Source organism: Jeotgalibacillus campisalis, assembly GCF_000829515.1.
Taxonomy (GTDB): domain Bacteria; phylum Bacillota; class Bacilli; order Bacillales; family Jeotgalibacillaceae; genus Jeotgalibacillus; species Jeotgalibacillus campisalis.
Genome location: NZ_JXRR01000022.1, coordinates 57,672 through 115,342 on the forward strand (window position 1 = coordinate 57,672; position 57,671 = coordinate 115,342).

Consider the following 57,671-nt stretch of genomic DNA (forward strand, 5'->3'; position numbering starts at 1 on the left):
TGCCCATGCAGCCGGAGCGCCTGGAACGGTTACAGGTTCCACGCCAAACACAGGCATTTTATCGTGCCCGCGCTTCTTCATTTCCTCAATCGATAGCTTTTGAGGAGCCGGTCCGCTTGCATTCAAGCCGTGAAGCTGATCCTTTGACCACACAAGAGCAAACGCATCTCCCCCAATGCCATTCGAAGTCGGCTCCACAACAGTCAGTGCTGCAGCGGTCGCGATCGCTGCATCAATCGCATTGCCGCCTTTTTGTAAGATTTCAAGTCCCGCTTGAGCTGCAAGCGGCTGAGAGGTAGCCACCATGCCCCGCTTTGCAAAAACGGTCTGCCGCTGAGACGCAAATGGATGATATAAATAATCTGATTTCAATCCCTTTCACTCCTGTTCATAGTAAACTTTCATCTTATTCGTATATACTATTTCGTTATTCGAACAATAACTCTTTCATTATAAAGTAAATGTTATGAAAATTCTATTTTCATAGAAATTAAGCTAGATATAAAAGAAGCAGCTTATAAAGAAAAGGCTGAGACATATAGTTGTCTCAGCCTTTCATTTGGCGGTTGGTTTGCGATCTGCTCGCCTAATAGATATAGAAAACAGAACCATTCTTCAGCGTTATATTTAAACCGACTGTTCCTGAAGCTTCTCGAGCTCCTTAAGGAACCATTCTTCAATTTTACGAACAGTGGAAGACACGCTTGAAGCGGAGACAGTAAACGCTTCGCCTGCTTCTTTTTGTGTCAGCGGTGATTCCGTTGCATGCTGTGCCATCAAATAGGAAATTGCCGCTAAATACGTTTCAGGTTTACGGACTTTGTCTCCTTTTTCAGCAAAGAAGCTTGATGCAAGATGACAGGCAAATAAAGACAGGTCTTCGTTTTCCCGCTCATCCCAATACTGCTTCAGCGATTGAAGTGCTTCCTGCTGATTCGACTTTTCCACTTCTGACGTCATTTGTGACATCCAGTCGTTTTCAGTCTCAGCGTGTTCTTCAAGATTTCTTTCCACAACGGCATTAATCAGTCCGACCATCATCGGTGTCTTAAGCCATGAGGAGCGGTCATCGCCTTCAATATCAAGCGTCGAAATCTGTTCAATCAGATGATGACGTTCCTCTTTCGTGTAGACTGATGGGAACATAAAGCCATATGGCACCCATTTATCTTCAAGAGGCAGCAGGACAGCAAATAAATAGTCGATTTCAGCCCAAGAGTGAAATTCGGGCAGAATGACCGTGTACTGCTCGTCATTAATCAAATCCTTCATCACAATCTCGCGGCTCGCTTCGTCCATCTCCAGCACTTCAGCCACAACCGGTCTCGGCTCGTGCCAATGCGGCATGATTTCCTTCATCCGCGGACGTTCCTGTGCAGTCATCTGGTCATCGACAAAATTCGACCAGTGCGTTTTGCCTTCATGGGCGCGCAGGCCGAACATAAACGTTGAATAAACTGTTAAAAATTGCTTTTCCTCAAAGGTTGGGGTGACATGGTCGAGAATATACGTCAAATCTTCTTTATAATCTCCCTGTTTCGGAGCCATTACATCATTTAAAAATTTCAGCTGCAGATCCATTCCTTCTGTAACGAGAAGCGTCTGAATCGATACAACCTTTTTGCTTGCGCAGCATTTCTTATATTTCTTCCCGCTGCCGCAAGGACAAGGTTCATTTCTTCCAACTTCCTGCATATAGGCACTTCCTTTTTTCTTAGTAAGCCCTATTGTACCACGGAGGCCGCATGAATGAAAAAATCCCGTCAGAAAGTCCCGGTTTGATCCCACCATCACGGGTCAGATTCTATTCCTTTATTAAAACAAAAAACGCCGCTCCACTAAAGGGGAGCGGCGTTTTTATTCACGAAGCCGATTTAAGCTTCCGTCTCAATCAAGCCATATTTTCCGTCTTTACGCTTGTACACAATGTTGGTGCCGTTAGAATCAGCATCTGTGTAAACGTAAAAGCTGTGGCCGAGCATATTCATTTGAAGAACAGCTTCTTCGCTGTCCATTGGTTTTAAATTAAACGTTTTTGTACGAACAATATCCATATCCTGATCATCATTATCTTCATGTCCCGTATCTAGCGTCTCAATTCCGTTTTCAGGATCAACCGTTACAGCAAAGAACTCAGGCTCATTGCCCTTTTCACGGAATTTACGGTTTACTTTTGTTTTATGTTTACGGATTTGACGTTCAAGCTTGTCCAGAATCAAATCAATAGCCGCATACATTTCTTCATGACGCTCTTCAGCCCGCAGTGTTAAACGCGGCATTGGAATCGTGACTTCCACCTTCGTGTGTTTATCGTTATAAACTTTTAAATTAACGTGTACATTCGCATCTGGCGTATCATTAAAATAACGCTCTAGCTTATTGATTTTCTTTTCCACGTATTCGCGGATTGCTGGAGTTACCTCGATATTTTCGCCTCGGATATTATAGTTCAACATGTAAACTCCTCCTTTAATCAATGCTACACTATCTATTTCTCCTCTACCCCTGTTTTATCCTGCTTAATCGTAAAACTTTTAATAATTTTTTGTAAAAATGATTGGGAATCTTAGCGGATTATGTCAAAATAAAAGGTTAATTGGAAAAAAAGACGTTCAAAAACCCGATCACAGCGCTATGATCGGGCGTTGAAATGGAAGCTGTTGTCCTGCTTAATAGGCTCCCCTAATATGATCTTTTACATGCTGATGATAAAAATCATTCAGTCTTCTCAGCTCATCCTGCGAAAAAGAAGGTGTTTCAATCGCCTGCAGATTTTCTTCTACCTGCTGCTGATTTTTAAAGCCTGGAATCACACACGTCACTTCCGGCTGATCAAGAATCCAGCGCAGGGAAGCTCTTGCCATGTTTCCTCTTCCCTCACCAATCCACTCAATCTGCTGCGCAAGCTGTACTCCTTTTTTAAAACCGAGCCCTGCGAATGTTTCCCCTACATTAAAGGATTCGCCGTTTTCATTAAAATTACGGTGATCGTCTGCTTCAAACTGATGATCAAGTGAAAATTTATTCGTCAGCAAACCGCTGGCTAAAGGAAGTCTGACAATAATTCCGACACCACGTTTTTTTGCTTTTTCAAATAACTCTTCCAATGGTTTTTGACGGAACACGTTAAAAATGACCTGAAGTGATTTAACATTCGCATACTCCAGACAAAGCAGTCCTTCTTCAACCGTTTCAACACTAACGCCATAGTGCTTAATTTTCCCTTCGCTTTGAAGGTCGTCCAGTACGTTAAACACACTGCCTTCTTTTAAAATTTCAAGTGGAGGACAATGGATTTGATATAAATCAATCCAATCCCGCTCCAATCTTTTTAAGCTGGCTTCGCAATATTCCCGTACCCGCTCTTTTGAATACGTCTCCGGATCGTGAATATCACCCTGACGGCAGAATTTAGTCGCAATATAAACCCTGTCTCTCAAGCCCCTTGTTGCTTCAGCAAGCAGTTCCTCACTGTGTCCATCACCATAAACATCGGCTGTGTCAAAAAAATTGACGCCTCTGTCAATCGCATATCGAAGAGCTTTCAGCGACTCTGTATCATTATTTGATCCCCATGAACCGCCGATTGCCCATGTGCCAAAGCTTACTTCGCTTACGCGGATATCTGTATTTCCCAACTGACGATAATTCATCTGCTCACTCCCTTGAAGTTATCTTATTACCCCTCTTTAAAAGATTACAGGAATCCATTAAGCGGGCAGACAATGCGCCGACTGTCATCCTGTTTATTTCGAGTTTTAAAGGGGGGAATCCTTCTTTTATTGCTTTAAATTTCAATTTTTGCCCTTTTATTCAAAGCCCGGGCTAAAACAGTGAAGTCCTCCACCAAGCATGCATACAGCGAATGCCACAAACCGAAGAATGGCAAAACAGAAGGAATCATGGCGAATACTATGATAAAAGACAGCACCCCTGCCCCAATCAAAAAGGCATGCACCGGATGAGATAAAAAAAGAGAAATGAATGATGAAGCACCTTTAACGTGTTGCTGAAATGTCGCAGTTTCTCGATTTGCCAGCCGGTTTAAAAGCTGCTGAATCGACTGATTTGCAGTTACCTGTGTGGTCAGCAATTCAATCTGCTCATACAGTGTATCCATTCTCCCGGATACCTGATCTGCCGTTTGCTGAAGCTTTTTTTCCCCATTATCTTTTATTAACATACCGCCGAAGTGATGCATCATAATGCCGACTAAAGACAGCACAATCGTCAGAACAACCGCTTCAGACAGACGCTTTCCTTATACCAACAGCACATATTGGATTACATTTTCTAACTTTTTCATTTTTGTCTCTGCCTTCACGTTATTCGCTGATCAAAATCATTCTCATTAATTCGGCTCGTTGTTCCGGTTCGGTGACACTCTTGCGGAAATCAGCCTCCGCAGTGAATTCGTACAATCCCGGCTCAAGATCGTTCAGTGACGTAAAGCCGCTGTTAAAGGTAAGCGTTTCACCCTTTCGCAACAGCGTGGTTACTTCGTCCTCCCCTGCTTCTTTCGTTTCAATTAAATCTCCGTCTTTTTCTTTTACCGTAAAATCAAACAGACCGCTATTATGAAGAATTTCAGACTGCACTTCCTCACCTGTATACTTAATAGTTGCGATAAAGGTTCTTTCCTCCTGGTACTCGATTATTTTCACTGTAAGAAAAAAATCATCCAGGTTCTTGTTTTTAGCCTTTGTCTCCGTCCAATCTTCACACGACAACAATGAAAATGCGGCAATGACGGCTAGTATAAATGGTTTAATGTATTTTCCTCCTCTCCCTATTTACTGTAACGGTATGTATCTTATGTACACTATATCAAATGAAACCCGACAGTTCAGCACTCTGTGACATTCTGCTCTGTTAATACGCTGCACATGAAATAAAACTCTTTATTCGCTATACTTAAGAGACTAATAGCATAAAGGAGCACACGAATGGGAAATGAAATGGAAGACTTTATTATCCAAAACTATCAAAAAGAAGAGCGAATGATGATTCTCGTTTTTGCGCAATGGTGTGTGAATCATGACCTTGATCCAAAAGCACTCTACCTTGAAGCGTATCCACACCAGGCGGAAAACCCTGAACTCAGCGGCGCAATCGATTTGACCGTTTCAAAAGAAGAAGCCGGTGAAGTCCCGGATGACACCGTGCTCGGGGTCCTGTCGATGTTTGGCAACGATGACCTTGCTTTTGTCGTGTCGCAGGAGATGGAGAAGCTGAAAAAGAAGAAAAAAGAATAGCAGACAGAAAAATGAGGCTGGCAAACTGACCAGGCCTCATTTTTTAGTAAAATTTTGCTGTACGATAAATAAAAGAGAACATTCTGGCGTATCTCTGCCAAATGGATAGCAGGAAAACAAAGATTCCAGAGAGAATATTCCACACCTCTCTGCTTCATTTTTATGCCCTTTACCTGTTCCTTTCTTTATCCATGTGCACTTAAACAATTTTGGCATCTACTTGTCTAATCATGATATTCAGCAATAAGATCAGCAGGACAAAGGCCAAGCTTGGCGCAAGGACAATCCAGGGTGCAGTGACTAGATCCGATATACTTTGCCCGACCATCCCTGCCCATTCACCTGATTTTGAAAGGAATAGATCTTCATCTGCACCAATAATGCCTCCTTCTAAATCACCCCCGATAAAAATCTGAAATACTCCAAGATGCAAGAGCAGGATCAAGGCTGATATCATTTGCTGCAAAAGAACAATCATCAATCGAGGCTTCAAAACAGGAATAATATGCTTTAACACAATATGACTCTTTGAAGCACCTAGCTGAAACGAAGCATGGATATATTCCATTTTTAAAATCTCCCCAAATTCCTTTGAAAAGACCATTAGTAAAGGAGGAATACCGACCAGCGTTAATACCAGAAACTGAAAGGACATCAGCGGGACCATTCCATGTGTTTCATCTATCAGTAAAAAAGCAAATGCCAAAAAGTACACCAAAATAAATGCAGGTATATTGATGTATGGCTGCAGAAAGGTTTCGGTTAGTTTTTTGACCGGTTTCCACGTAAAAGTCAACAGCGCTCCAAGAACGATGCTGAATACGACTCTCAGCAGGCCTACTCCAAACACAAAAATCAACGTATATTTTGCTCCATTTAAAATTCGCAAACTTAAATCATTGCCATTCCGGTCCGTTCCAAGCGGATGATCAAACGATGGCGGGAACGGAGGCGAGACCATCTCTCCGGAAGCATCCGGTTTCATGTTTACCGGTTCTACCCTCTCTTTAAATCCCCATTCATAAACAAAGCTGGCAGTTAATAAAAGCAGCAGTAGGACTAAAATCGAATAAATAAGAGTGTTTGAGTTAGTTTTCATCATTCACTCTCCTTTTATCAATCTGGGAAAAGATCCATTGCAAGAGCGCATAGGGAATTAAAAAAAGCATAATCGCAATAGCTAGTATGGAGCTGTCATTTGCGCGATATAAAATCATCGTAAAACCTTGAATAACAAATAAATACTCAATCACGATCAGCCCGGAAAGCATCATCCAGTAAATTAACCCAACATGATTGGTGATCGAAAAAAAGATGTTTCTTAACACATGAACCAAAAAAACATATTGCCGCGAAAGCCCTTTAGATAGGGCAAAATCTATGTATTCCTTGCTTTGTTCATCATCATGAATTCGTAAAGAAATCTTCAACAGCAGCACAGTCGGCGTAATGCTTAAACAAATCACAGGCAGCAAATACACATCGTTTCCGATCCCGTAAAGCTGAAGCAGCTTAAAACCGGTTTCTTTATATAACAGTATGACGCTTAATTGAAAAATCAAAATCAAGATCACATCAGGGATGCAGTCCAAAAATACCAGAATCCACTTTGCGAACTTTTTCATACGGTATGTAAGCAAATGATACAAATACGTTAAAATCAGTACGACCATAAAAGCAATTCCTAATGACATGAGTAAAAGAGACATGGAGTATTGATAGGCTTCCAGCATATATCCCATATCAATACGAACACCGAAAAAGGTCGTTTCTTCCTGTTCATAGAAACGCAAAAGACCTATCACCGTTGCGGCTACTTCCTGCAGATAATTCACAGGGAAAAATCCAACAGCAGCCTCTTCCACTTTGCTTGATGTGAGCAGATAGGGCAAAGACGCGATGCTGCAGATGCTGATCACAATCACTATCAATTTTAATAATAAGTTCAATGCTGTTATTGCAAGGTACATGGGGGTACTTTTTTCAATCATAAGGAACTCCTTTTGCCTTAAACAGAGCAACCACAGGGTCATCGTACGACGAATGAATCAGAAGTCTGCCAGGTACATAGATAATAGATAGAATGGTTTCCATTTATTATCATATCAGACTTATAGTTGGATAAGGATTACTTTTTTTAATAGAGTCAGGTTGTACATTAAATCGCAAAACAAAAAATCGCCCTTGAATGCACCTGGTCTCCTCTTTAATAGAGTCTGACCCAGTGCCTTCAAGGGCGTTTAATTAATTTCGCTTATCGTAAAAGGTTCCGTCGCGATTAACCTGATCATATGGATTAATGTATTTTTTCATATTGGTCTTTTTTGAACGCAGACTCGACATTTCATCCTGCAAATGAAGATGATTGGTGGCTAAAAGCTCCTGGATGCGGCTGTTTAAGCTGATAATCTGATTGCCCATTTCGCGCTCTTCGGGGGAAAAAGGCTCACTGATTTGCGGAAAAAGCTCTTCCCGTTCGTCAAAAAGAGCATTCACCTGATTGATCCACTCTTCCCGGCTTTCCTTCTTTCCGTTAAGCAAAACGGAATAAATCGCTTTAGTTAGACGAAGGCATTGTTCGACTGCACTCATGCCTGATTTCCTGCACCAAATTGCTTTTGACGCTGTGTTTGAATGACGGTTTTCCATGTATCGCGAAGCTCCGTCACCATGCCTTCCACTTCTTCAAGAATGGCTCGGTCATTGTTGATATTCGCTTCCATCAGACGGCGGTTCATGTAGTCATACATCACCATCATATTTTGTGAAACAGAAATATCCATATTCAGGGTCACCATAAACTCCTGAATGATTTTCTGCGCTTTTTGAATCGACTCATTTCTTTTTTCTATATTTTGATCCTCAATCGCAAGCTTAGCCTGTTGAATAAATTTAATACAGCCATTGTAGAGCATTAGAGTCAGCTCGCCTGGACTTTTTGTTGTGACAGAATTCTGCTGATAGGCAGCATACGGGTTATGAATCGCCATGTTGACACTCCTTTTTCCTTTTCACGCTTACTTACATGCCACTGCTGAATGATTGCATCAGGTAGGCCGATTGCTGATTGGCTTTTTGAATCGCCACTTCCATTGCTGAAAACTGTTTGTAATAGCGGCTCTCAAGCATCGCGAGTCTGGATTCAAACCGGTCGATCCGGTCATCCATATTTTTAAGATTTCTACCAATGGCATAGGTGTTGCCTACACTCGTATCACGGCCCGCTTTAGCTATAATATCATCTCTTGTTGCAGAGATCGTTTCTCTTAATCTTCTGGCAAGACCCTGTTCTTCTTTCACAGGACTGTCTTTTGCAAACACATCATAAATAGCGGTTGGATTGTCTGAAATAGCCGCCCGCAGCTTTGTTTCATCAATAATCAGCTTGCCGCCATCACGGTAGTTGTTTGACGTCGTAATGCCGAACTCAGACAACCGTTTCGCATCGCCAAGCCCTTCGACTGCACTGTATAAAACCTGCCGCATCTTGTTCAGAGAGCCGTTTAACGTGGCATCTCCACGCAATGTACCGCTCATTGCCTTTTCATCCCAAAGCTCTGCTTCTTTTTCGGTTAACTCAGAGCGCTGTGCATCTGTTAAAGGAGGGAAATCACGGTACCTGGTTTCAGAGGTTTTCTTACTGATTTCTTCAATAAGCTTGTTGTACTCGTCGGTAAATTTAACAATCGACTCAAAGATTTTTTCTGTGTCAGGAGATGAACTGAACTGAATGTCCTTGCTGCTCGCTTCGTTAATCGTAAATTCAAAACCATTCAGCGTGAACTTATTGGAAAACCGTTCTGTTTCAAGCCCATTATACGTAAACTTGGCGTTTTGCCCTTCAACAATGTCGCCATTATTAAGGTTCAGGGTAGTCGCAAAAAAGGCTCCTGTCAGCTTAATTTCATCGCCTTCCTTCGCTTTTCCGGTTTGCTTTGAGGACATGGAAACGGTGCCTGTAAACGAGTCGTAGAACATATTGACGTTCGCGTTTTTATTAATTTTTTCAATTAACGAATTCATCGATTCTTCAGCTGGATTAAATGTTAAGGTATAGCCTTCAGGATCAAGCTCTCCCTTTTCGTTGATTGTCTGAATCGTGATCGTCTGTTCAGGATCACCCGCAGCGCCAAGCTTGGCAGCAGGATCAAGCTCGATTTTTGCGTTGCTTCGAAGAGTCGCAGCACGCGCCACCTGGCTGACATTAATCGTCCCACCCATATCGCTTGTCGCAGAAAGACTTTTGATAGAAACGTCAGGTGAAGAGCTCGTCACCGTTTTTTGTGAAAACGTTGAAGGCCGCAAGACTGTATCAAAAACCAGATTGCTGAAATCATTCATTTTCCGGTTTAAATCACGGTAATCATCCCGCTGCCATTCGGTGTACTGCTTTTGCTGCGTCAGTTTATCTAGCGGCACCCGATTGGCATTCATCATCTCTTTAACTATTGAATCAATATCCATGCCGCTTGCAAGTCCGTTAATTCTCATACTCATTTCATTTCACTTCCCTCAGATCTTTTTATCTACCAGTAATCCTAAAAATTCTGTCATCGATGCGTGCATATCAAGCATCCGCTTTGCCGGGATTTCCCGCACAATTTCTTTTGTCACTTCATCGACTACCGTGACGTAATATTCCTTCAGGCCTTCATGAAATTCAAATTTTATATGTGTAGGCGTCGGAGAAGCTGCTAAAAACTCATTCATGCTTTTCACGATTTTATCTACCTTTGTGGTATCGATGCGCGAAGCGAAACCTGGTCCATGATTTAACTCCACCACTTCTTTTGCAGAACTTTCTTTCCCTTCGTTTACCTTTGGGGCATTTTGAGGCAATGACTGTGAAGCAATTTCCCTGGTCGTTAAAGATGACATAACCTTCTCCATACTCGGCACCCGCCTTTTACGGTTCTTTTTGTTTATATCGGCCTCTTTGGCATATCATTAACGATTTTTCGAGAAAAGCAGAGGTTCTTTTTCAATAGACTTAAGAAGAAAGCCTTCTGTTTGTGACTTATAGCCTATTTTCAAGTCTTTTCCTATTTAAAGTTGAAGCGGATGGATGTTGTTCATTACAATAAAGGAAAATAGTAGAAACCAAAGGAAGTGAAGCGATGACGCAAACAGTCAGATATGACGCAGCCGCTTTAAAAGAAACCATGGAAGAGCGTGTCCATCAGTACGTCACCTTTCGAGAAAGCCTCGACGTTTTACGGGAAAAAATGAGAGCCGTGACGGATCTTGGCGAAGCGTTTGAAGGCAAAGCAGCCGAAGCGATTAAAAGATTCTTCACCGCCCAAATCGACGTGGTGGACATGTGGCTGCAGCTGGTGGAGCAGCAAATTGCGTTTATGGAAGATGTCGGAGCGATGGCAGAAGACCGCAAGCTCGGCGGCAGTACGAAGATGGATGTGCCTTTCCTGGAAGACGACCTGAATGCTGCTCACAAACGGACAGCGGACATGATTCAGCAGCAGCACGAGGATCTATCCTCAATCCTGTTGCGGATCCGGGATCTTGTTTCACTTGAGGCGTACTCTCCTGCCCAGATTGAACTGTCGATGCAAGACGCTAAAAACAAGCGGGATGACACGGTTGAACAAATGGAAGAGCTTGATCAGGTTCTGGTAGACGAATACGGGCTGTCGGTGGAATCTGAAACACTAATTCTCGCTCTGATCGAAGGATTGCTTCAAGCCACCACACAAAACGGAACATTCTCGCCCATGTCCTTTAATGTGAATGCCTATGAAAATAGCGAAGCGCATGCTGCCATCGAAGCATCCCAGCAGCGCAGCACCGAATACATTAAGCACAAACAACAGCTGCACGAAGCTCGAGAAGCCCAGGCGCGGCAAGCCGAACTCGATGCACGTTCCGGCCTTGAGAAATTTCTGGATGGCACCAAAAACTTCGTTGGTGAGTTCTCAGGCTATTATGATACAGTGAGAGCATCAACCGGCGTCGACCCTGTCACAGGACGCGAGCTCAGCGCCTCTGAACGAACCGCTGCAGCCGCCTGGGCCGCCGCAGGCATTGTCCCGATTCTCGGACCCGCCTCCAAAGTAGCCAAGGGCGGAAAAGCCGTATTCGCAGTTTCCAAAGGATCAAAAGCAGCCACCGCGCCGCTGACCGCCTTTAAATCCAGCACCCAAGCCTTCACCCGCGTCTCCCACGCAGAAAAAGGCATCTACGGCCTCGTCAGCGCCAACGGCTTATCCGGCTTCTTCTTCGGCCAGGACCTCCTAGGCAACGAAGTCACCGCAGAACAAAGAACCGAAATGCTCATGATGGGCTCCATGCTGCCATTTGGTGCAGGGATGAAAATGGTGAAGGGCAATGGCCCGGATGTGTTGGGGGTTGGAGTTAGAGGTTCGAAAAAAACTAATGAAGTAATAGAAACCAATCTAAGTAATATTAGCAACTTTATTAATGGCAATAAGAAATTTGATGAAGTTATTGAAGATTATGCAAAAGTATATAAAGAAAAAGTAGATTTAAACAAACCATGGTCTTGGGATGACACTATTCCTGGTGGGGATAGCTTGTCTCCTGCTCAAAAAAGAAAGATAAAAGAAGTTGCTGTAAAAGAAAGACATATTCCTGATATTAAAGTTATGAAAGTAGAAGGTATGAGATATGGATTTGCTGATTTTGCAAGTCCAGGTATTGTAGAAAAGACTGTTCAGCTACCAAAGGAATTTTGGAAGTTATCTGATAAAGAACAGTTTAAGTGGTTAGATGAAAAAATAGGTGGTACAAGAAAAGGAATGACATGGCATCATACGGAGGTTCCTGGTAAAATGGAGTTAGTTCCATTTGGAATTCATAATATCACACCTCACAATGGTGGAAGAACTAAAGGTATGTGGGCAGACTCTCCAAGATAAAATTTTGAGGAGGAATTAAAATTGGAATTCAAAGATGGATCTATAATATATCCCTTGCCGGACGAAAACTTACTTTCAGATAAGGAAAGCAAGTGGAGAGTAAATTTACCAGTTGAATATAGAGAATTTATAAAAAGATATAACGGTGGTACACCCATAAAAGATAGTTTTACTTGTAACAACCATACTTATGCTATTGATCGGTTTTTATGTATTTTAAAAGTAACTGGGGAAAGAGAAGATGAGTACTACGACATAGGAGTAGTTAGAACACAATTAGAAGAGAGAATAGTTTTTGATGAAGATTTGGTAGGTACTGAACTCCTGCCAATAGCTGTTTTATTTGCAGGGGATTTTGTTTGCTTAGACTTTAGGAATAATAGTGAAGAGCCCATAGTGTGTGTTTGGAACCATGAGGAATCTTCAGATTTAAATCCAGTAACATATATGGTAAGTAATAATTTTGAAGAATTTCTAAGTCTATTAACTGAATAGTATACTAAAATCAATATTGAGTTAGTGTATCGCTCAATTTTATCTGACCTACAAATAAGTACTTGATTTCCTACCGGGGATCAGGTTCTTTTTTGTATGGTATCATATATAAGGGAAATATTCGGAACAGGATGATAGAACCCAATTAATAGGATGAGTTATCACGCAGTTCCATCTTTTATCTATCTATTAGCCCCATATACTTCCTTAACCTTAGACAGTTTGTTCTTTGTCTTTTTGTGTAAACTGATTAACATAACATTGCTATTTCTTGCCTGAAGTTTGCACCACCTTCTTCAGATTCTGGATCATCACGGATACCATATCGTTAAGCTAATAGTTATAAGTTCTATCTGATATGGACTCTTCCCCTATAACTTACAGACCATATCTTGCGGACTAAAAAAGACCCCAGCTGAGCTGAAGTCTTTTTTAAAAAACATAAAATTAACGAAGAAGTTGAAGAACACCTTGTGGCTGTTGGTTAGCTTGAGCAAGCATCGCTTGAGCAGCTTGAGAAAGAATAGAATTCTTCGTTTGATTCATCATTTCTTTCGCCATGTCTACGTCGCGAACACGTGATTCTGCAGCAGTAAGGTTTTCTGCAGATGTGTTTAGATTGTTAATAGCGTAATCTAAACGGTTTTGATAAGAACCTAGATTTGAACGTTCTGCTGAAACTGTTTTGATTGCATTATTAATAGTGGTAATCGCAGCTGTTGCAGTAGCAGCATCTGTTGAAATATCAATTGCATTCGCATCTTCAGCATCAGTAGTAGCGATACCAAGCCCTGTTGAACCGGTCATATCTCCTAGTGTCAATTCAATTTGTTGACCTGTATTAGCACCAACTTGGAAAGTGAAGGTTCCATCTGTGTTGGGTCCACCAGCACCAGTAAGTAAATCTTGACCATTAAACTGTGAATCTTTAGCAATACGATTGATATCTTTAGCCAGTTGATTAGCTTCATCTTGAATAGCTGTGCGATCTTCAGTAGTATTTGTATCATTTGAGGATTGTACTGCTAATTCACGCATACGTTGTAGCATAGAATGAGTTTCATTTAATGCTCCTTCAGCAGTTTGTATTAAAGAAATACCATCTTGTGCATTTCGTGAAGCTTGCTCCAAGCCACGAACTTGCCCACGCATCTTTTCTGAAATTGATAGTCCAGCTGCATCGTCAGCAGCACTATTAATACGAAGACCTGAAGCCAATTTCTCCATAGAATTTGACTGCGCATTAGTAGCACTTGAAAGCTGACGGTGAGTGTTAAGAGCTGTGATATTGTGATTGATAATCATTTGTAATTTCCTCCCTGAATGTGTCGCAAACATCCTTGTTCGCGAGTTGGTTTTTTCGAGCAAGTCGATAGCGGCGCCGCTGTCTTTTTGCTTACACTACTTATATCGGACCTTGGTGGGAGTTGTTAATAGTTTTTTAAAAGTTTTTTTACTTTTTCGGGACTTTTTTCATCCATGAAAAAAGCTGCACCGGGTGAGGGAGCAGCTTAGGGTTTTCGTATAAGGTTAAATACATCGGCGACGCCTACGGATGCAGATTCGTTTTCTTCCTGGATGTTCAGGTAAACTTCCTTGCGGTGGATATCGACGTGCTTGGGAGCGTTGATGCCGAGTTTTACCTGGTCGCCGCTTGAGCTGATGACGGTGATTTCGATGTCATCGCCGATTTTGATGGCTTCACCGGTTTTGCGTGTCAGTACGAGCATGCGCGGTCACTCCTTTTCTTCAGCGGGGGTCAGGATGCGCTGACGTGTTTGGTAGCCGCTGTCGTTTAAAATGACTTGCTTTGCTTTGCGGTTGGCGGTGTTGAAGATTAGCGGTGCCTGCAGGTTGGCGGTCGTCTTTTCAAACGGCTCCTGCACATTTAAAATGACGAGGGCTAGAGCATCTTCCGGCTTTTCAAGACTCAGTGCACTCACCGTCGAGTCTTCAAGTTTAAATTGATAATCAGCCGCAAAGGCGAACGGATTGGTAACGACAAATCCGAGCTCCGGAGTGGTTGTGGATTGCAGCACGTGAAACACATCGTTTTCAGGAAACGCAATCAGGGCAAATTCTTTTTCGTCTACAAATCCAGGAATGCCGCTTTCAAACAACCAGAATTCTTCCTGGTTGGCTTCGATCTGACCGTGGTATTTTGTTTCAAGTGTTGTCATGCATCCCATTCCTTTTTGTTAAATTTCCGTATTGACGACTCGTATGTTAAGTGATTCACGCTGTCTCATGGAGATTGACACGTCTCCGGCTTGATGATCAATAATAGGCTTTTGGGCGCGTGTCCGGTTGATGACTTTTTGCGGTGACGCGTCAATATGTGTGCTTCCTTGCTGATACCTTACCTTAACACTAAAAGGCGGCGGGATAAACCCGATATTGAAGGACTGTTCAGGGCCGTTGCTGTTTCGTGCGGCGATAGATTGAATGACGCGTCCGCCTTTTTCAATTTCCATAAGCTGATTGCCTTCACTTGTTCTTCGGCTCATGCCTGCCTGGACCTCCTGCATGCCTTTGCTTGCCGCTTCCCGAATGAGCTGAGGAGTACGCTTGAGTCCCATGGCTGCCCACGCCTGCGACTGATCAATGGTTAATCTGCCGGGTGTCGTGCGGATGGTCATTTGCGCCTTCGGTGATTCCAGGTCAAGTTTAGCGGACGGCTGCTGAATCGACTGGCTCGCTTTGGTCGAGCTTATACCGATTTTGGCAGATGTGGATTGCATTTGTAGCTGCGGAATTTGCATCGCATTCACCTCATGGCGCAGAATCTTTTATTAACGAAGGAAATCCATTAAAGAAGGCTGGACAATACGCGATCCGATCGAAAGTGCAGCACGGTGAACACTTTCCTGTACTTTAAGGTCTGTGATCACCTTTTCAAAATCGATATCTTCGTTCTCAGACATAATTTTTGTCGCGGTTACTTCCTGTTCTCCCACACGGATCTCCATTAATTCCACCCGGTTATGGCGGGCTCCTAAATTGGCTCTCGTATCGGTCACATTTGAAATATGGCCGTCCATTTGATTTAAAAAACCACTGATGTCTTTGCCTTCTGTGTCTGGATCATTCAATCCAGCAATAAGAGAATCCAGATCATCAAAAAGATCAGATGAAAAAACCGCTGTTGGATCTACATTGACGGAAATATACACGCCTTTAGAAAGTTCAAGGTCAATCGATTCAGAGTTTGCAGATACCTTAACAGGGTCCTGAGACAAATCAATCGGCTTTTCGAGTGTATTGGTTCCGTTAAACAAAAACTTGTCCCCAAACTTCGTGTTTCCAAGCTCGGCCAAATGCTCTTTCAACTGGTCAATTTCCTCGCTAATCGATTTTCTTTGCGCAGCGTCATACGTATCATTTCCTGCCTGCACGATTAATTCACGGACACGCTGAAGTGCAGATCCTGTTTTATCAAGTGTGGCATCAGAATTTTCAGTCCAGTTATACGCTTCAGAGTAATTTCGTTTAAACTGCTCGGTTTCAATCATATTTCTTCGGTAGGAGATGCCTTTCATGGCGACTACCGGGTCATCTGACGGGCGGTTAATTTTTTTCTGGGTGGCAATCTGGTCCTGGAATTTCCCCATCTTTTCAAAGCTTGACGATAAATTCCGCATCATATTGCCTGACAGCATGGATTGAGTCACACGCATGATCGATCACTCTCCTTATCTTCCGACTAAGCCCATTCCGTTTATAATTTTATCGAGCATTTCATCCACCATGGTAATGCTTCGCGCAGCGGCGTTATAGGCATGCTGGAACTGAATCATATTGCTCATTTCCTCATCAAGTGAAACGGAGGATACTGATAGACGTTTTTCTTCAACCGACTCTGTTAACACAAGGCTGTTTTGCCCCATACGGTTTGCCTGCATTGCATTAACACCCAATTTGCCGACCATTCCTTCATAAAACGAATTTAACGAGCCGTTTTGGATGGCGCTTAAACCGGGGAGATCAATTGTTTCGTCTGTTCCTTCAAGCTTTAGGGCGCCGTCTGACAATATCATGCTTTGAATATTAGAAAGATTAATGGCGTTTTGTCCGTTCCCTGCGTTTACCGCTCCGCTCTCTGAAACAGACATGGAGGCGGCGATATCCTGCGCGTTTAAATCCGCAAGCTTGAGTCCTTTTGCTGCTCCTTCAAAAGATGCTGGATTTGCCAGTTCAAAAAACGGCTTGCCCTTTTCACCCTTAAGATCTGTTCCTTTTTCATGGACGGCATTAAACGCATTTGCAAACGTAAAGGCCATCTTATCAAGGTCGCTGAGCATATCGGGATAAAGTCCTTTTTCAACCGTTTCGCCATTGGCGTTTGTATGACTGTAGCTGTAGGATTCGATCATCCCGCGGAGCTTGCCTTGCGCAAATTGAATCGTGCCATTTTCATTGGCAAATGGAATTGAGGTGTTCAATGCTTTTCCTTCACTTGTAAAAAGCTGAATCGAAGAAATGGTTTCCGGCGTTTGATCATTCATTCTGCCGTTTGCATCCGCAAAACCGAGCTGGTTGAACCGGTTTCCTGTGACAAGGGGCTGTTCTTTGCCGTTTTCGCTCACAAGCGTGATATTATAAACGCCTTCAGCGATTTTTAGGTCATTTCCGCCGGAAGGTGTTTTCTGTACATTGATTTTCACCATTTGTGAAAGCTCGTCCACTAACGCGTCCCGCTTGTCGTACAAATCATTTGGCAGGTAGCCGTGCGGTTCAACGCCTGCAATCTGGCTGTTTAGTCCGCTGATTTGCTCTAACAGGGAATTGACGCTTTTTAAGCCGATGCCGATTTCACTGCCGATATCTTTCTGGATGGTTTTAAGGGAATCGCTGGCATAATGAAACGTATCCACCGCTGCCTGACCGCGTTCAAGTACGACGCTTCTTGCGCCTGTGTTTTCTGGGTTCACCGATAAATCCTGCAGCGACTGCCAAAATTCGCCCATGACCGCAGACAAGCCGTTTGTCGTCGGCTCATTCATAACATCCTCCATTTTACTGAGGGAGGTTGCTCGCGCGTCCCAATAGCCCAGTTTATTGGACTCATTGCGGAACTGATCGTCCAGAAAGCTCTCGCGCACGCGCTGAATGGAGCCTGCTTCTACGCCGGTTCCCAATTGTCCGGGAATTTGCGGGCGGTTCATGGCAGCTGTCGGGAAGGCTTCAGTCGGCGTGAAATTCACACGCTGTCTTGAGTAGCCCGGTGTGTTGGCATTGGCAATATTATGACCAGTTGTGTGCAGGGCGCTTTGCTGTGTGTTTAAGGCGCGTCTTGCAACTTCGAGTCCGTGAAAAGTAGACATTCTTCAACCTCCAGTGTAGTCAGTTAATCAGGTCAGGCTTGTGAGTCAAAAAGCGGCTTGATCGTTTCATTTGATTGATCGTCGCCTCGATTGCCATAGGTTTGCGTATCTGCGCTCGGCATCAGCAGGTCCATATTCAGCGAAACAAACTGCATCGACTGCTCCAGTAAAAGCTGATTCAGTGTGTTGGTTTCTTTTAGCGCTGTCAGTACAGCTAGCATTTCTTCCTGCATGTGCAAAAGAGGTTCATGCTCTTTTTCTTCTATATAAGGAAGTGCTTCCTGCAGACCTGCACTGTTTTTGCCGGTAAGCTCTGTCATAAGTCCGATGCGTTTTTTCTCGAGTGTGTTAATGGCATGGATGTGCTTTTGTTCTTCCTGCATCAGTGCTGTTAAGGAGGTCAGATTTCCTTCCTTAATGACAGCCGTCTTATTTATGGCGATCTGCTGCAGACTTTTATGCAGCTTCAGCATTTTTTCAAGTAAGTCAATCAGTGATGATCCCGTCATTGGGTTCTCCTTTGGTCAAAAAGTGATCGTGCTTCTCTTTTGTATATCGGCTCTTTGGACGATAAGTTAATGCTTTTTCGGCAATTGCCCTCATTACGTGTAGACATTAATCAGCATCCCTTGAATCTGGCCGATTTTGCTTAAAATATCAATGCCTTTTTGTTCTTTTTGAAGCACGGAATTGGTCAGGTCAATCAGGCCCTGGTCCACTTCCTTGACGATTTTATATACCTTCGTCCGCCCTCTGCGGTTAAAGCCGCGCTGGTCTTCAAGCTGAAGCGCGTTGCTTACGGCCTCTTCCATAAACTGCTTCACAAGTTTTTTATATTTTTTTAAGTCTTCAACAGATCGGGATTCTGCGAGTACTTTTCCCTGGTCTTCAATTTCCTTGGACATGGCGGTCATTTTATCAATGAGCGTGCTGCCTCTTTTTTTTGCCATCACTTCGGAAAACGAGGTGGATTCTTTGGCTTTCTCGGCTTTGGCGGAAGCTTTAGCCGGTCCTGTTTTTGAAATGCGTTGAATTTCCATTTTTATCACTCCACTTGTAAATGTTCCTTTTATCATACGTGCTCACATGAAAAAGGGGAAGAAGCCTATACTCCCATGGCTCTTCCCTCTCACAACATTATTGAAGCAATTGCAAAATTCCCTGCGGCAGCTGATTTGCTTGAGCAAGCATCGCCTGTCCGGCCTGGTTTAAGATGTTATTTTTCGTGAACGTTGACATTTCCTTCGCCATATCAAGGTCACGGATTCGTGATTCAGCAGCCGTCAGATTTTCATTGGCTGACTGCAGGTTTGTAATCGTATGTTCAAGTCGGTTCTGCACCGCACCAAGCTTGCTGCGTTCTTCAGAAACAGATTGAATCGCTTTATCAAATAGGGTAATGGCACGGGAAGCATCGTCAGTTGTCATAACACTGACGCCTTGAGAAGCATTAACACCTGATACAGTAAGGAAGGTGCCGTCCGCTGTGCGGCCAATGCCAAGCTTCGCTGCATCCATTGGATTCACCGTCAGTGTCAGCATTTCAAGCTCATTGGCGCCAATTTGGAAATCAACACTCAACGCTTTTCCTTGGTTTGCGACAAAATCGCTGTCTTTAAATTCAATTTCGAGACCATTCGCTGCCCCGTCATCTGTTTTAATGGTTCCAACTGTTAATGTGTTCCCAACAACAGAGAACGTCTCATCAAGTGCAGGCGCTTTTGTTGCAGGATCCGCAATAGCAGAACCAACAACCCCGTCAATTTCTTCTAGTACAGAAGCGAGGTCCTTGCCTTCAGGGTTAATCGTGACTGATGCAGTTCCGCCTGTATACGGAACAGCCGGCTTGCCAAAATTGATCGTTAAGCCATCAAGCTTCAGGGAGTCGCCTTCTTTTGGTGTTTCGCTGAACGTTAAGCTCACTCGCTCGGAAGAAGCTGCTTCCGGATCCGCATGAAAGGTTGTTGCCGGTCCTCCGGTAAATGGACTTGTCCATCTTGCGCCAGTTAATGTCGGATCAACGGCAACTGAAAGGTCGGCTGCCTCATTTGGCGACATTGGGTTCTGCGTTGAGAAAGTTATAGCAGCCGGGTTAATTTGGCCGTCATTTGCCGCACCGGCATTTGTAGCAGGTGTTTTTGAAACGGTAAAGCTTGGATCTGCTGTTCGAACGGCTGTTTCCAGTGCATTGACCAGCGTGTTGATGTTTCCGATTTTTGCGACGTCAGTTGTTGCTGCTGTGTTCCAGCCTGTTACATTGACCGCAATATTGCCTGAAGCTGTTAAGCCGGCTGTTGGGGAAGCTGCGTTATCAATTTCGTATACTTTGCCGTTGATGGTAAACTTTTTGCCTTCAATGCCTGCGTTATTCAGTTCTCCCACTGACATTGGGAAATCAAGTCTTGCACTGGCAGGTTCACTTGGTGCTGCCGTTACCGTTCCGCCAAACACGCCAAGACCGTTGTAATCAATTTGTGCGTTTGTCGTCTCCAAAAATGCTCTTCCTGTATCAGAACCGTTTAACAGCTTTTTCTGGTTAAACTGCGTAGTGTCTGCGATACGATCGATTTCGGACGTTAATTCGTTAATTTCAGACTGAATCGCTTCACGGTCTGTTTCTTCAAGGGTGCCGTTTGCTGACTGAATCGACAGCTCTCTCATACGCTGAAGAATATCATGAGTGGAAGAAAGGGCGCCTTCTGCTGTTTGCACAAGGGAAATCGCATCAAGGGAGTTGCGCTCTGCCATATCAAGGCCGCGGATTTGAGAACGCATTTTTTCAGAAATGGCAAGTCCTGCAGCGTCATCTGCTGCTTTATTGATCCGAAGACCGGATGATAGCTTTTCAAGACTTTTCGATGTTGCCCCCATGGTCTGATTTAAATTACGGTAGGCATTTAATGCCTGGATATTATGATTAATTCTCATTTTTTACTTCCCCGCTTCCATTGGATTCGGATTGCGCTCCTGCACCATGATGTGTTTTTCGTATTGAGAGGTTCCTATTTTGCCGGCAGATTTAGCGGCTGCAGGCTTTGTTTTTAAAATTTCGGTCCATGCTGCAGAAAGCTCTTCAAGAATAGCGAGCATGTCTTTTGCGAGCTGCGCATCCTTTTTTATGTTTGCTTCAATCGTTTTTTGCGCTATGTAGTTATACACCGCATCCAGCTGATCGGCAATGATGCCTGAGTCATAATTCAACCCTGCTCCAAGGCGGCGCATAATGTCGTTTACTTTTTGCATTCGTTTATTGGCTTCCAGAAACTGCTTGCGATCAATCATTTGGATTGCATCCTTTAATTGGGTGATCGCGGCTTCATAAAGATACGAAGTCAATTCCTGTGAAGATTTTTGATAGAGTAGTTCTTTTGTAAGAAAGTTCATTTTTTCTCCTCCTGCCTACTTTATATATCGGCTGAAGGAGACGTTGTTTAATAGTTTTTTTCCATTTCTTCTATTAAGATCAGCATCTCCGCAATGACCGAATACAGCTGAGGTGGAATGCTGTCGCCAAGGTCTATATCGAGCAGGTTGGCAAGAAGACTCTCATCTTCTTCTAAATGAACATTGTGCTGCTGGGCAAGTTCGATAATACGCTTGCCGAGTGCACCGCTCCCCTGCGCTACGACGCTCGGTGATCCGCCATTTTCATCGTAGCGGATGACGGCTGCAGAAGGACCGTTAACTTTTTTTCTGGCTGCCTGATTAAAATAATGCGGCATCATATACTGAAATCAAATCCTTTCTCTGACATGGCCGGAATGGCGGATCGTTCCTTTTCTTCTTGGGGTGTGGCAGAAACCGATTCTTTTAGCAGTTTGGTAAATTGAATGCTGCCAATCTCGTAGCCGATGTCCTCTAGCCGACTTTTAGCAAGTGCAGTGAGCGGCTTCATTTTTTCTTCAAAGCCAGGCAGATCATTCTTCACTTTAATGGACAGCATCCGTTCGTTAGCTGTCAGCGCAATGCCCACTTCTCCGAGCTTTTTCGTTTCAAATAGAAAGTAAAGACTGCAGTTTTCCCAGTCCACCTTCTGCTCCCCGCTTTTTGATTGAAGAAAAACTTTGAATTCCTCCACTTTGTTTTCAAGCAGATAAGGCAGGGTCATGACCATGCTTTGAAGACCGCTCGCATCGGTTTTACTGAGCAATTGCTGGCCGGTAATTTGATTGAGCATCGAATCACTCTTTACACCAGACTTCTCGCCCTCTTCATGTACCATTTTTAACAGCATGCTTTTAAGTGACGCACTTAACTCTTCTTGTGGTTTCCCTTTTGTCAGCAGGGCATGAGACTGTTCATGTTCATGCGTTAAGCCCATCCCTCTCACATGCTCAAAAAGCTGGCGGCCGGTTGGTTCCTGATGGACCATGTTCATGGAATGACTCACAGAAGTCGCTGCCTGCTTCGAAATTGACGGAGGATCAAGCTGAAGCAGTTCGGTTGAAACCATATGCTGAACCCGCACATCTGCAGGTTTAAAATTAATCTTTTCCATCATAAATTTAACCTCAGACACCACTTTGGCAGCCTCTGCTGTTTGACCTTTTGCCACGAGTCTCGCTGCTTCTGCGAGCTGAGAGCTTCCTTTTAACAGCTTTTTCTCTGTGGCCATATCGGTATAAAGCATAAAATCGCTTTTTAAAATGGCTTGATCAAGCATTTTGATGGTGTTTTCTAGCATGGGCTTTACTTGCGGCACCGCTCTTCTTTGCTGTTGAAGCAGCAGCTGGTCCATCTGCTGGAGGTTTCTCGTAATATCTCTTTTAATCTGTTTAAAATCAATAGCGGCTTGTGATAGCTTTTCAGAGATTCTCGTGACGATAAAGTCCTTTGACTGGGCAGGAAGGGAAGCAGCTAATTGTTCAGAAAGCTGATAGCCTTCGTCCCCTGCCGTGTGCTGGGGTTTCAGCTGCGTATGTGCTTGCTGTAGTACCTGCATGACCTCCTGCCTCGCTGACAGCTCACGGCCTTTATCGAGTGCTGCGGATGCGTGATCGACCGCCTGTTTAATAGAAGCAGATAGATTTTCAGGGAGGTGCTCAGATGGCAGAATCGACTGTTGAATTTCTTTAAGTACGGCGTGCATATCAGGGTTTTTCTGAACGAGCCTGATCGCTTTTTGCAGTGCGTCAACAAGCCCATCCTGCTCCGGGTCAGACGGGTTTTGAATGGGCGCGGATTGATGTAAAGACAGTGACGCCATTTTTGAGACCATGAGCGCTTCAAGCTTCACCGCATCGGACACTTTTTTTGAAAGAGATGAAGAGGCTGTAAGTTCAGAAGAAAATTGAGCCTGCAGCGTGTCTGCAATTTGCTTCAGGCTCGACCCATTCTTCAACGCTTCAGTCAGCTGTTTAATGACAGGATGATCAGGAAACTTTTTTGATAGTGTCTGCAGAACTTCTGCCAGCTTGCCTGCTCCTGCATCGTAAAGCTGCTTCGGGGCATTAGAGAGCTTCGACTGAAGGGCGGGATCTAGTCCTTCCTTTTGCAGCAGTTTGCCCACTTCTTCCCCGACCGTTTTCCCGTGAAGGGCATTGTGAACGAGGTGTAATTGAGTAGAGGTCATATCAAGCTGCTTTTGCGCAGCGGCTGTCACACTGTAAAGCTTGAGCGATACATCTCCGCTGCTTTTAGATATGAAGGATGTAAGCTCCTGAAGCACCTGCTTATTAACAGGAATGCCTTTATCGAGCAGAATCTGTGCTGCCGCTTTTATGTCGGATGAAACCGGCTTTCCTCCATTTAATGCAGTCAGCTGCTGTTCCGAGGATGGTTTTACCGCTTGTTTGACAGGAGGTTCAGCTTGCTTGATGACAGGCATCCCGTCTTTTGAACCGGTCACTTCAACCGAGGTTTTCCCTGATGATGGGAGATCACCTTCCACCTTCACTTTCAGTTCACGCCCGCGAAAATGGACCGTTGCTTCACCGTTTACGTGCTTTTCTTTTATTGTCACTTGAAGAAGATCACCTTTTTGAACAGCTGTGGGGACGTCTGATTTTGAATAAGACTTACCTGCGGGATCGATGTTTACCTGCATCTTTTCTGCACCTCCTGACGATTATTTTCTTTAAAAAAGAGCTCCTGCTTAAGAGTGTTGGCAGAAGAAAAGCCCCTGTAAAAAAACAAGGGCTGGTAAATTAGCTGTTTAGCTTCGGAAATGCTTCAGCAAGTCCGCAGCTGTTTGTTTTGGATCTGCCTGATACGTACCGTTTTCAATATTGAGTTTAAGCTGATTAAGCTTTTCCTGTCTTTCCGCTTGAATCGAACTGTTTTCCTGCATTTCTTTCGCTTGAGATGAAATTTCTACTTTGTCTGCTTTTTGCAGCTTTTGAACATCTGCTTGGTCCACTTTTGCCTGCTGGCGTGCGTAAGGATTGAGATTCGCACTGTTTAACGAATTAATCTTCAAGACAAGTCACCTGCTTTCCTTTTTTCTAAAGGTTGTTTGTTACCTATTATATCGGCAGGCATTGAAAAAATTAAAGGCGCACGGGAAAATTAGAAATAAAGTCCCATGCCCCTTTCTTGTCTTTTATTTTGTGTTTCTCGTTGATAAATAGGTTTTTTGCTGATGGCTTTTGGAGGCTTCTTGAAACTGACGATTGGATTCTTCATGCTTTAAATCATTTTTTATAGAATCTGAGCACGTTCTGCAAAGCTTCGCCTGCGTAATTAATGTGCCACACTGATCGCACGGATACCCAAGCCCGGGAAACTGAGCCGGCTGCAGTCTGCGCTTGCGAACCCACTTGTAGAGCTGTTTTTCTTCTGCTCCTGTAACTTCTACGATCCGTTCTACCGTTGCGGCACGGTTTTCCCGTCTGCGCAAAAACTGATACACCTGCTGAAATAAATCCTCTTCTTCCTGATGGCACTGCAAGCAAACGTCTCGAAGCCCGTTAAAGTTAAAAATCGCATTACATCTAGGACAATTTCTTAATTCTGCCATGATTATTCACCTGATTCCGTTTTCTTTTATTATATAACATACCTGTTATAAGTAGGTAGTATTAATTAGGAATTTAATCCTATTTTAACGACCGATCGTGATGGATGAGACTTTTCCTGCTCCTGCCTGCTTGAGAGTATAGGCTGCGTGGCGGATTGTCGTCCCGGTTGTATAAAGGTCATCGATTAAAATAATGGTTTTATGTTGGAAGGTTTCTAGGGTGAAAAATGGATTGAGGGTGGAATGCCGTTCTTGTTTTCCTTTTTTCGCTTGGGATACACCTGGATTGTCCATGCGGGAAAGGAACGTTTGATAGGGCAGATTCGCTTTTTCAAGAAGCGCCTCCGTCTGATTGAAGGTGCGTTCCATTTTTTTCGCTTCGTGTATAGGAATGGGAACGAGAAGGTCATAGGGCTGCATTATTTTTAAAGCATCTGTCAGCCTGTCTGAAAAACAGCTCGCAATGGCATAGTCCCGATCGTATTTAAAGCGTTTGATTAACTCTTTTAAACTTTCATTATAGACATAGAGGGAACGATTTTGATGGAGGACATCGTGGTATACGGGATCCTCTGACCATACAAGGCAGTCATTACAGGCAAAGGTTTGTTCTTTAAGCGGCCTCGAGCATATGGTGCAGATGGAATCGTGACGAATTATCTGCAGACTGTCCTGACATTCGCTGCATAAAGACGACTGCCTGCGCGGGGTGAAAAGGTCGCTCCAGGATATCTCGATAAGAATCGGCTCATGACAGCTCAGGCACCGGTTCATGTTTCTTCTCCTTTAAAAGTCCGTCTTTTTTTGCACGATAATTCATTCGGAGAATATGCTTTTGAGCCTGGACGATCGCTTCTGTATGACCAAAGTGAAAAAAAGCCACCGTGCCAAACGGAAAACGAAAGTCACGCCCCGCTCTCCCAGCAATTTGGACAAGAGCACTTTCCGTAAAAATCGATTGCTCTGCCCCAAGCACTGCAACATCAATATTAGAAAAAGTTACCCCTCTTTCCAAAATGGTCGTCGTCAGGAGAATATCAAGCTCTTTTCTTCGCATTCTGTCAATCTTTGAACTTCGTTTATCGTCTTTGGCATGAACCGACTCAATCTTATCAGTATAGGTGCGAAGAAGCGCCTCTACTTCAAGCATCATTGGAATATCCGGCATAAAAAGCATCATGCGTTTTTTTATGGCGAGCCTGCTTTCAATCCAGTATCGAAGGCTGTATGGCAGCTGTTTTTTACCAATAGATTTTTTCCAGTTTCCAAGCCATCTTGTTTCAGGAACCGGCAATGGATAGCCGTGGTATCTGGCGGGAATGACAATGGACTCGAGGATGCCTTTTTTGACGTCTTGTAAAAGGGAAATTGATGGTGTCGCGGTGAGATAAATGAGCGTTGAAGAGGATTTTCGTGCATTTTGTGCGGCGTTCTGAAGCGTGACATCACTGTGATACGGGAAGGCATCGACTTCATCAATGACCATCACATCAAACGCCTGCTGAAAACGGTAAAGCTGATGAGTGGTGGCAATGGTGAGGAGAGCGACATCGTTTTTATGCTCACTTCCGCCAAAGAGAGCCTGAATAGGGATGGTGGGAAATGTCTGCTGAAAGCGCGGGAACAACTCCTGAACAACGTCTCTTCTCGGTGTGGCGATGCAGACCAGCTGTCCTTTTTCGAGTGCTTTGGCTGCTGCTTGAAACAATAGTTCAGTTTTCCCGGCACCGCAAACGGCGTGAACAAGTGTCGACCGCTTCTCTTCAACCGCCCGTACAAGCTGATCAGAGGCTTTTTGCTGGGGGATGGACAGTGTTCCTTCCCATTGAAGGATTGGCTGCTGTGGCGGGTCAAGAAGGTCTTCTTCAGGCCCAGACCATTTTACAATCGGATTGCAGTAAGAAGCCTTGCCCATGTTAATACAGTTTCGGCAATAGATGCATGGTCCCTTGCACCTGGCACATGGCTGCTCATAAAAAAGGTAAGACTGTTCATTGAAACAGCGCATGCAGCGAAACGAGTGTTTTTTCTTTTCTATAGAAGGAGTATAGAGAATATGGTTTGATTGAAGATGAGTTTCCAGTTCCTGAGGGGTGAATAAGTGGAGTACTTCGTCCCGGAGAAGCTGCTTGCCGGAGAGGATCCTGCGAAGCTTTGGGGAATACGTGATGGTTTTCAGTTGAAAAGCCTCCTTTTTTGGCAAAAGTGGAGAACAGCGCTCAGCCATTCTCCTGTTTCTACTCTTTTTTCATCCAGCCAAGGCCCATTGAACCTTCTCCCAAATGTGTCCCAATTACCGGACCAAAATGAGAAATCCGGAATGTGACATTTGGCAGCTGCTGTTGGAGTTCATGCTTCCATTCTTCCGCTTCATTTTCACGGTTTGCCTGAATAATGACAGCTTGAAGATGATCATATTTTTTGGCATCCTCAGCCAGTAAATCAACCATCCGTTTCATCGCTTTTTTGCGCGTGCGAATTTTTTCAAACGGTTCAATCTTCTTTTCCACGAAGTGCAGCAGCGGTTTCACCTGAAGCAGGCTGCCGATCATAGCCTGTGCATTGGACAAACGGCCTCCGCGCTGAAGATGGCTTAAATTATCTACCATAAAATACGCTCGTGTTGTTTCTTTGAGTTCCTCTAAGTACGAAACAATCGTTTCTGCTGAACACCCGCGTTGTGCCATCTCGGCAGCTTCTAGCACAAACATCCCCTGAACCATGCAGGAAATCTCTGAATCGAATGGATAAACCCGAATGGATTCCACCATCTCCCCTGCCTGCACCGCACCGGAAAACGTACCGCTGATGCCACTCGATAAATGAATAGAAACGATTTCATCATTCTCCTCTGAAAGCTCCTCAAAAAGAGCCGCAAATTGACCGACTGCCGGCTGCGAGGTCGTAGGAAGATCCTTTTCCACGCGCACCGACTCATAAAACTCCCCAGTCGTCAGGTCAACCTCTTCCTGATACACGTTCCCGGCCATAATCACACTCAATGGAATCATATGAATCGAAAGCTCATCCCGAAGTTTCTTTGGTATATATGCTGTACTATCCGTTACGATCGCTGTCTTCATTCCATCATTCCTATCCCTGCAATAAAATTTCCAAAGCCATAAACTTGTCCGAAGACCCTATGCTCCTATTTTAGCCCAAGAATTCATTGAATGCATCTCTTTCATGCAATGTTGTTTGGAAAAATAAAAACCCTCTGTTTTAAACAGAGGGTAGGTCAAGGCAGATAGATTATGAAGATCGGGCAGTCATTTCTTCAAGGGGCTTCTTCTTTTTGCCGGAGGATTTTTTGCGGTCAATCACTCCAATAATCATAGCAGAGCCAGGGATATGCTTAACAATCCATGAAAACCCTATACTTGCGAGAGTTGAAAAGATGAAAGCAAGAATGCCGTAGGCTGTCGCTGATAAAGTGAATGGCTGAAATCTTGCAAACACATCGATGAACAGCAAATGAAGCAAGTAGATTGAGAATGAATACTTACTTACGATCTTTACTACCCATGGCACAGATTTAAAGGAAGCTGTGAGATAAAGAAAAGATAGAAACAAGAAGATCGTGTAAAACAGCACATCATTTCTTCTGGATGAAATCACAGTATAATTATCGGCTGCTACATTATAAAATCCATAAAACATCGAGAGCAAGGCTAATACAACGATGCCGGGGCCAGCTTTACGCAGGAAGCTCTTCCATTGGATAGCATATCGCCCAGCGTAATAAGCAACGATAAAGAAAGCGATCCAGCCTGGAAAGAACACTCTGCCATACTGTCTCCAAAGCAGCTCCAGCGATTCATGCGGAGGCGGGAGATACGAAACAATGTAATTATAAAGAATATTAATGACAACCGCTATAGCCGTTACAAAATACGGATTAACTTTGTGAGAATATCGATTAAACAAAAAGTGCAGGAAATAAAGTTGAAAAATGATGAGAATAAAATAGCCGTTCCAGCCGCTCAAGATAATATATCTATACAAAATTGCACCCATATATTCAAAGGAAAACCCGTTTACAAGATTATAATAAAATGCAGAAATAAAAGAAATTGAGAAATATGGAATCAATATATACAAGAATCGTTTCTTCCAAAAACCCTGTGGGGCAATATCCTTATAGGTATAGCTTAATATATAGATTGAGATCATAACGAACATCGGCGTGGCAAAGATAAAAACCATTTGAATCAGCAGCAAAAACTCATAGGACAAACCAGGCAGTTCATAAATACTTTTGACTCTGGCAATTGAATGGACCCATACAACACTTAAACAAGCTGCAGCTCTAATCCAATCAATCCCTATAATCCGTTCTTTCATAGGGCTGCCTCCTTTCAATTTTAAACCTCATTAAGAATAGCATATAGTAATTTTAATGAATAGATGAGTTTCGAACAGTTTAATTGCTAATTAAAGGTATTTATACAAAAGAATATTCAGATCTTAAGAGTTGACAACTTGTATATACACGTAATATGATAAGTTTGTAAATGTAAGCGCTGTTTCTGACTATTTTGGACTATCTTTTGTCCAATAGGGAATAGATGAATGGATAGCGAAGCGTCACGGAAATGAAAACGGTTACGGGAGGGTTACAGATGAGTGATGTAAATAGAGATCAAGTCCGTCAGATCGTTGAAGCGATTGGCGGAAAAGAAAATATCGACTCTGCAACTCATTGTGTTACACGGCTGCGGTTTGTGCTTCATGATGATAGCAAAGTAGATAAGAAAAAGCTTGAAGCCATTGATTTGGTAAAAGGATCGTTTGCTAACAGCGGTCAATATCAGGTAGTCATTGGACAAGGTCTTGTGGATAAAGTCTACAAGGTACTAGCGGAGGAAACAGGAATTCAGGAAGTTTCCAAAGACGATGTGAAAAACGCTGCAGCAAAGAAAATGAATCCATTGCAGCGGACGATTAAATTGCTTGCAGACATTTTTATTCCGATTTTACCTGCAATCGTTACAGCCGGTTTATTACTCGGGTTGAACAATGTATTAACTGTAGAAAATTTATTTGGCGAAGAATCATTAGTCGCTATGTATCCACAATGGGCTGATTTAGCCGAAGTTATTAGTATTATAGCCAGTGCGGCATTCAACTTTTTACCCGCATTAATTGGGTGGTCAGCTGTCAAACGCTTTGGCGCCAACCCGCTGATGGGGATTGTACTCGGTCTTGTGCTTGTGCATCCTGGCCTATTAAGCGCCTATGCTTATCCGGATGCAGTTGGAGAAGGAACGGTTCCGACCTGGAATTTATTCGGGATAACAGTCGAAGCGATTGGTTATCAGGGACAAGTATTGCCAGTATTATTTGCAGCTTATCTTTATGCTTTAATCGAAAAATTTCTTAATCGTAAAGTTCATGATTCAATCAAACTTCTCGTAGTAGCTCCTGTAGCCCTTTTAATTACGGCTCTTGCAGCCTTTATTGCCATTGGACCTTTGACGTTTGCTGCCGGAACAGCAATTGCTGACGGCGTGATCTGGATCTTTAACAACTTCGGATGGCTCGGCGGTTTAATTTACGGCTCCGTGTATGGAATCCTTGTTATCACAGGAATGCATCATACATTCCTTCCAGTTGATCTTCAGCTTATTTCAAGCGATATCAACGGAACATTCTTATGGCCGATTCTTGCTTTATCGAATATTGCTCAAGGTTCAGCAGCATTTGCGATTTTCGCCTTGACCTTCTTCACGAAAAAACAAGATGAAAAACTTAAAGGTCTTGCCAGTTCCTCAGGGATATCGGCTTGGCTTGGTGTTACAGAACCTGCGCTGTTCGGGGTTAACTTGCGCTACCGCTTCCCGTTTATCTGTGCATTAATTGGATCCGGTATTGCAGGACTGCTGCTTGGAACTAATTTTGTACTTGCCAATTCAATCGGAGTCGGCGGTGTGCCTGGAATTATCTCCATTCAAAAAGAATTCTGGCTGATTTTCAGCATCGGGATGGCCATTGTTATTGTCGTGCCATTCGTATTAACCCTTCTTTACGGACTATTCGTTAAAAAAGGAAAATTAGAAGACTAAAAACCAAAAGCGTTCGCAGAATTTTAGCGGACGCTTTGTTTTTAAGTAATCGGTTAAGTATGACAGTTAAATTTAAGGAGTGGTTTTTGTATGGAATGGTGGAAAAAAGCGGTTGTGTATCAGATTTATCCGAAGAGTTTTAATGATACAACAGGAAATGGCGTAGGGGATTTAAACGGCATTACAGAGAAGCTGGATTATTTGAAAAAGCTTGGAGTAGATGTTCTTTGGCTGACTCCTCCCTATAAGTCCCCTCAGAATGATAATGGTTATGATATAAGTGATTATTTCAGCATTCATGATGAATACGGTACGATGAAGGATTTTGACCGCATGTTGAGTGAAGCGCATGATAGAGGAATTAAGATTATTATGGATATTGTCATCAACCATACTTCGACAGAGCATGAGTGGTTTGTTGAGTCCCGCAAGTCCAAAGACAGTGAGTACCGTGATTTTTATATTTGGAAAGATGCTAAAGAAGATGGGAACCCCCCAACCAACTGGGTGTCAAAATTTGGCGGCAACGCGTGGAAGCTTGACGAAGAGTCCGGCCAATACTATCTTCACCTATTTGATGTCACACAGGCTGACCTTAACTGGGAAAACGAGGCAGTGCGTGAAAAGCTGTATGACATGATGAACTACTGGGCTGAAAAAGGTGTGGATGGCTTCCGCCTCGACGTCATCAACTTGATTTCAAAGGATCAGTCATTTCCAGATGAAGACGGAGATGGAGATGGACGTAAATTTTACACAGATGGACCTAAAGTACATGAATACATGCACGAAATGAACCGTGAAGTCTTTTCAAAGCATGATTTGCTGACAGTGGGTGAAATGTCATCCACCACGATTGATCACTGTATCAAGTACTCTAATCCAGAACGCGAAGAACTAAGCATGACATTTAATTTTCATCACTTAAAAGTGGATTATCCTAATGGCGAAAAATGGACAGTCGCTGATTTTGATTTTATTAAGCTAAAAGACATTTTATCTACATGGCAGGTTGGCATGAACGAAGGCCGCGGCTGGAACGCCCTTTTCTGGTGCAACCATGATCAGCCGCGTATTGTATCGCGCTATGGCAATGACGGTGAGTACCGTGTTGAATCAGCTAAAATGCTCGCATCAACGATTCATATGATGCAGGGAACGCCTTATATTTACCAAGGCGAGGAATTTGGTATGACCAACCCTCATTTTAATACCATTAAAGATTATCGAGATGTTGAATCATTAAATATTTACAAACAGCTGATCGAAACCGAGCATTCAAATGAGGAAATTCTTGCAATTCTGAAACAGAAATCGCGTGACAACTCACGTACCCCGGTTCAATGGAATGCGGAGGAAAACGGCGGGTTTACAACAGGAACACCTTGGATTCCAGTCGCTGACAACTACAAAGAAATCAATGCAGAAGCAGCGGTCGAAGATTCTCAATCTGTTTTCTATCATTATCAGAAGCTTAACGCTCTCCGTAAAGAATATGACATTATCACAAACGGGAACTATGAACTGCTTTTAGCAGATGATCCGGCTATCTTTGCTTATACACGAAATACGGATGAAGAAGCCCTGCTTGTCATTAATAATTTTTATGAAAACAGTGTGAAGTTTGAGCTGCCAAAAGAAACAGCACAACACTTCGAACGCTTTTCTGACCATAAAGTATTAATCGGCAATTACGACGATCGTAACGGCACACCTGAATCATACGAACTTCGCCCGTACGAATCGATTGTATTTTATTTTAAGAAGTAGTACCGCATAGCTCAATAGTTAAAAAAGAAGCGTTCAATCCTCACCGGATTGAACGCTTCTTTCAATATAATTTCTCATTGCGGGCTACAGCCCACCCACTTGAACGTTCTGATCATTATATAAAGAAAGAACCCGGTGAGGATGGATGACCATGGCGAAAAGCAATCGAGGGAAAATTTTAAAGAAACGATCGGTCAAAAATGGAGTTACTTATCGAGGCACCTGTCCGAAATGCAGCAGAACGGGCATAAAACTTCTGTACTCTCATATAACCCAATCGAAGGATATTCAAAAAGTATGCAAGAACTGCAGAGACAAATAAGAATTTTAAGGATGATACCGAAAATGGGATCATCCTTTTCTCGTTCTTTCTCCATAAATTGGACAAAAAAAACCAGCCCCGAGAGATCTCAGAGCCAGGTATAGAACGAATCTATTCAGGGTCAGCCATAAAGTGAATAGACGCTATTTTCCATTCTTCTTCAACCAGATGAAAGACTGTGATCTGGCGGCCTGTCCTGGTCACTTCTGCGCCATTTGATGGGTCTGTCGTTGTCAGTATTAAATCTGCATACACATGTGCTTCGTCTTCCTTGTATTCACTGATCGTTTTCAGCTCCACTTCACGTTCAACGTCAAATGATTCATACACTTTCTCCAAGGCAGTTCTTTCCTCTTCTTCGTCAAAGTAGCCGTCATCTGTGCGGAGCAGCTGAAGGTATCCTTCTATATCTTTTTCGTTAAAGGTGGAGATATATTCGTCGAAGACAGACAGAATTGCCTCTTCAGCTTCAGGTGGAACATCTTCTGCTTCATCCACTTCACCCTCACTATTCATTTCAAAGCCGATCTCTGAATCTTCCTCTGCTGATTCAGGCGCTTCAGACTGCGTATGTGTATCAAGCCCCTGACCGCTTTGGCCATCGTCAATAGAACCTGTATTTTCTGTCGTATCATCGCCGCTGCAGGCAGCCAGGAGTAAAGTGAGCAAGCCTGCTCCTATTGCGGCTCTCATTCGTTTAGATATCATAAGATTGAAACGTCCTTTCTGTATAGAAAATGCACGGATGTCTTCGGGTTATACCCTGCTTCCTTCCATTATGATACAATAAAACAGGGTGATCTTATATGGCAACAACCAATAAATATATGAACATTTTTCAAGAATTGTCCGGGGAAATTAAACAGGGAATCTATGAGCCTAACTCGCTCCTTCCCTCTGAGCACGAGCTTTGCGAGCGCTTTGAAACTTCCCGTGAAACCATCCGCAAAGCACTTACTTTACTTTCTCAAAATGGGTTTATACAAAAAATGCAGGGTAAGGGCTCCTTAGTGCTTGATGTTAGTAAGATGACCTTTCCTGTATCAGGACTTGTCAGTTTTAAAGAGCTGCAGCAGTCTTTAGGGAAAAATATTACAACAACCGTTCATAAACTTGAACTGACAGAAGCAGAAGACTGGCTGTCACCGCAATTGGAATGTGATAAAGAATCATTAGTATGGGAAATTGTGCGTGTTCGAACGATTGATGGTGAGCGCGTTATTCTTGATAAAGACTGGCTCCTGCAGTCAAGCGTCCCTTCTCTCACAGAAGAGGTTTGCAGTGACTCTATTTATGCCCATTTGGAGCATCATTTAGGCCTGAACATTTCTTATGCGAAAAAAGAAATTACGGTTGAACTGGCTACCGATGAAGATCGTGCGCTGCTTGACCTGGATGGATACAGTCATATTGTACTCGTTCGAAATTATGTGCATTTGGAAGATACGACAATTTTTCAATATACGGAGTCAAGACACCGGTTGGACAAATTTAAGTTTGTTGATTTTGCACGGAGAAGGAAATAAGGACCGGTTCATTTCCGTTGCAGGCGGAGGCTTTCCGCGGGGCGCGAGGTGAGCCCCTTTGATGCTGTTGCATCTGCATGGTCTCACCCTTCCCGCTTTTTCACGCTGGAGTCCCCGCCTTGCGCTCCAATGAACCTATTCTTTTTAAAGCTTATCAGGCATAAGTACATATGTTCATGACGGCATTTTTTCTTTATTTAAAAATGCACAGTCTACCGTTTTTAGTTTATAGCTTAGTTAAGCTATAAGACATTTCCCAGGCAATATTCGTTTCATTTCGTCACATCTGGGTCGAACATTCTGGATATGTAGAAAGAGGATTGCCTGCATTAGGCAATCCTCTTTTTTTACTTGATTATCGTACTTCTACCCAGCCGTTTTTAATGGCTGTTACAACGGCTTGGGTCCGGTCATTTACATTCATTTTTTGAAGAATGTTACTTACGTGATTTTTAACTGTTTTTTCTGAGATATAAAGGCCTTCCCCGATGCCCCGGTTACTTTTTCCATCTGCAAGCATTTGAAGAACTTCGCATTCACGCTTGGTTAATAAATGCAGCGGACGGCGAACTTCGACCTGCTGGAAATTACCTGTGAATTCTGCATCAGCCAATCTGCGGAATTCATTTACAAGATTAACCGTGACTTTAGGATGCAGGTAAGATCCTCCATCTGTCACCGTTTTTATTGCATCAATAAGAGCATCTGCATCCATTTCCTTCAGCATATAGCCCAAAGCTCCTGACTTCAGAGCATGCGAAACATAATTTTCGTCATCATGAATCGATAGGATGATTACTTTCGCATCAGGATAATTTTCAATTAGTGTTTTTGTTGCTTCTACACCATTTACTTCCGGCATATTAATATCCATCAGGACTACATCCGGCTGATGTGTATCATATAGATCAATCGCTTGAGAACCATCGTCGCCTTCTGCAACTACTTCAAAAGATTTTTCATAATCCAAGATCCGTTTCACGCCTTCACGAAATAGCTGATGGTCATCAATAATTAATATTTTTGTCATATATATTTTCCTCCTTGATCTTATGAAATCCATTAAAGCGGTACTTGTATCATAATAAGAGTGCCGGACCCCGGTTTGGAATTGACCGTCATTTCACCTGCCAGCAATTCTACCCGTTCCCGCATCCCTATAAAACCAAAAGATCCCTGTTTTTTCTGCAAAGGATCAAATCCTTTTCCATTGTCTTTTATAACGACTGTGATACGGTCCTGCCGTATTTCCACTTTGACGGAAATTTCAGTTGCCTGTGCGTGCTTCAGAGCATTTTGAACCGACTCCTGGACAAGACGAAACAGGGATACTTCGTACTTAGGATGTAATCGTGACTCTTCACCTATTTGGTTAAACAATAATTTTGTACCATTGCTGTATTCTTCAATTGAACTTAGATATTTTCTTAATGTAGGAACTAGTCCAAGGTCATCTAGCGCCATTGGTCTAAGATCATAGATAATACGGCGCACTTCAGACAAGGCGGAACGAACCATTTTCTTGAGACTTTTAATCTCAAGGAAAGCTTCCTGTGCTCCTTTATCCTTATATACACGTTCAATCAAATCAGACCGCATGAGGACATTTGCCATAAGCTGAGCCGGCCCGTCGTGAATTTCCCGGGAAAGCCTCTTTCTTTCTTCTTCTTGTGCTTCGATAATCTGAATGCCAAATTCCTGTTTTTGTTTAGCATCTTGCAGTGCTGCACCCATTTGTTTTAAATCACTATTTAAATAAGTTAGAACTGCCGATATTTGTGTGACTAAATTCTCAGCTCGTTCAATCGTGTCCAGCATGCTTTGCAGTCTTCGTTCGAGCTCGTCTCTTCGGCTGCGAAGCTGTTTCTCTTCCTGCCTGTTAACAGAGAGCTGGATCTGGAGGTCATGAGCCGTTTCATACGCTTGACGAACCTGCTCTTCTGAGAAATTTTTAAAATGGTGACTGACTTCTGCCAGCCTTTTACGAGCAAAACGAGATCGTCTTTCAAGGTCATCACCCTCATAGATCACAGTGGTGATTTTTTCCCTGATTTGACTAAGCTCTTTTACAAGGCTTTCATAATCGTTACGGGTTTGCTCCCCAATTTCAAAAATGTCTGATTTGCTTTGGTCCACTGTATCGATCATTTTACCCAAAATGATGTCAAGCATTTGGGAATCCAAACTAGTTGCGGACACAATCCAGACTCCTTCCTATTACATAGTGTCTTTGTAAAAAATTATACTGTTTAAACAGAAAAAAAGAAAGCCTTCCGCAGTATATGTTTTTAACGCAGTAAATGTCGGAATTTCTCACGGTTATTACTTTACTAGAATAGTAATTATCTGATAATGTAATCCAAACCTGGACCTAGTCTATTATACCATCCTTATAAGGTCGCGATATTAAAGTATCATTACAATTGACGCATACGATATTTCACCTTCTTTTCAATTTCATGCGTTGTGACGAAAATCCTCGTTTGTTGTTATAATGGTGTAATATAACGAGCGAAATTGATAAAGGGGTGCCTCATATATGTTAAAACAATATCGAACTATCGCAAAAAAAGCAGAAAATGAAATTATAATTGAAAAATCCCGCTTTATAACTTCCGTTCAACGAGTTGAAACAGAAGAAGAAGCGCACACCTTTATACAGGAGATTAAACGGATGCACCCTTCAGCCAACCACAATTGCTCGGCCTACATGATCGGGGAGCAGAATCTAATTCAAAAGGCGAATGATGATGGCGAGCCAACAGGGACAGCTGGGGTACCCATGCTTGAAGTGTTAAAAAAACGTGACTTGAAAGATACAGCAGTAGTTGTAACACGCTATTTTGGCGGGATCAAGTTGGGCGGCGGCGGCCTGATTAGAGCATATGGACGTTCTGTGACAGAAGGCATTAATGCGGCTGGGATTGTCGAGCGAAATCTTCATTCTCTTGTCAGCACGACAATCGATTATACTTGGCTTGGTAAAATTGAAAATGAAATCCGCTCTTCTTCTTATTTATTACACGATATTCATTATCTAGAGGATGTCGTCATAGACACTCATGTGGCAGTAGATGAAATTGAAATCTTTATAGAATGGATGACGAATTTAACAAATGGACAATCTAAAATAGAAATTGGCACTCAATTGTATATAGAGGAAAATATAACTTCTTAGTTAAAATCGCAATTAAACTGTAACGAAAGTTTCATTTTACTGAAAAGCGGAAAAAGAGTAGAATAGAGGTTGGGCTGTTAAAAGCAAATCTCTTGACTAGTAAATATTCTGCAAATTTCAAAGATCGTGTTGCGCTGCCCTTATGTTAAAAGTAAATTTACCATCAAAGGAGCCATTACACACAATGGATAGAAAAACGTTTAAAAAGAAAACTAAAGGGAGAAAATTGAAGAAACGTGTCATTATGATACTTCTGCCAATTTTACTTTTAGCTTTTTCAGCACTAGGCTATAGCGGCTATTTGTATTATAAAGCAAAGAATGCTGCTGACGGCTCATATGAAGCGCTAGAAGGACGGGCACAATCCGGGATGCGGGATGAAATGGTAGACCCTGCTACTGACAATGTATCCGTTTTGTTCTTAGGGATTGATGAAAGTGAAAAAAGATCGGGCTCAGCTGGATTTGAAGGAGGAAACACGCGGTCGGATGCAATGATCCTTGCTACTCTCAATAATAAAGATAAATCCGTAAAACTCCTTAGCATTCCTCGTGATACCCTGACGTATATACCTGAAGCTGGAATAGAAGATAAAATTAATCATGCTCATGCTTACGGTGGTCCGAATGCTTCAATGAACGCTGTCGAAGAATTACTGGATGTTCCCGTTGACTATTATGTCAGAATGAATTTTTATGCTTTTATCGATGTAGTGGAAGCACTGGATGGAGTCGAAGTGGATGTCCCATTCGATATGAAAGAAATGGACTCTGAAGACAGCTACAATGCGATTGAATTAAAAGAAGGGCGCCAGGTATTAAACGGAGAAGAAGCACTGGCATTCTCACGCACACGTTCTTATGACAGTGACATCGCACGCGGAGGCCGGCAGTTAGAGGTAATGGAAGCAATCTTAGATAAATCTACTTCTATTGGTTCGATAAATAATTATGCCAATGTCATTGAAGCCATTGGCGACAATATGAAAACAAATATGCGCTTCAGCGAAATGAAGTCATTTATCGCTTATGCCGCCAATTCTGATTTGACCGTTGATATGAAAACACTTCAAGGTGATGGTGTGATGTACAATGGCGTATACTTCTACCAACCTTATGAAGATGATTTAGAAAGAGTCAAAGCTGAACTTCGGGAGCATTTGGATATGCCGCTTCTTGCTTCCAATCATGTTAACGAGGAAGATTCATCTGAATTCGATCATTCAGATGAATCTTCAGAAGATACCTCTACAGATTCAAATTGGTAAAACGAGATTATAATTAAAGATTACAGAAAAGCCACCTAGACTTCCCTCATTAAGGGAGAACTGGTGGCTTTTTCTATTGAATGAAACTTAAGAACATACAAAAGAATGTCAGGAGAACCTGACATTCTTTGTGATTAATCAACGCTGAAGAAAATTGTGTCCTCTTTTACGCCGTTACTAGAATTAATTGATTGATTTAAGCTCATCTTCTACTTTTTCACTTATCACACCAGTACCGCCGTAAATAGTGTAATAGAATGTACCGCGATCAGCAAAAAGTTGTTTTACTGAAGCAGGAAGGCTGTTTTTCTTAGTCAACAGGACAGGTTCTCCATATTGAGCAGAAAGTACAGATCCTGTTAGAGCATCTGCAAAGTTTTGTCCAGTTGCCAGACTTGCATAGCTTGCATCAATTTTCAGCTGCTTGACAACCTGAACAGATGTTTCATAACGGTCTTTCCCGCCAATACGTTTTGGATTAGGAAGCTGTTTGTATACCTCTGTCGAAACAACACCTTTTCCGCCAATAATCCAGCTGTCATTATAATCCTTTACAATGTCAGCCGTTGCTGCAGGAAGTGAATTCTTTTTTGATAAAAGGATTGGGCTTTCCATAAATGCCGCATAAGAAGCGATGGATAGAGCATCCGGATAATTGCTTCCGTTTACGACATATGCAGTTTCATTATTAGGTAATTCTTCTGCAATTAAAGCAGCTGTTTCATATCTGTCTTTTCCTGAAATACGAGTGGTTTCAATACCCATCGTATCTTCCAGGTAGCTTTGGATGCTATCTGAAACAGCATAGGATCCTCCCACGATCGTGATGCGTTCTGGATTAAAATATTCAATTGCTTCTTCTACTACATTAGGAATAGAGTTGTTTTTTGTTAATAGAATAGGAGCTTCTAAATGATAAGCAAGTGGTGAAGCAGCAAGCGCATCAGGAAAATCGGTTCCTGTTGCAAGAACTAGTTCAGCCGTGTCTCCTTCATACCAGCCAGCTTTTGCTATTTCAACAGCAGTAGCATAGCGGTCTTTTCCTGAAATTCTATCAATTGTTGGCTCATCTGAAAATACACTAGTTTGCAAGAAATAGCCTTCTTCTTCTGCTGCATTGTTTTCATCTGTAACATTTAGATAGTATGTTCCAGGTTCAAGCTCTGTATAAAGATCATAGAAGCCGCTCTCATCGTCAAATGCTTCCTCAGGATCTAATTCGCTTTTGTCAGAATTAAATAACTCTACTTTTAGGTCCATGCTGCTAGTATCAGCATTTGGATAAGCAGTGCTTACAAAATATGACGGTTCAGTTCCTGTTACCTCAATTTTAAAGTAGTCTTTGTCGTCAGCTGGCAGATCGCCTGTTACGAAACTATCTACATCAATTTGATTGGCTTGTTCAAATGAATTGTTGGGTTCAGTTTCTGTTGAGGATCCCGCTTCCATCTTATTTAACCTTGGTTCTGGGCTCTCCTGGTCCGTGCTGTCCCCATTTGCAAATGCTGACTGACCAACAACTAAACTTCCTACTAGTGCTAATGATGTAACCAAGCTCCACTTACTTTTCATTTTCTCACTTCTCCCCGCATAGAATAGTGTAGTGTAATCGACATTTTACGATTAGATTACATTAAAAATTATATAGTAGTCGATGAGATATATCTATATTTTTAGAATATAATGTTAATAAAATAAAATCTTTACAAAAAAACTGGATAAAAACCATAATGGCTTTTACCCAGTTAAAAATGAAACTCTCTTAAACTGTATTTACTTTCCTCTAGTGCGGACAAAGTTTAAAAATGGTTTTTGTTCTTTGCCTAATAAACCAATACTTTCGACAATTAGACCGATTGCAACCAGAACGACTGCGATTACCAGTAATGCCCCCCACAGTGTGGACTGTGAGAAAATAAATGCTGACATACTGAACATCGTAGCAATCCCATAAATAATTAATACTGTTTCCTTATGAGAAAAACCAGCATTTAAAAGACAATGGTGTAAATGCGATTTATCTGGAGCAGAAATTGGCTTTTTGTTAACGATTCTTCTGATGATCGCAAAAAATGTATCAGAGATTGGAACACCTAGTATTAGAATCGGAACAAGAAGCGAAATGACTGTAACGTTTTTAAAGCCAAGCAGTGCTAAAACTGAAATCATAAATCCTAAAAATAAGGATCCAGTATCACCCATAAAGATTTTTGCCGGATGGAAATTGTACACTAAAAATCCAATTGTACTTGCCGCAAGGATCGCTCCTATCATTGCCACGTATGTGTCACCCATAATAATGGCCATACCGGATATTGTAATTAAAGCGATTGAAGAAACACCAGCTGCAAGACCGTCCAGTCCATCAATCAGATTAACGGCATTTGTAATCCCTATAATCCATAGAAGAGTTAGTGGAATTGCCAGGTAGCCAAATTCCATTCTGCCTCCAAAAGGAAGGTTAATGAATTCTACCTGAACGCCTCCCCACAAAATGACTGTAAGTGCAGCGATAACTTGTCCGAGCACTTTAAGTTTCGGTGAAAGCTGAAAACGGTCATCAAGTGCACCTGTTAAAATAATGATGCTTGCTCCTACCACAATCGGCCAAGTATATTGACCTGCGGGCTGCGTCACGATAAGCGCGATAATGAAGCTGAAAAATATTGCTAAGCCTCCCATACGAGGCATGATTTTTTTGTGAACTTTTCTAGCATCCGGGGTATCGGTAGCGCCAATAGCAATTGCGAACTTCTTTACTAATGGAGTTAAAATAATCGATAAAACCAAAGCCATGACAATACCTACATATAACATGCCTTACCTCCTTTACTGCCCAATTGCATTCTATTTATTCCAGTAAACTATTTTACGTTTGCATTCCATAGTACATTATACCATCTTCAGAAGAAATTAAAACAATATCTTCGACTGTGTTTGCTTTTCGTCAACTATATAGACGTATGGGCTTCTCAGAAGTTTCATTATTTCAACATTTTATTATATTCTTCAAGGAGGGATTGCTGCAGGTGCTGCAAGGAAAAATGACTTTGTGCAAAGCTTCTCAGTTTCTTTCCTTTTTCTTCTAATTCTCCGGCTTTCTTCAAGCTGTATGCTTCCTTTAAAGCACTGGCTAGTTCTTCATGGTCATCGATCGAAACTACCCAGCCATAAGAAGGATCAGGAATTAAGGAGCGGACACCGCCTACATCAGTCGTAATGACCGTTGTTTCTTCGCGAGCAGACTCGAGTAATACTAAAGGGAAGCTCTCGCTTTTTGACGTTAATAACGACACATCTGAAAGAGACAAAAGAGCGTCAATATCCGTTCTGAATCCCATGAAGCGTACATTTTCCTCGATATTTAACTTTTTTGCTTCATTTATTAGGGAAGTTTTCAGATCACCTTCACCTACAATAAGGACGGTCAGGTCCATTTCATCTTTTACAGCTGCAATTGCTTTAAACAGAACAGAATGGCCTTTTACTGGGTGAAGCCGCGCAACAATTGCAGCGACAAAATCATCTTCAGTCAATGATAAGCTTGCTCTGTCACCCATTATTTTTCCCCGATCAAATGAAATTCCATTGTATATGGAAACAATTTTTCTGTCAGGAATACCATAATTCATTAACATTGTTTTAAATCGATCAGAAACGGCAAATAGTCTATCTGTTTTTGCAAGTGACCATTTGTTAAGCGCAGAAAATAGTGTGCTCAATTTTTTGTTATGCATAAAATCCAGGTCAGGATCACTATGCACGGTCACCGCCCATTTAGCCTGCAGATTCTTTTTAATTAAACGGACAAACAGGTTAGCCCTGGCTCCATGACTGTGAACAATATCAACCTGATTCGAGTGAATAAAGGCCTTAAACTTTTTTAAGAAAGAAAGATCATATCTGTTTTTTTGTTCCATTAATTTAACATTTATGCCTTCTTGGAGGGCTTCTTCATAGAGTTTTCCTTTTTGAAAAACAAGAAGCATCATCTCATGTGATGATTCACCCCGGAAAAGAGATAAAAGATGATTTTTTGATCCTCCTGTTTCACCGCCGCTGATTACGTGAAGAATCTTCATCTTACTTATTTCCTTTTCGGAATTTTTCTTTAAGGACCAGAAGCAGGAATTTAGGCAAAGCGAGCTGCCGTTTTAGTCTCGACGGCTGACTGATTAGACGGTATAGCCACTCCAGGCCAAATTTTCTAAAGATGTAAGGAGCTCTTTTAACATTCCCGCTGAAGACATCAAAGCTTCCGCCCACCCCTTGAAAGATGGCTGCAGACATTCTGCTCATGTTGCGGTCTATGAAAAGTTCCTGCCTTGGACTGCCGAGGGCAACAAACACGATGTCCGGTTTCACCTCGTTTATTCGGTCCACAATCACTTCTTCATCTTTTTCATATCCATTTATATATCCTGCCACTTGAAGGTTCGGGTAGCTTTGCTGTATTTTATCAATGGCTTTTACCACTGTTTCTTCTTTGGCACCGTAAAAAAATACTTTATGATTTTTTTCGTTGGCCAGCTGCAGTAGGTTCTCCATCATTCCTACACCGGTTATTCTCCATCTGATCGAGCCTTTTAACAATTTGGACGCGATTGATACGCCTACACCATCAGGAATTTGATAAGCAGATTGGTTCAACAGACTGGCAAGGTTGCCGTCTTTTTGAGCCATCATAATCTTTTCAGGGTTAATAGCAACAATTCTGCCTTTGTCTCTGCTGTGAATGCGCCGTTCAATATCCTCAAGCAGCGTGTCGATTGGCAAAGCTGTTACCTTCACCCCTAATATACTTTCTTTTGAAGTCATAGAACTTTCCTGCCTCTCTTGGTCTTCACTTTAACAAGGCTGAAAACATTAAATGTTTTTAGAATCACCAAGTTTGTATACTTTAAATTCATTTTCTTCCCATTTAACACGGTCAATACAATTTTTCGTATCAAATACCACCGGGCTTGAAACTTGTTTGCGCAATGCTTTTAGATCAAGCTCTTTGAAAACTTGGTGGTCCGTTAAAATAAGCAGTAAATCAGCATCTGCTGCCGCTTCTTCAAAAGAATCAGTTTGCTCTTCAAACTCAATTTTACTTGCATGAGGATCATAAGCGGTAAAGTGGACACCCTGAGTTCTAAGATGCTTAATAACTTCCATTGATGGACTTTCACGCATATCGTCTATATTGGCTTTAAACGCAAGGCCAAGCACAGCCACTTTTCCTTCTGGTGTACCATTATTTTCAAGGATCAATTTAGCCCGCTCTGCCGTATATGAAGGCATTGAATCGTTTGTATTTCTTGCAAGATGAATAATATTCGCAAGATCCGGCTGTTTTTCAACGAGGAACCACGGATCTACCGCTATACAATGACCGCCTACACCAGGTCCGGGAAGATGGATGTTTACACGCGGATGGAAATTTGCAAAGTTAATCGCTTCCCATACGTTCACACCAATCTGATCACTAATTTTAGCTAATTCATTGGCAAAAGCGATATTGATATCTCGGTACGTATTTTCAATCACTTTAACTAATTCAGCTGTCGTAGCGTCTGTAATATGAATTTTTCCTTTTACAAATGTTTCATACAATTCAACTGTCATATCTGATGACACGGAATTAATACCGCCTACGATTCGATCATTTTCAACAAGCTCAGTGAATACCTTGCCAGGGATTACACGTTCAGGTGAATGGGAAATGTATAGCTCGTCCCCTATTGCAAGACCAGTTTCCTCAAGAATTGGAATCATTACATCTTCCACCGTTCTTGGCGGAACTGTTGATTCAAGAATAACTAAATTGCCTTTTTGAACAACCGGGACAATGGATTTCGTTGCTTCTTCTACATAGCGAAGATTTGCTGTTTTATCTTCATTAATTGGAGAAGGTACAGCAATAATATAAATATCAGCTTCTGTCGGTGTTTTTGACACAGTAAATGTCTGTTTCTCAATAGCAGAATTCAATAATTCCTTTAAGCCGGGTTCAATAATATGAACCTCACCTTTCGACAAGCTGTCGATAACGGAATCATTTACATCTACCCCATGTACTTCAAAGCCATTATTTGCAAACATAACAGACGTTGGTAAACCAATATATCCTAATCCTATAACGCATATCTTTTTCATCATAAAACTCCTTATCCATTCGTATAAACCATTGAAAATTATACATAGTTTCTAGCTTATTGTAAAACATCAATCGACTTCTTTAACCAAATAATGCTAATTAGTATGAATCAACATCGCCTTGCGTAACATACCAATTAGAAGAATTGTAAATCAATGAAGGATCAAGCTTATTATTCATTGATTTCGCCACCAGCGGCATCGGCCTGCTTACCCGAATAAATGTTAATTTCTTAAACAGTTTATCTTGTGCTGTGTTTGGCAAAGACCACACAGAAATCAAGTCGGCACCTTTCGTAATATGCTGCAGTGCGCTGCTCATGTCTTTCCTATTTTGCCCTTTATCAGGGAAGAATAAATCAATGACATGTATTAATTCCAGTTTCTCATTATTCTTTTCAATTATTTCTTTCTTTAAAACGATGTAACCAATCGCATCAGATTGATTCTCGACAATGTATACCTCATATGTTCGAGAAGGATGCGAGAAATAACGCCAATTAATGAATGATGCATTTCTTGTCAGCAGGATGTCATGGTCCTTGCTTCCCTCTTCCCAAATGTGATCAATGCGTTTATCCGCTTGGTCCAATTTTGTTACCGTAAGAGCATCAGGCAGCTTGCGTTTGTTTTTTAAAGCTTTATCCATACTTTTAAAAATGAAAGATGCTTTACCTAAAAACGCAAAACGACTCATCGCTGCTTTTCCAGGAGACAAAACTTTTAAAAGCCTGGGAACATACGTAATTTCCTTGCCGTCCATATATCGAATAAATAAATCCTTTGCTTTAGGAGCAGGATATCCGTATACAAGGTCAATACCTTGAGCTTCGCACTGCTGCATCAGGTGGTGAATAATTTTCTTATAGATGCCTTTGCCCTGGTGACTCGGATGAACCATGACATCCACCCGCTCTCCGAATAAAACAGAACGATCTCCAACTTTTCCTTCAACAACTAAAATCGCTGCATGACCGACGATTTCCCCATCTTCTTCATAAACAGTGATCAAAGGCTTTCTGTTTAATGGATGCGAAAATTTCCATTGCCACTCAGCAAGACTCCGCTTGGATTTAAATACTTCATAAAAGAGCTCATTTATTTTGACTTCATCGTTTTCTTTATAATTCCTCAGCAATTATAAACACTCACCTTTTTGGTTGATCACCGTTTATTATAATATACATATGGTGATTCGTGTCGAAGATTATATTATGTTTTGATGACAAAAAAACCGAATAATGCGTTCATTCGGTTTTTTTTGTCATATTTATTTGACCATCATCTGCTCAAGGCTTTCCCTGACACTTGGTATGATCACTTTATCTGAACCCATATAGTAAAGTGTTGGTGTATCCTTCATTGTGTTCATCCAGTTTGAAACAGGTGCAGGTACAGATGAATTTTTCGTCAAAATTAAAGGTGCGCCGTACTTAGCTGCAAGAGCTGAGCCTGATAAAGCATCAACAATGATATCTCCTCGTGCAAAGAACACATTATTTAAGCTTCCCTGCTGTGAATAATATTTATTTGCAATTGCAATACTCGTATCGTATCGATCTTTCCCGCTGACTCTTTCGACTGTAACGCCGAGCGCTTGCAGCTGGTTTTCGACTTGTTTAGACACAGGGTACGTTCCCCCGATAATGGTAACTTTTTTAACGTTCTTCGTGCTAATAAATCTTTTCACTTCATCGCGCAATGTATGAGAAGAAGTTAATAAGATTGGTGTAGAGGTGGAACCGGCATAAGCTGCAATGGATAGGGCATCAGGAGATTCCTCATTTCCAGTTGCTAAGAAAATTTCATTTACTGCAGATCCTGTATATGCATTTGCAATGGATACAGCCGTTTCATAGCGATTTACACCTGTCACTCTTATTACCTCAATATTTAAAGCAAGAATTTCTTCTACGACTTCAGGAGAAATAGCTCCTTCTCCTCCCAACACATAAACTGTTTTAGGATTTAATCGTTGTAATTCTGTCATAACGGCTCCGTGCATGGTTTTTGGAGTAGTAAGCAGCAATGGAGATCTTTTATTGGCAGCCAATACACTTCCAGTTAAAGAATCAATCGGAAGATCCCCCCGACCAAGAACCACTGCATCTACTCTTTGATTTTCCCATCCAAAAGTAGATATACTGACGCCTGTTTCGTAACGCGAAGCACCGCCGAGCGAATATGACGCTGGAGTCAAGTAGCTGGATGCCACATACCCCTCAAGTCCAGAATCTGTTATTACTGGCACAAACACATATTGACCATAGACTGTGTTTGGATAGGCCGGCTGATTAGAAAGAACGGTCACTCGAGTGCCTTTAGGCAAAGTTGTAAGCGTTGAATCAACATTCACAAGACTTCTGATACGGGCGTTTTCTTCGTTTATAAATACTTTATCCCCAGGCTTTAACTGAGATTTAGACATAGTTAAGGGTCTTGCTGTATCATATTGATTTTTTTCAAATCGTAGTAAAGAACCGATTACATTGGTTTTCAACTGACTAGCTGGAAAAGGGGTTACGTCGATTAATCCCATCTTGCTGATGTGTTCATAAATTCGTTCCTGATAAGGTCTGGTGCCGTTTGCTGTTGGATCATTTCTTGAAAGCATTCCATTATAAGCAAAGGCTGCAAAATACCAGTTATCAATAAATCTGCGATCCATGTCGTTTACAGCTGGCACTAGCGTCTTCCCATCTGTATGCATGGTGTTCGCATATTTCCATTTTGACTCAAGTATATCCAGTCCTTCTTGGATATTAAATCGAATGTCATTCTTCAAGCGGTCCACATATTGTTCTCTTTTTTCTTTATCTGAAATAAAACGCCAGTCTGAGACCTGCATAATTCCAATCCCTATACAGTCATACCCAAGTTTTACATTGGAGCCGTCCCAGGCAAGATAATTTGGGTTGATTTCTGCTTTTTCAGGTGTGCAGCCCTGTCTTATAGAAGCAGGCACAGTTGTCCAGTGCTGCTGAAAATTCGATTCCTGATACGCGATGGCTTTTACAATTTCAGGAGGCATGTTTCGCTTAACTGCTTCCTCCGTTAATATCCGGTTGATTTCTGAAGGCGATGGGTTGGCCATGGACAAAGAAGCACCAGGGGCTGAGTCGATTGAGAAAGTAGAATGATCCGAACGTTCCTTCGAAATAGTCTGTTCCATTCCTTTCCCGTATATATATTGATCCGTCTTCGTTTCTTGAGGATCGATACCTGGTTCATCATTTAACACAGGATACGTTACTTCAAGACTATTTTCCACCATATCATATGAAGCGCGTTCATAAAATGGAGACGTATAGATTTCGTTTAATTTACCTTCATTTACTTCAAGTACAGTGAAATTAACCAATGTACCTGATCCCTCAAGACGGGAGACTAATGTAAAATAGTGCTTTTTATTATTTTCAGTTGAATAAAGAGCTTCAACTCTACCAAAATCGATAGTTTTTTCATAAGAAGATTGGTCATCAAAATAAATTGAAATAGTAGAATTTATTCCATTATCCACTTTTACTTCAAAGGCATGATTTAGCTTTGAAATCGTTTCTCCCTCTGGAAAAATCAAGGAATTTTCAAGGGCACTGGCAGGGGCAGTAAGATTAAATGTGATAAATAGTACTATTATCCCCGATACTAGGTAAGAAATAATAGATTTTTTCTTCTTCTTATTCATTCGACACACTCCTTATGAATCATACGAACTATAATAGAGAGGATATATAATCATTCCACATGAATAATTTTACTTTGTATCAACCTATTTATCTATAACAAATTAATTATATTATTAAAATGGTTCTTTTTACCTAGTTTAAAAATAATAATGTTGTTTTGAAACAAAAAAAGAGGTTGGGACAATTATGTCTCAACCTCTTCAAACCGGTTCTCTGCGCTTCAGGCGGACGCTTTCCGCAGGGACGGTTGCTTGAGCCTTTCCAGGGCTTGCCCTGCAAAGGCTCAAGCAACCGACATATCCTACAGGAGTCGCCACCTTCCGCTCCGTTCACCTCAAATTTACAATTAAAAAGAACTCAATTTAAACATCTTTCACAGTTCTGTCCCAGCCTCTTCTTAAAGGCAACAATAAAGACTTTTAAACGTTGTGTTTTTTCGGGTCCGGAAGATTTCCAAATAGAAACCAGGCCTTCGGAAACATAAGATGAAGTGCCCGAATAAATAGATACGTACAACCAAGAACTAAAATGAGTCGAATAAAAATAAACAGATTAAATTGCAGCCATGTTTCAGGGACGAGAATTCTTCCCCATATAACCAGAATGAATGGGTGCACTAAATAAAATCCAAATGAGTAAATTCTTAATCGTTCAATAATCGCTAATACACTTGAATGTGCTGAGCGTTCAACCCAGATACCAATCTTAAAAAGCAAGTAGCAAGCCAGCAGGAAGAAAAGCATCTTCACCATAATAAACACATAATAATTTACCAGCGGATCCTTCAGCGTGTAGCGATAAAAGAAATCATACGTATAAAGAAGTCCTAAACCAACCGTTAACAAGGATAAACCAGCCATCGCTTTTTTAGAAAGCAGATTGTTCAGGCGCTGATAATGAATGCCAACCCATCCACCGAAGAAGAAACTGCCGATATACACCATGAAGAATGGATACGAAATCCAGTCATACTGTTTATTGAGCAGAACATAGGCAAATTCAAGGATAAATCCAACAATGAAAAGGTATTTATACATAAATACTGATTTTTTAATAAAGAAAACAAACAACGGAGTTAAGAAAAATAATTGAACTAAAATCATAATAAAATATAGCTGATAATAAGAGGTTCCTGATAATAAATTTTGAACGATTGCCGTTATGCCCATGTAAGGCCTGATTCCCATAAAGTAAGCAAATGCTTCATAGAACAATGACCAGAAAATATAAGGACCTAATATAAACATAAATCTTTTTCGATAAAAAGAGAGCCATGTTTTTAACGTGAACGGACGGTCTTCATAGTTATAAAACAACACCAGACCACTTAAAAATACAAAGACTGATCCTTCAAATCGAGTAAAACGATTGAGCATCAGATAAAAATCATATAAAAAATGATCTACCGGAACATTTGAGGATGCTACTGCCGTCACGTGAATCAGAACGACCAGATTCATGGCGACTACACGCATAAATTTGAGTGATTCAATTCTTTCTTTTTTCATAAGTTCTCCTTTTCAAACAGTTAAAGAATTTTGAATGTATAAGACGATCCCTCATTCAGTACGTCAAATATAAAACCAGTGTTCCTGCTAAGCGCGGCACACTGGTTTATGTTTCAAGGTTAATTTAACACTAGTTTTTAGAGACATGATGATGAAGGTATGCAATCACTAAAGCCAGATAAATACTGACACCAGGTGCTGTAAATACGTGACCTGCAAAATGAGCAATACCAAGTCCCAGAATAATACTGGAAATCAGTAAAGCATACATTGGCTGAAAAACCATGGTGATTTTTCTTGTTAATTTTTTTAGTACAGATCCTGCAAAATAGAGCAATGGCAAGAAATAGAGGATAGTCCCTATAAGTCCTGTTGAATAAAAGACATCTGAATAATCCATCTCAATCATCTTTGGTTTTTCTTCAAAGTTTCCACCATACCCCATACCGACAATTTTCTGTTCAATTGGCGCCTCTGTATAATAGAGTTTATATTGGTATAAAAAACGGTCGCGGCTGCTGTACATTAAACTGCTGACGCGGTTCGGTTCTTCCTCTTCTACTTCTTCTGATTCAGCCGGGCCATCAGCTTCTTCTTGTTCTTGTTCTTCTGCTTCTTCTTGTTCCTGATTTTCAAGCAGCTCAATATGTGCATACGTATTCTGGAAGACCGGAACAATTGGGGTCACAGCACCTAACACAAGTAATAACGCAAGCGTGAATGCTGCACTTATTTTTAGATTCCCCGGGTTTTCACTCTTTTTGATTAAAGCGAAAACAATACTTGCCAGTCCAATGGCTAACGTGATGCCTACTGCTCCAAAGCCAACTTTAGTACCAATCATCAATAGAGAGAAGCTTGCAAGAATGACAGGTACCCATAAGTAAATATGTTTAATACGAGTTGTATTGATTATGGCAAAGTAAAGCAGAATAGGCAAAATAACAGCGAGGATTGCACCAAGCTCATTTCCTGCAAAAAACCAGCCCGTGTAGCCTACTTTCGTCCATGAATAACTCATTAGGCTCGTGTTGGTAAGAATTGAAACAAGCATAACAAGCCCAATAATAAGTGAACTGATCATAACATTGTTGAAAAACTTTTTTCCCAGCTCCTTTTGTCCTGAAAAGAAGGAAAAAAGGAAAGCAAAATTTAATAAAACGACATTGAAGTAAGACAGCTTAACTAAAAACTTTACTTCTTCCATTAAATAAAAATTAGGTTTTGAGAGAAAATTAACGCCTAAATGGGCCAGTAAAAATACTCCCCAGAGAAGCAAATAGATACTGGCGATCTTAGCAAAGGAACTGCTCTTCCAATGAAGCAGCAGGAACAGAGCACTGAGTGCCATGTAGATCATTCTGACAATAACGCCTACTGTAGCACTGGTGTTTAACTGAACAATGCTGAAAGTAGTTAATATATCAATAACCGGCTGCATAGCAATGAAGTAGAAAAATAGTAAAACCAGTTTTTTATTAGTCCTTAGTGCGTGTAGCATAATTTCATTCCAATCTATAAGTGATAAATTCTAGTGATGTTTATGGAAATCAAACGAAAGTTTAAACCTCCACTATACTACTATATATTAAGCATTAAGAACATAGCCTAATGGTTAATTATATATTACAAACAATACATCGAAATGGATAAACTAATGTATTTCTTTATATATTTTTTTCTTTTTATCCAGATTTTTGTAAATAGCCCATAACAGTGTAACGGTTCTATTAGCCTGTTTAAACAGCGAGGGATACGTTTCAGCGTTTTTGCTGAGAAGCTCAGTTTGTTTAATGAACTGTTCCTTTGTAGATTGGATAAAGGTTTCTACATACTTAACATTTTTATCATTTACAAGATTAGCTTTTACACCTGACAGCACGAGAAAACCATCAAACGCTATTGCTTGAGATGTAAAAACCTCTGTAGCTCTTTTCTTCACATCAATGGACTCTGTGATATCAATTATACAATTGATATCGTCTGGCGGAACGGGGCAATTAATTTCATATTGCCTAATAATTGGCTTTAAGTCAGACCTTTTCAATACATCAGAAAGCAGCTTTGCTGTAGCTACATGATCAGGATGAGCATCTACGTTACCAGTTGTATAGATGACTTCCGGTTGAATCCAACTCACTAGTTCGTTCAATTCATTCTCTGCCTTTTTATTTCCTTTAACTTCCCCGTCAGGCACGTCTAGATAATAGATCGAATCAATTCCCAGCATATCTTTCACTTGATCAATTTCATTTTTCCTGATTTGAGAGATCTTTCCCTTTTCCACTGACCCGTTGCTGCTTGCTCCATCTGTAATAAAGACACAATGGACCTCAGTATTGAATTTTTTATATTCATGTAACGTCCCGCCAAGCCCAATCGTTTCATCGTCCATATGAGGGGCAAGAACAAGAACTTTCTTTGCTTTTTCAAGAGGGGTAATGTCTTTAGTTCGTTGATAATGTTTTTTTAGCACCATTTTCGTTACGGGATTGATAATTGGTTCACTTACGTTCATGACCATTTTTTTTGCATTCATTGAAATAGCTCTCCTTTTATCTTTTTCGAATAGCTGAAATTAAAAAGGTGAAGGTTGATACCTTTAGCATGAAAACCGCCCCAAGGTAGACGATTGCTCCAACCACTGCCGAAAGGATGATTTCAGCTAGATTAGGAAGCGAAGCGGCGGCCATTCGTAAAAGGCTTAAAGCTCCTATCATTATAACAACAGAGACGATAATTTTAATCAAATCGGCCATCATTTTTCTTTGACCGGATCTGCCAATTAGATTAGTAAATATAAAGTAACTGACGATAAAATAGATGAATGCCATTACAGAAGAAGCTAACGGAATTCCATTATAACTATTCATCGCTTCTGTCAAAATGTAATTAAATACGATATTAAGCAGAATCGAGACAGCACCGATTTTTAAAATGACTTGACCCTTCTGCATGGCATAAAATCCTTTATTTAAGACCGTTTGCAGGCTGAAAAACAAAACAGATCCCACATAAAAGTAAGCAACGGTAGTAGTAGCAGCTGCTGCCGCTTCACTAAATTCACCTCTTAAATAAACAAGCTCGATAATATTGGGCATTAACCACATCATCCCCGCTACAGCAGGCAATAAGATTAATGACATGGCAGATAAGCCTCTTTGAATACCTGTTTTAAACAATTCCTTATTGTTCGTAGATTGCGCTTTCGACAGAAGAGGAAAAATAATAGTTCCAATGGTTACCCCAATAATAGCCTGCGGGAAATGAACCAGATTTTTCGCATTATTAATATACGTTATCACACTTACTTCAAAGCGCCCTGCAAAAACATAGTCCACCGTTAAATTAATTTGGCCGATCATAACTGTAACTGCTACAGGTACAAAGATGATATAAAATGATTTAATCTCAAGCCAGTCGAACTTTCCTTTAAGCGTATACGTACCTTTATCGATAAAAAACAGTATTTTTAAAAGAAGTGACAAAACGGTTCCCGCCGCATAGCCAATAGCAAGTGAATAAATACCGATGCTGTCAGCAAAAAGAACAGCAGATAAAATCGAAGAGAGGATCACGACGATTTGAGAAACAACTGAGATCGCAAAACGGTTATTAGCATCAAAAAATGCTTCGAGAACAGAATTCATACCTACAGCTACAATTGAAGCAAAGAAAATGATGGCTATTAAGATAGAGATCTCTGTGGCATCTGCTGTAAAATCCGGATACAGCAAAGGAATGTAAAATGGCGCAAGCGCAGCACCAAGAAGGGAAAAAATAAAACTGACAATTAAAGTCCCCTTCATCACTTGAGAAAGATGATAAGAGCCATTCTTTTTCTCAAGTGCGCTAATATAGGTTGGAACCAAAGCGTTTTTCATTCCTGTGTTCAAGAAAAGGATAACCATATTCGGAATATTAAAAGCAGCAAAATAGGCCCCGGCAGCAACGCCGTCTCCGAAATAAAAGGCGACGGTCATATCTCGTAACAGTCCTGATAGTTTTAAAAATAATGAAGCAATTATAAAAAGAATACTTGCTAATCCTAATTTTGATTTCAACCTTAAAACCTCTTTCATTTTTCCATAATAAATCTACTCATCTAGTTATACCAAACAATTGGGTAAAACCCAAAACAGTTTTTACACTAATTGTCTCAAACAGATGACAATTTACGATTATTTCCTTCCTATTCTATTATTTCCTTCATTAATTAACGATCGCAAGTACTAAACAAATGATGTTGGCAGAAAAAATCACCAGTAACAAACCACATACAAATGGAAAAAGAATGCCGTAATGAAGGAAATATTCATTAAGACATTCTATATAATAGTTAAATCGTTTTCATATTTTAACTATTGTGGAGACACCATGAGGGGCTCACCTCCCGCCCGTCGGATAAGCATCCGTCTGAAACGGAAATGAACCGGTCCCCATTTTAAAAAATAATTCTACAAAGACATGAAGCTGTCTGATTACCTTATACACGGAAATTCAAATTAGAACATGACTCGATCTTTCCGATAAGTTATCTTCATTTTATGGGACTTTTAAAAGAATAGGTTCATTGCAGCGGAAGGCGGTGACTCCTGTGGGAGCAAGCGGGAAGGGTGAGACACTTTGAATGCGACAGCATCAAAGGGGCTCACCTCCCGCCCCACGGAAAGAATCCGCCTGAAGCGGAAATGAACCGGTCCCCATAAAGAAAATCACTCAACTATTTATTGAACTGAAATTTCTTCGAGCTCAGTGGATACGGTGTAGCCGTTTTCGCCTTCCACTTCAATTACTTCTTTAATTAACCCTACTTCAGGAGCAAAGAATCGGGTTGTTTCCGTCTGTCTTCCAGACGTTTCAGAAGAAACCGTCATTTGTATTTGAACCACATCAGAAAAACTACCATAAGGAACTGTTACTTCATCCGTTGTAGAGACGACATTCCATTCTTCTTTTTCACTGTTTGCAGATGCTGCAAGAGTCATTTCTTCTTTTGGAGACTCTACAGGTTCGAATTCCTCAATCAAGCTTTCTTGATTTTTCGGATTTTCTTCAGTATACACCACAGAGAATCCATCTTCATTCCACTGATAGATTGTGTGAGAAACAACATCTCCAAACTTCACTTCTTCTTGAACAAACTCTTTATTTTGATCAATTACTTCATGAGTAATGGTAAACTCGTCCTGGCTAAATGTTTTAACAGCATTTTCCGGCGAGCGGTAAAGGTTAAATCCTTCTTGTGAATAAACGACAGATTCTTCTGTTTCAACTGCTGACTCTTCTTTCTCCACTGCATCCGCATTTTCCACAGAGTCTTCATTTACTGAAGACTCGTTACTTGATTCACTATTGCCATTGCTTTGAGGCAGTGTGCCCGTACCACAACCGGCAAGCATTAAGGCGGCTATACTTATAATAAATAAATTATTCTTCATTCTCTTCACTCCTTTATTTCGTAAGCTGAATAATACGATTTAGCGGCTGCTTTTTAACTACTCCGCCTACTGAGATGACTCGTTCGACTACATTTTCATTACCATAGGTTGTAATATATCCATCTAAAGATGAATGTAAGTGATCATTGACCAATAACAATGGAGATGAATATTTTTTTGACAATGCTGAAGCCGTCAAGGCATCAGGGAAATTCGCGCTAGTTGAAACGAGAACAGTGTTCGAATGCAGATCATCACTAAAATGTTCTAGCACGGCTGTTAAGGTTTCATATCGATTTTTACCTGCTAATCGAATGACACGATCTCCTCCAACCTCCTGAACTAATGCATCTTCCGTTTTGACTGAAACAACACCTGTACCTCCAACAATTGTAATATCCTTCTTTTGAATGTAATCAATAGCAGATGGCGTTAGTGAACTTTCTGTATTAACTAATAAAATGGAAGCATTCGTATTAACTGCAACAGGTGTTGCTCCAAGTGCATCCGGGAAGTTCTGACTTGAAACGACAATTGACTTGCTCACATTCTTTAATTTGGCGTTAATTTTAAGGTTGGTTTCGATGCGGTCGCTTCCTGACACTCGTTCAACCGTTATGCCCATTGATTTTAACTCTTTTAACACGTCATCCGATACTGCATAAGTACCTCCGACGATAATCACTTTATTCGCTTTCAGTCTTTTAAGTTCATTTTTTAATTGATCTGTCATTTTTTGTGATCGGGTTAACAGGATTGGTGCGTTATCTAACTGCGCAGCATAAGGTCCTGCTGCAAGTGCATCAGCAAATTCGAATGCTGTTGCCATTACCACTGTTTTTTGTTTTTTGTTTGAACTAAAGCCATTAGGGTATAGTTCTTTAGATACTTCAATGGCTGTTAGCATACGGTCTTTAGCAGAAACTTCATCAGCTTCAAAGCGATGAGAATGTGAAGAAACAAGGTTACTGAATACAATACTGCCGTTTTTCTTGTTTTTCACATTGGTGTTTTTCCATAGTTTAGCGTATTCTTTGGCATCTTTTTCGCTGTAGAATGCCTTAAGCAATCCTTTTGATGTATGATGAACCTCATAATTCTCAGCTAAATAATTTGACCAGACAATCGTACCTGATTTTACATCAAGAACGTATGTATTTTTCCATCGTTTAGCTCTTTCGACTGCAGATTGGACATCAAATTTTTCCTCTAATACGCCTTGGCGGGCATGTACAATGTGGTAATTTGGCGATATATAATTTGACCACACCATTTCTCTTTTAACATTGTCCACCACTCTGGTATTCTTCCATTTCTTTGCGAATTCTACTGCATCACTCTCACTTACAAAATAATGTTTAAACGAAGAATGATAGGAATGCAATACAGCAAAGCCATAATAGATATTTGAAAAAATTTCTTCATTTGTTTTGTTATAAATTACTTTTACATTATTTCTGGATTTTGCCCAGTTTAGTGCATTTTCTTTAGAAGCATCTTTATACAGCAGCTTATTCGTTGAATCATACACTTCGTAATAGTCGTAGTTATCAAAATACTCATCTAAACCATCTGCTATTCCAGTTGAAACTTTAGTCTGAACTTCAGGATCTTTAATTTGTTTTTCTTCTGCAGGATTAGACATATACCCTACCTCTATTAGAACTGAAGGCATTTGAGCATTTCTTGTTACATAAAAATCCATTGGCACCATTCCCCGGCCCTCCGGAAGCGGAGCACTGCTAAGTACACCATAATGAATAGAAGCTGCTGCCTTTTTGCTTTCTGGAGAGTATTTTATTTGTAAGGGATCTGGAGGATAATTAGGATCAATTCCCTGGT

General features: G+C 41.4%; 54 protein-coding genes (2 of these 54 cut by a window edge). 8 read left to right on the top strand and 46 right to left on the bottom strand.

Features of this window, described 5'->3' with window-relative positions; genetic code table 11:
* From ggt to KR50_RS16200, 6 genes are all read right to left on the bottom strand, one after another.
* Window positions 1-372 carry the 5' portion of a gamma-glutamyltransferase gene (ggt, locus tag KR50_RS16175; RefSeq protein WP_041061092.1) on the bottom strand. The gene continues 1,239 nt to the left of window position 1, outside the view, so the window shows 372 of its 1,611 coding nt (coding positions 1-372); its start codon is at window positions 370-372; the stop codon falls past the left edge of the window.
* 255 nt (window positions 373-627) lie between these two features.
* Window positions 628-1,695 (bottom strand): YecA family protein, encoded by a 1,068-nt coding sequence (locus KR50_RS16180; RefSeq protein WP_041061095.1) that lies wholly within the window; start codon window positions 1,693-1,695, stop codon window positions 628-630.
* Between the two features lie 179 nt (window positions 1,696-1,874).
* A complete protein-coding gene (gene hpf / locus KR50_RS16185; RefSeq protein ID WP_041061098.1) occupies window positions 1,875-2,456 on the bottom strand; it encodes a ribosome hibernation-promoting factor, HPF/YfiA family in 582 nt (193 codons plus the stop codon).
* 213 nt (window positions 2,457-2,669) lie between these two features.
* The gene (locus KR50_RS16190; protein ID WP_041061102.1) at window positions 2,670-3,653 is read right to left on the bottom strand and encodes an aldo/keto reductase; all 984 of its coding nucleotides are present in this window, start codon (window positions 3,651-3,653) and stop codon (window positions 2,670-2,672) included.
* 134 nt (window positions 3,654-3,787) lie between these two features.
* Window positions 3,788-4,225 (bottom strand): hypothetical protein, encoded by a 438-nt coding sequence (locus KR50_RS16195; RefSeq protein WP_041061104.1) that lies wholly within the window; start codon window positions 4,223-4,225, stop codon window positions 3,788-3,790.
* Between the two features lie 100 nt (window positions 4,226-4,325).
* Entirely contained in the window at window positions 4,326-4,664 is a 339-nt protein-coding gene (locus KR50_RS16200; protein WP_041061107.1) for a hypothetical protein, read from the bottom strand.
* 282 nt (window positions 4,665-4,946) lie between these two features.
* Here KR50_RS16200 and KR50_RS16205 point away from each other — a divergent pair, with 282 nt between their 5' ends.
* Window positions 4,947-5,255: a hypothetical protein gene (locus KR50_RS16205; protein WP_041061109.1), complete on the top strand. Its 309-nt coding sequence runs from the start codon at window positions 4,947-4,949 to the stop codon at window positions 5,253-5,255.
* 199 nt (window positions 5,256-5,454) lie between these two features.
* Here the strand turns inward: KR50_RS16205 and KR50_RS16210 are convergent, their stop codons facing one another.
* The 6 genes from KR50_RS16210 to flaG all read right to left on the bottom strand — a co-directional run bounded on the left by KR50_RS16210 (window position 5,455) and on the right by flaG (window position 10,145).
* Window positions 5,455-6,354: an ABC transporter permease subunit gene (locus KR50_RS16210; RefSeq protein WP_041061112.1), complete on the bottom strand. Its 900-nt coding sequence runs from the start codon at window positions 6,352-6,354 to the stop codon at window positions 5,455-5,457.
* Window positions 6,344-7,246 (bottom strand): ABC transporter permease subunit, encoded by a 903-nt coding sequence (locus KR50_RS16215; protein ID WP_041061115.1) that lies wholly within the window; start codon window positions 7,244-7,246, stop codon window positions 6,344-6,346. The genes KR50_RS16210 and KR50_RS16215 overlap by 11 nt, the downstream gene beginning before the upstream one ends.
* A 253-nt stretch (window positions 7,247-7,499) precedes the next feature.
* Window positions 7,500-7,847, bottom strand: a complete 348-nt coding sequence (locus KR50_RS16220; RefSeq protein ID WP_041061120.1) for a flagellar protein FliT — start codon at window positions 7,845-7,847, stop codon at window positions 7,500-7,502.
* On the bottom strand, window positions 7,844-8,245 hold the full coding sequence (gene fliS, locus KR50_RS16225) for a flagellar export chaperone FliS (protein WP_041061122.1): 402 nt from the start codon (window positions 8,243-8,245) through the stop codon (window positions 7,844-7,846). Before fliS ends, KR50_RS16220 begins: the two co-directional genes overlap by 4 nt.
* Window positions 8,246-8,276: 31 nt before the next feature.
* Window positions 8,277-9,752, bottom strand: a complete 1,476-nt coding sequence (locus KR50_RS16230; RefSeq protein ID WP_041061125.1) for a flagellar hook-associated protein 2 — start codon at window positions 9,750-9,752, stop codon at window positions 8,277-8,279.
* A 15-nt stretch (window positions 9,753-9,767) separates the two neighbouring features.
* A complete protein-coding gene (flaG, locus tag KR50_RS16235; protein WP_041061127.1) occupies window positions 9,768-10,145 on the bottom strand; it encodes a flagellar protein FlaG in 378 nt (125 codons plus the stop codon).
* Between the two features lie 227 nt (window positions 10,146-10,372).
* Here flaG and KR50_RS18345 point away from each other — a divergent pair, with 227 nt between their 5' ends.
* Window positions 10,373-12,148, top strand: coding sequence for a T7SS effector LXG polymorphic toxin (locus KR50_RS18345; protein ID WP_084215647.1), 1,776 nt, complete (start codon window positions 10,373-10,375; stop codon window positions 12,146-12,148).
* Window positions 12,149-12,169: 21 nt separating this feature from the next.
* Window positions 12,170-12,643 (top strand): SMI1/KNR4 family protein, encoded by a 474-nt coding sequence (locus KR50_RS16245; RefSeq protein WP_041061130.1) that lies wholly within the window; start codon window positions 12,170-12,172, stop codon window positions 12,641-12,643.
* Between the two features lie 447 nt (window positions 12,644-13,090).
* Here KR50_RS16245 and KR50_RS16250 read toward each other — a convergent pair whose 3' ends face one another.
* From KR50_RS16250 to KR50_RS16335, 18 genes are all read right to left on the bottom strand, one after another.
* Window positions 13,091-13,948 (bottom strand): flagellin N-terminal helical domain-containing protein, encoded by an 858-nt coding sequence (locus KR50_RS16250; RefSeq protein ID WP_041061133.1) that lies wholly within the window; start codon window positions 13,946-13,948, stop codon window positions 13,091-13,093.
* 206 nt (window positions 13,949-14,154) lie between these two features.
* Window positions 14,155-14,373 carry a carbon storage regulator CsrA gene (gene csrA / locus KR50_RS16255; RefSeq protein WP_041061135.1) on the bottom strand — a complete coding sequence of 73 codons (219 nt, stop codon included), beginning with the start codon at window positions 14,371-14,373 and terminating at the stop codon, window positions 14,155-14,157.
* 6 nt (window positions 14,374-14,379) lie between these two features.
* Complete coding sequence (gene fliW, locus KR50_RS16260; RefSeq protein WP_041061137.1) at window positions 14,380-14,823, bottom strand: flagellar assembly protein FliW; 444 nt, start codon at window positions 14,821-14,823, stop codon at window positions 14,380-14,382.
* Window positions 14,824-14,841: 18 nt separating this feature from the next.
* Entirely contained in the window at window positions 14,842-15,405 is a 564-nt protein-coding gene (locus tag KR50_RS16265; RefSeq protein ID WP_041061139.1) for a DUF6470 family protein, read from the bottom strand.
* 30 nt (window positions 15,406-15,435) lie between these two features.
* Window positions 15,436-16,320: a flagellar hook-associated protein FlgL gene (gene flgL, locus KR50_RS16270; RefSeq protein ID WP_041061141.1), complete on the bottom strand. Its 885-nt coding sequence runs from the start codon at window positions 16,318-16,320 to the stop codon at window positions 15,436-15,438.
* 15 nt (window positions 16,321-16,335) lie between these two features.
* Window positions 16,336-17,967: a flagellar hook-associated protein FlgK gene (gene flgK, locus KR50_RS16275; protein ID WP_041061145.1), complete on the bottom strand. Its 1,632-nt coding sequence runs from the start codon at window positions 17,965-17,967 to the stop codon at window positions 16,336-16,338.
* 32 nt (window positions 17,968-17,999) lie between these two features.
* Window positions 18,000-18,476, bottom strand: coding sequence for a flagellar protein FlgN (locus KR50_RS16280; protein WP_041061148.1), 477 nt, complete (start codon window positions 18,474-18,476; stop codon window positions 18,000-18,002).
* A 93-nt stretch (window positions 18,477-18,569) separates the two neighbouring features.
* Window positions 18,570-19,007 (bottom strand): YaaR family protein, encoded by a 438-nt coding sequence (locus tag KR50_RS16285; RefSeq protein WP_041061150.1) that lies wholly within the window; start codon window positions 19,005-19,007, stop codon window positions 18,570-18,572.
* 97 nt (window positions 19,008-19,104) lie between these two features.
* The gene (locus KR50_RS16290; protein ID WP_041061152.1) at window positions 19,105-20,895 is read right to left on the bottom strand and encodes a flagellin N-terminal helical domain-containing protein; all 1,791 of its coding nucleotides are present in this window, start codon (window positions 20,893-20,895) and stop codon (window positions 19,105-19,107) included.
* A 3-nt stretch (window positions 20,896-20,898) separates the two neighbouring features.
* Entirely contained in the window at window positions 20,899-21,351 is a 453-nt protein-coding gene (locus KR50_RS16295) for a flagellar export chaperone FliS (RefSeq protein WP_041061155.1), read from the bottom strand.
* 47 nt (window positions 21,352-21,398) lie between these two features.
* Window positions 21,399-21,692, bottom strand: coding sequence for an EscU/YscU/HrcU family type III secretion system export apparatus switch protein (locus KR50_RS16300; protein WP_041061157.1), 294 nt, complete (start codon window positions 21,690-21,692; stop codon window positions 21,399-21,401).
* Window positions 21,689-24,013 carry a hypothetical protein gene (locus KR50_RS16305; RefSeq protein WP_041061160.1) on the bottom strand — a complete coding sequence of 775 codons (2,325 nt, stop codon included), beginning with the start codon at window positions 24,011-24,013 and terminating at the stop codon, window positions 21,689-21,691. Before KR50_RS16305 ends, KR50_RS16300 begins: the two co-directional genes overlap by 4 nt.
* Before the next feature lie 108 nt (window positions 24,014-24,121).
* Window positions 24,122-24,385 (bottom strand): flagellar biosynthesis anti-sigma factor FlgM, encoded by a 264-nt coding sequence (gene flgM, locus KR50_RS16310; RefSeq protein WP_041061162.1) that lies wholly within the window; start codon window positions 24,383-24,385, stop codon window positions 24,122-24,124.
* 123 nt (window positions 24,386-24,508) lie between these two features.
* The gene (locus KR50_RS16315) at window positions 24,509-24,925 is read right to left on the bottom strand and encodes a TIGR03826 family flagellar region protein (RefSeq protein ID WP_041061164.1); all 417 of its coding nucleotides are present in this window, start codon (window positions 24,923-24,925) and stop codon (window positions 24,509-24,511) included.
* Between the two features lie 84 nt (window positions 24,926-25,009).
* Entirely contained in the window at window positions 25,010-25,699 is a 690-nt protein-coding gene (locus tag KR50_RS16320; protein ID WP_041061166.1) for a ComF family protein, read from the bottom strand.
* A complete protein-coding gene (locus KR50_RS16325) occupies window positions 25,674-27,152 on the bottom strand; it encodes a DEAD/DEAH box helicase (protein ID WP_052477177.1) in 1,479 nt (492 codons plus the stop codon). Before KR50_RS16325 ends, KR50_RS16320 begins: the two co-directional genes overlap by 26 nt.
* Window positions 27,153-27,162: 10 nt before the next feature.
* Window positions 27,163-28,008 carry a DegV family protein gene (locus KR50_RS16330; RefSeq protein ID WP_041061168.1) on the bottom strand — a complete coding sequence of 282 codons (846 nt, stop codon included), beginning with the start codon at window positions 28,006-28,008 and terminating at the stop codon, window positions 27,163-27,165.
* A 169-nt stretch (window positions 28,009-28,177) separates the two neighbouring features.
* Window positions 28,178-29,269 carry an acyltransferase family protein gene (locus tag KR50_RS16335; RefSeq protein ID WP_041061169.1) on the bottom strand — a complete coding sequence of 364 codons (1,092 nt, stop codon included), beginning with the start codon at window positions 29,267-29,269 and terminating at the stop codon, window positions 28,178-28,180.
* A gap of 278 nt (window positions 29,270-29,547) precedes the next feature.
* Between KR50_RS16335 and treP the strand changes: the two genes are divergently transcribed.
* Both treP and treC read left to right on the top strand, forming a co-directional pair.
* A complete protein-coding gene (gene treP, locus KR50_RS16340) occupies window positions 29,548-30,990 on the top strand; it encodes a PTS system trehalose-specific EIIBC component (protein ID WP_041061172.1) in 1,443 nt (480 codons plus the stop codon).
* A gap of 90 nt (window positions 30,991-31,080) precedes the next feature.
* Window positions 31,081-32,760 carry an alpha,alpha-phosphotrehalase gene (treC, locus tag KR50_RS16345; RefSeq protein WP_041061175.1) on the top strand — a complete coding sequence of 560 codons (1,680 nt, stop codon included), beginning with the start codon at window positions 31,081-31,083 and terminating at the stop codon, window positions 32,758-32,760.
* A gap of 433 nt (window positions 32,761-33,193) precedes the next feature.
* Here treC and KR50_RS16350 read toward each other — a convergent pair whose 3' ends face one another.
* Window positions 33,194-33,790: a nuclear transport factor 2 family protein gene (locus tag KR50_RS16350; RefSeq protein WP_041061178.1), complete on the bottom strand. Its 597-nt coding sequence runs from the start codon at window positions 33,788-33,790 to the stop codon at window positions 33,194-33,196.
* Window positions 33,791-33,888: 98 nt separating this feature from the next.
* Here KR50_RS16350 and treR point away from each other — a divergent pair, with 98 nt between their 5' ends.
* Window positions 33,889-34,608: a trehalose operon repressor gene (treR, locus tag KR50_RS16355; protein ID WP_041061180.1), complete on the top strand. Its 720-nt coding sequence runs from the start codon at window positions 33,889-33,891 to the stop codon at window positions 34,606-34,608.
* 355 nt (window positions 34,609-34,963) lie between these two features.
* Here the strand turns inward: treR and KR50_RS16360 are convergent, their stop codons facing one another.
* Complete coding sequence (locus tag KR50_RS16360; RefSeq protein ID WP_041061182.1) at window positions 34,964-35,638, bottom strand: response regulator transcription factor; 675 nt, start codon at window positions 35,636-35,638, stop codon at window positions 34,964-34,966.
* A gap of 32 nt (window positions 35,639-35,670) precedes the next feature.
* Entirely contained in the window at window positions 35,671-36,807 is a 1,137-nt protein-coding gene (locus tag KR50_RS16365; protein ID WP_156969551.1) for a sensor histidine kinase, read from the bottom strand.
* Between the two features lie 340 nt (window positions 36,808-37,147).
* On the opposite strand from KR50_RS16365, the gene KR50_RS16370 reads away from it, so the two are divergent.
* Window positions 37,148-37,786 carry a YigZ family protein gene (locus KR50_RS16370; protein ID WP_041061184.1) on the top strand — a complete coding sequence of 213 codons (639 nt, stop codon included), beginning with the start codon at window positions 37,148-37,150 and terminating at the stop codon, window positions 37,784-37,786.
* 184 nt (window positions 37,787-37,970) lie between these two features.
* Window positions 37,971-39,053 (top strand): LCP family protein, encoded by a 1,083-nt coding sequence (locus KR50_RS16375; RefSeq protein ID WP_041061185.1) that lies wholly within the window; start codon window positions 37,971-37,973, stop codon window positions 39,051-39,053.
* A 183-nt stretch (window positions 39,054-39,236) separates the two neighbouring features.
* Here KR50_RS16375 and KR50_RS18085 read toward each other — a convergent pair whose 3' ends face one another.
* From KR50_RS18085 to KR50_RS16440, 13 genes are all read right to left on the bottom strand, one after another.
* Window positions 39,237-40,625, bottom strand: coding sequence for a cell wall-binding repeat-containing protein (locus tag KR50_RS18085; protein WP_052477178.1), 1,389 nt, complete (start codon window positions 40,623-40,625; stop codon window positions 39,237-39,239).
* Window positions 40,626-40,826: 201 nt separating this feature from the next.
* A complete protein-coding gene (locus KR50_RS16385) occupies window positions 40,827-41,870 on the bottom strand; it encodes a glycosyltransferase family 4 protein (protein WP_041061187.1) in 1,044 nt (347 codons plus the stop codon).
* Window positions 41,871-42,037: 167 nt separating this feature from the next.
* On the bottom strand, window positions 42,038-43,135 hold the full coding sequence (locus tag KR50_RS16390) for a glycosyltransferase family 4 protein (protein ID WP_041061189.1): 1,098 nt from the start codon (window positions 43,133-43,135) through the stop codon (window positions 42,038-42,040).
* Window position 43,136: 1 nt separating this feature from the next.
* A complete protein-coding gene (locus tag KR50_RS16395) occupies window positions 43,137-43,871 on the bottom strand; it encodes a WecB/TagA/CpsF family glycosyltransferase (RefSeq protein ID WP_041061191.1) in 735 nt (244 codons plus the stop codon).
* Window positions 43,872-43,919: 48 nt separating this feature from the next.
* Window positions 43,920-45,197, bottom strand: a complete 1,278-nt coding sequence (locus tag KR50_RS16400; protein ID WP_041061193.1) for a nucleotide sugar dehydrogenase — start codon at window positions 45,195-45,197, stop codon at window positions 43,920-43,922.
* A gap of 97 nt (window positions 45,198-45,294) precedes the next feature.
* Entirely contained in the window at window positions 45,295-46,332 is a 1,038-nt protein-coding gene (locus KR50_RS16405) for a GNAT family N-acetyltransferase (protein ID WP_041061195.1), read from the bottom strand.
* 132 nt (window positions 46,333-46,464) lie between these two features.
* Entirely contained in the window at window positions 46,465-48,879 is a 2,415-nt protein-coding gene (locus KR50_RS16410) for a cell wall-binding repeat-containing protein (RefSeq protein WP_041061197.1), read from the bottom strand.
* A gap of 420 nt (window positions 48,880-49,299) precedes the next feature.
* On the bottom strand, window positions 49,300-50,388 hold the full coding sequence (locus tag KR50_RS16415) for an acyltransferase (RefSeq protein ID WP_041061200.1): 1,089 nt from the start codon (window positions 50,386-50,388) through the stop codon (window positions 49,300-49,302).
* A 130-nt stretch (window positions 50,389-50,518) separates the two neighbouring features.
* Window positions 50,519-51,889 carry an O-antigen ligase family protein gene (locus KR50_RS16420; protein WP_052477179.1) on the bottom strand — a complete coding sequence of 457 codons (1,371 nt, stop codon included), beginning with the start codon at window positions 51,887-51,889 and terminating at the stop codon, window positions 50,519-50,521.
* Between the two features lie 153 nt (window positions 51,890-52,042).
* The gene (locus tag KR50_RS16425; protein ID WP_041061206.1) at window positions 52,043-52,927 is read right to left on the bottom strand and encodes a PIG-L deacetylase family protein; all 885 of its coding nucleotides are present in this window, start codon (window positions 52,925-52,927) and stop codon (window positions 52,043-52,045) included.
* Between the two features lie 16 nt (window positions 52,928-52,943).
* Window positions 52,944-54,452 carry a murein biosynthesis integral membrane protein MurJ gene (murJ, locus tag KR50_RS16430; protein ID WP_041061209.1) on the bottom strand — a complete coding sequence of 503 codons (1,509 nt, stop codon included), beginning with the start codon at window positions 54,450-54,452 and terminating at the stop codon, window positions 52,944-52,946.
* 663 nt (window positions 54,453-55,115) lie between these two features.
* A complete protein-coding gene (locus tag KR50_RS16435; protein ID WP_041061212.1) occupies window positions 55,116-55,829 on the bottom strand; it encodes a hypothetical protein in 714 nt (237 codons plus the stop codon).
* A gap of 13 nt (window positions 55,830-55,842) precedes the next feature.
* On the bottom strand, window positions 55,843-57,671 hold the 3' portion of the coding sequence (locus KR50_RS16440) for a cell wall-binding repeat-containing protein (protein ID WP_052477181.1). Its footprint extends 415 nt past the window's final position; only the last 1,829 of its 2,244 coding nucleotides appear in the window; its start codon lies off the right edge, out of view — the gene reads right to left on this strand; its stop codon occupies window positions 55,843-55,845.

Coding starts and splice junctions, on each gene's coding strand:
- KR50_RS16180 (WP_041061095.1), bottom strand. CDS start 1,695: ATGCAGGAAGTTGGAAGAAATGAACCTTGTCCTTGCGGCAGCGGGAAG.
- hpf (WP_041061098.1), bottom strand. CDS start 2,456: ATGTTGAACTATAATATCCGAGGCGAAAATATCGAGGTAACTCCAGCA.
- KR50_RS16190 (WP_041061102.1), bottom strand. CDS start 3,653: ATGAATTATCGTCAGTTGGGAAATACAGATATCCGCGTAAGCGAAGTA.
- KR50_RS16205 (WP_041061109.1), top strand. CDS start 4,947: ATGGGAAATGAAATGGAAGACTTTATTATCCAAAACTATCAAAAAGAA.
- KR50_RS16210 (WP_041061112.1), bottom strand. CDS start 6,354: ATGAAAACTAACTCAAACACTCTTATTTATTCGATTTTAGTCCTACTG.
- KR50_RS16215 (WP_041061115.1), bottom strand. CDS start 7,246: ATGATTGAAAAAAGTACCCCCATGTACCTTGCAATAACAGCATTGAAC.
- KR50_RS16220 (WP_041061120.1), bottom strand. CDS start 7,847: ATGAGTGCAGTCGAACAATGCCTTCGTCTAACTAAAGCGATTTATTCC.
- fliS (WP_041061122.1), bottom strand. CDS start 8,245: ATGGCGATTCATAACCCGTATGCTGCCTATCAGCAGAATTCTGTCACA.
- KR50_RS16230 (WP_041061125.1), bottom strand. CDS start 9,752: ATGAGTATGAGAATTAACGGACTTGCAAGCGGCATGGATATTGATTCA.
- flaG (WP_041061127.1), bottom strand. CDS start 10,145: ATGGAGAAGGTTATGTCATCTTTAACGACCAGGGAAATTGCTTCACAG.
- KR50_RS18345 (WP_084215647.1), top strand. CDS start 10,373: ATGACGCAAACAGTCAGATATGACGCAGCCGCTTTAAAAGAAACCATG.
- KR50_RS16250 (WP_041061133.1), bottom strand. CDS start 13,948: ATGATTATCAATCACAATATCACAGCTCTTAACACTCACCGTCAGCTT.
- csrA (WP_041061135.1), bottom strand. CDS start 14,373: ATGCTCGTACTGACACGCAAAACCGGTGAAGCCATCAAAATCGGCGAT.
- fliW (WP_041061137.1), bottom strand. CDS start 14,823: ATGACAACACTTGAAACAAAATACCACGGTCAGATCGAAGCCAACCAG.
- KR50_RS16265 (WP_041061139.1), bottom strand. CDS start 15,405: ATGCAAATTCCGCAGCTACAAATGCAATCCACATCTGCCAAAATCGGT.
- flgL (WP_041061141.1), bottom strand. CDS start 16,320: ATGCGTGTGACTCAATCCATGCTGTCAGGCAATATGATGCGGAATTTA.
- flgK (WP_041061145.1), bottom strand. CDS start 17,967: ATGTCTACTTTTCACGGACTCGAAGTTGCAAGACGCGCCTTAAACACA.
- KR50_RS16280 (WP_041061148.1), bottom strand. CDS start 18,476: ATGACGGGATCATCACTGATTGACTTACTTGAAAAAATGCTGAAGCTG.
- KR50_RS16285 (WP_041061150.1), bottom strand. CDS start 19,007: ATGGAAATTCAACGCATTTCAAAAACAGGACCGGCTAAAGCTTCCGCC.
- KR50_RS16290 (WP_041061152.1), bottom strand. CDS start 20,895: ATGAGAATTAATCATAATATCCAGGCATTAAATGCCTACCGTAATTTA.
- KR50_RS16295 (WP_041061155.1), bottom strand. CDS start 21,351: ATGAACTTTCTTACAAAAGAACTACTCTATCAAAAATCTTCACAGGAA.
- KR50_RS16300 (WP_041061157.1), bottom strand. CDS start 21,692: ATGATGCCGCATTATTTTAATCAGGCAGCCAGAAAAAAAGTTAACGGT.
- KR50_RS16305 (WP_041061160.1), bottom strand. CDS start 24,013: ATGCAGGTAAACATCGATCCCGCAGGTAAGTCTTATTCAAAATCAGAC.
- KR50_RS16315 (WP_041061164.1), bottom strand. CDS start 24,925: ATGGCAGAATTAAGAAATTGTCCTAGATGTAATGCGATTTTTAACTTT.
- KR50_RS16320 (WP_041061166.1), bottom strand. CDS start 25,699: ATGAACCGGTGCCTGAGCTGTCATGAGCCGATTCTTATCGAGATATCC.
- KR50_RS16325 (WP_052477177.1), bottom strand. CDS start 27,152: ATGGCTGAGCGCTGTTCTCCACTTTTGCCAAAAAAGGAGGCTTTTCAA.
- KR50_RS16330 (WP_041061168.1), bottom strand. CDS start 28,008: ATGAAGACAGCGATCGTAACGGATAGTACAGCATATATACCAAAGAAA.
- KR50_RS16335 (WP_041061169.1), bottom strand. CDS start 29,269: ATGAAAGAACGGATTATAGGGATTGATTGGATTAGAGCTGCAGCTTGT.
- treP (WP_041061172.1), top strand. CDS start 29,548: ATGAGTGATGTAAATAGAGATCAAGTCCGTCAGATCGTTGAAGCGATT.
- treC (WP_041061175.1), top strand. CDS start 31,081: ATGGAATGGTGGAAAAAAGCGGTTGTGTATCAGATTTATCCGAAGAGT.
- KR50_RS16350 (WP_041061178.1), bottom strand. CDS start 33,790: ATGATATCTAAACGAATGAGAGCCGCAATAGGAGCAGGCTTGCTCACT.
- treR (WP_041061180.1), top strand. CDS start 33,889: ATGGCAACAACCAATAAATATATGAACATTTTTCAAGAATTGTCCGGG.
- KR50_RS16360 (WP_041061182.1), bottom strand. CDS start 35,638: ATGACAAAAATATTAATTATTGATGACCATCAGCTATTTCGTGAAGGC.
- KR50_RS16370 (WP_041061184.1), top strand. CDS start 37,148: ATGTTAAAACAATATCGAACTATCGCAAAAAAAGCAGAAAATGAAATT.
- KR50_RS16375 (WP_041061185.1), top strand. CDS start 37,971: ATGGATAGAAAAACGTTTAAAAAGAAAACTAAAGGGAGAAAATTGAAG.
- KR50_RS18085 (WP_052477178.1), bottom strand. CDS start 40,625: ATGAAAAGTAAGTGGAGCTTGGTTACATCATTAGCACTAGTAGGAAGT.
- KR50_RS16385 (WP_041061187.1), bottom strand. CDS start 41,870: ATGTTATATGTAGGTATTGTCATGGCTTTGGTTTTATCGATTATTTTA.
- KR50_RS16390 (WP_041061189.1), bottom strand. CDS start 43,135: ATGAAGATTCTTCACGTAATCAGCGGCGGTGAAACAGGAGGATCAAAA.
- KR50_RS16395 (WP_041061191.1), bottom strand. CDS start 43,871: ATGACTTCAAAAGAAAGTATATTAGGGGTGAAGGTAACAGCTTTGCCA.
- KR50_RS16400 (WP_041061193.1), bottom strand. CDS start 45,197: ATGATGAAAAAGATATGCGTTATAGGATTAGGATATATTGGTTTACCA.
- KR50_RS16410 (WP_041061197.1), bottom strand. CDS start 48,879: ATGAATAAGAAGAAGAAAAAATCTATTATTTCTTACCTAGTATCGGGG.
- KR50_RS16415 (WP_041061200.1), bottom strand. CDS start 50,388: ATGAAAAAAGAAAGAATTGAATCACTCAAATTTATGCGTGTAGTCGCC.
- KR50_RS16420 (WP_052477179.1), bottom strand. CDS start 51,889: ATGCTACACGCACTAAGGACTAATAAAAAACTGGTTTTACTATTTTTC.
- KR50_RS16425 (WP_041061206.1), bottom strand. CDS start 52,927: ATGAATGCAAAAAAAATGGTCATGAACGTAAGTGAACCAATTATCAAT.
- KR50_RS16435 (WP_041061212.1), bottom strand. CDS start 55,829: ATGAAGAATAATTTATTTATTATAAGTATAGCCGCCTTAATGCTTGCC.